This window comes from Fictibacillus sp. NRS-1165 (assembly GCF_050468105.1).
In the GTDB taxonomy this organism is placed as follows: domain Bacteria; phylum Bacillota; class Bacilli; order Bacillales; family Fictibacillaceae; genus Fictibacillus_C; species Fictibacillus_C terrinigri.
The window spans coordinates 55,411-112,457 of record NZ_JBDPNU010000004.1; the positions used below are offsets into that span (position 1 = coordinate 55,411).

The window sequence follows — 57,047 nt, forward strand, 5'->3', positions numbered from 1 at the left end:
AATTCCAGCGAGATGGAGCCGTTTCTTACACCTAGCTGAATGCCGAGGCCGGCCGTTAAAAACACGGTCATCCACAAGATGCATTGGCTCGCCCCCATATAAAAGGTCATGTCCATGATACTGAAAGGACTATTTTGTTCTTTTCCTGTCAATACAGCCGACCATATCGCGATGTAAACAAAGCCGAAGATGGCAGAAGCGGCATTATTAATGAGGTGGGACAGGCGGTATTGCATATTTCGAGAAAAACTTTTCCTAAACAGAAGCCAATAAACCATTTCATTCCTCCTTTTCAAAGTATTTTTGGCACAGGATTTTTAATATAGCAAATAATGAGAATAGAGGCAATATGTGAATAAGCCACCTTATTCGCAGCCGAGCTTTATCGTAAAATTTTCAGTTATTATTCACGCGTAAGGTCTGGATAAATCTCCCGCTTTTTTGAAAAAAATTCTTATGAAAAACTTGGAATCTTTATCAAACTTTAGTAATCTAGTAGGGAAGGTTTTGTAATATAATTGTAATAATCTATTGGGAGGAACGGGTATGGAAACTCAAAAGAAAAATAAAAAGAAAAAGAACCACCTTCCTTTTCGCTTGAATACACTTTTTGTTGCCGTATTTCTTCTTTTTTCTATTCTTATACTCCGTCTCGGTGTTCTTCAGATCGTAAACGGGGAAGAAAAAAGGCAGGAGTCCGAAGCCATAAAAAAAGAAGAAGCGAAGAAAGAAGCTCCCCGCGGCAAGATTCTTGACCGCTACCAGCGAGTCGTAGTGGACAACAAACCTTATTTTACGCTCACGTACACGAAGACGAGCAGCACCAAAGCGGTAGATACGTATAGGATCGCCAAGTGGCTGTCACAGCATATTAAAGTTGACGAAAAAAAGGTCACTGAACGTGATAAGAAGGACTTTTTCATCGTAAAAACAGGTGTGGAGAAGCTTATGAAAGAGCGGCTGACACCAGCTGAAGCCAAAAAGCTCAACAATGAGAAAGAGTACAAGCTGCTTGTCGACCGGATCACAAAAAAGGATCTGGATACCCTGACTAAGATCGATAGGCAGATTCTGGCGATCAAGCGTGAGATGGATGCCGGTTATGCGTATTCCGCTTCACCGGTAAAGAAAAATTTGACCGACCGAGAGATATCCATCATTTCTGAAAACCTGGATCAGCTCCCAGGCGTTGATATCATGCCGGATGCCGACCGCACCTATCCTTTCGGCGACTCACTTAAAACCATTTTTGGGCGGGTAAAGCAGATGCCGAAAGAACAGCAGGAGTATCTTGCGGCCCTAAATTATGACCGAACCGACCAGGTCGGGATCAGCGGGTTAGAAGCGCAGTATCAGGAAACGCTTCGCGGTACGAAAGAGAAGAGCATTTACCTCACAAACCCAAAAACGGGAAAAACACTGGGAGAACCGAAAGTCATTCCGGGTAAACGCGGAAAAGATCTTGTCCTGACGATCGATATGGAGCTTCAGCACAAGATGGAGAAAATTCTTGAAGAAGAGATTAGAAAAGGACGCGCTGACCGCGGAAATGAGCTTATGAGATCCGCCTATATCGTTATGATGAATCCGAAGACCGGGGAAATCTATACGATCGCCGGCAAAAAGATGAACAGTGACGGCGAATTTGTCAATGACTCATACGGAGCACTGTTTGATGCGTATGAGATGGGATCGGCGGTCAAGGGAGCTACTGTTCTTACCGGTCTGCATAAAGGCGTGATCCATATGGGTGAATATATTTACGACGCACCCCTTAAATTTGGAAGTTTGACAAAGAAATCACATGCCAATATGGGAAGCATCAATGATTTGACCGCTTTAAAAAAATCGTCCAACGTATATATGTACAATATTGTGATGAGATTAGGCAAGTTCAGCTACAATACGAAAACCTTCTACGGAGACAATCGTTACCTTGGTTTTGATGTGATGAGATATTATTTTAGCCAATTTGGATTGGGTGTAAAGACCGGCATTGATTTCCCAAATGAATCCACAGGCTATAATGGGGGCTATACCAACCAAGTAGGGAATATGATCGATATGGGGATTGGCCAGTTTGACACGTATACTCCCATTCAGATGGTGCAATATGTATCCACCATCGCAAACGGAGGATACAGGGTGCAGCCCAGGCTTGTAAAAGAAATTCGCGAACCGCAAACGGAAAATCATATTGAAGGTAAACTGGTCGAGCGGTTTGAACCGAATATTCTTAATGAGATAGATATGGATAAAAATTATATTCATCGGGTCCAGCAGGGATTCTGGGAAGTTTACCACTCTCCGGGAGGAACCGCCGCACAATATTTTAACAGTTCGAAATACCATAATGCTGCGGGGAAAACAGGTACGGCCCAGGTTAAAAAATATGATAAAAATGGAAACTTCATTGCCGATAAAGATAATTTGACATTAGTTGGATACGCACCATATGACAATCCGGAGATCGCTTTTGCGATTATCGTACCGGATGCTTCACCGTACAGCGGAACGCAAGCGGTCAACAAGCACATAGGACAGCGGGCTCTGGAGACGTATTGGGCGTTGAAGAAGAAGACCGAGACGGAAGAACAAGCGAAGCAATAAAAAGAAGCACTGAGCGGCGCTCAGTGCTTTAATTATGGGTTTTGGTTACTGGAAAACAATTTGCGTTAATCGTAGTTCATAATGACAAGGAAAAGATCTGCATCTTTTCCTTGTTCAGTGCATTAGCAGAATGCACAAGCACATCCGATGATAATCAAAAGCACGAACAGTACCACGATCAAAGCGAAACCACTTCCGCCTGCTGCGAATCCCATATGTGTTACCTCCTTTGTCATAAACTCCAACATCTCCCTAACACTATATGGCGCTTTGCTTTTTTTGTATGGGACAAATGCGGATAAGCTTGGAAAATAGGCGTATTTTCAGATGGTTTTTACATTCCCTGCAGAACAGAAAGTTTTTAAAAAATAGACTCTTGTACCGGTTCGCACAGCCTGGCCGCTTCATATGTTATGGGTGTAGAACGTTAAACATCTCGAAAGAGGAGGTAACAAAATGTCATTTGGACACGGTGGAAGTGGATTCGCCCTTATTGTGGTACTGTTCATTTTGTTAATTATCATAGGCTGTGCTTGTGCATTTTGCTAAGCCCTGATCAGGCATGAAAAAAAGTTAACAGAAAAGGCCCCCGGATTTCTCATCATCTGGGTGGTCTTTTTTAATGTTTTCCATTACAGTATATATAGCAACGAGGAAAATAAAGGAGATGTAACTGTCGCATGAAGAAGTACATATTGATTCTAACCGGAGTTTTTTTTCTTTGTTCTGCGTCGATCGCGTCCGCTCATACTGGACTGGAATCTTCTAATCCCGCAGAAGGCGCAGTAGTCAAAGAAAACATAAGCAAGATTACACTGACCTTTGAATCAAAAATTGAAAATTTAAGCACGATGAAAGTCACACGGGATGGTAAACCAATAGATGTAAAAGTGGACGTGAACAATAGTGTCATGACCGGGTCTGCATCATCTCCCTTTGAAAACGGAAGGTATCAAGTAAACTATAAGATTATCGGTGCTGATGGACATATTATTCAAAAGGATTATTCCTTTGATGTTCAAAAGCCGCAGGAAAAGAAGGCGGAAGAGCCAAAAAGAGAAAAAGCAAAGGATGAAAAATCTCAAAAGGAAGAAGAAAAAGCAGGAAAGGCTGAAACGAAGTCAAATCAAGCTGGAGCACCGCTGTTTATTGCCGTGCTCCTCATTGTGATCATTGGAGCCGTGCTGTTCATTAAGAAAAGAAAATAATAAGCTAACCTAAAAAGGCAGGAACGTGAATCAATGAATGACTCATGTTCCTGCTTTTTTATTGCAGGGCTTGTTTTATGACTTGAACATTTTTCTGCATGAGTGATAAATAATCCTCGTCCGCTTCAGCATCTTTAGGACTGAGCGTTTCCAGATTTCTTAATTTTAGCGTTTTTGCTCCGGTTTCTTTTTCAACCACTCTGGCCACTTTATCGCTCGCGCTGTTCTCAAGGAGCACATAGCGGATATGCTTTGCCTTGGCGTGTTTGATCAAGGCTCGCAGCTGCTTTTGAGACGGTTCCTGGGAAGTGGAGAGGCCGGAAACAGGTATCTGTTTCAATCCATAACGATGCTCCCAGTAACCATAGGCAGCATGGGACACAATGATCTCCTTAGTAGGACTTTCGTTGACCGTTAGTTGGAAGGATTCATCCAGCCTTTTTAGATCCTTCCTTAATGACCGGTAATTCTTTTGAAAATCTGATTTCGCTTTTGGATTCAGATCGATCAATGCCTTTTCAATATTTTTTGCCATTTGAATGGAGTACACCGGATCGAGCCAGATGTGAGGATCTTTATCCCCGTGTTCGTCATGTGCCTCATCATGATGCTCTGTTTTTTCGAGCGTAAGGCCTTCTGCAGCTTTAACGGTTTTTACGCCTTCTTTTTTAACTGTTTCATTCACTTTATCTGCAAAACCTTCAATACCTGTTCCATTATAGATAAAAGCATCGCTATCAGATATTTTGATCATGTCCTTCGTAGAAGGTTCAAAAGAATGGGCGTCAGTTCCCGGGGGTACCACGTTGGATACAGAAACATGCTTGCCTCCGATTCTTTCCGTAAAGTATTCGAGAGGATAAAGCGTTGTTGTTATGGTAAGCTTATGAGGGCTGTTTAATTTATGTTTTGTGCCTTTCGCGCAGCCTGATAGGATCAAGGATCCGATGATCATAAACGCCAGGGCGGCATAGACATATTTTTTGTTCATTTGATTGCTCCTTCCGGTCTAATTATAACGGAAACGTTACGTTTTGCAAAGCGTATTTATTCCGATTTATTCTTTTGATCAAAACAATAGACTTCTTATTATGAATAAAGGATAATACATCCATTACTAAGTTTTGAAAGGAGAAGCATATGAGTGTTGAAGAGCATAAAAAAGAAGCCCCTTTATCTGTCTCCTGCAAGATTATTACAGTAAGTGATACAAGATCAGTAGAAACCGATCGCAGCGGCAGCCTGATCAAAGATCAGCTATTGTCAAATGGCCATGCGGTCGCGGAGTACGTCATTGTAAAAGACGAGCAGGAAGAGATTCAATCTGCTGTCTTGAACGGTTGTCAAACAACTGAAATTCAGGCGATTTTAATCAATGGAGGAACAGGTATTGCAGCCAGGGATGTGACCATTGAAACGCTGAAACCAATGTTTACAAAAGAGATCACGGGATTTGGTGAACTGTTTCGAATGCTGAGTTATACAGAGGATATTGGATCTGCTGCTATTTTAAGCAGAGCAGCAGCAGGAGTCGTTGGTTCCACAGCTGTTTTTGCCATGCCTGGATCTTCCGGGGCGGCTGCACTTGCCATGAAGAAACTGATCCTGCCCGAGCTCGCCCATGTCATTCGGGAAATCAATAAAGATTTATAAAGAACGACAGAATACAGTTCTTCTCTCAAGCTGTAATAAAAGTGTCCGCTATCCAATAAATTTCAGTAAAGCTTAATGAAAGCTGAAACTATTTGGCAGCTGCAGCGTATACTTTATTATGAAAACGCTTTAATGGGAGGGAACGATGGGCGGAATATTGCGGAAAGCCATTGAAGATCGAAAGAAATTCCTTATCCAGATGCTGAAAAAAAACGGGATAAGCAAAGAGATTGAAGCAGAGCTTTCCAATCGGCCATTAACTGAGCTGGAAGAAGAATATAAAAGCTGGCTTTTTAAGCAAAGCTTTACGGGTAATCAGTGAAAAAAGTTTAAATAAACGTTCGTGAGGGAATAACCAATAGAGCATTGCGTCCGTCTTAGGGCTTTTTTTGTGTCATAGTTTATACTGCTCATTTATTTTAATTTTTGTTATAGTAGAAAAGAACGGCTGCAATTTATGGTTAAAGGAGATCACAGCATGAACATAGCTTTTTATCTATTGCCTAAGGAAGAGGTTAAATATTTAAATCCTGAGTCGACCATCAGGCAGGCATTGGAGAAGCTTTCTTATCACAAATATACTTCTGTTCCCCTTGTATCTGAGGACGGTCAGTACGTAGGTACACTGACAGAGGGGGATCTGTTATGGAAACTGAAAGAGGCGTTTGATCTCGGTTTTCATGATGTGGTAAAAACGAAACTGAAGGATGTTCCACAGCGTGTGAATAACATTTCAGTATCGATCAACTCAAATATGGAAGATTTAATTACATTGGCAACCGATCAAAACTTTATTCCTGTGACGGATGATGACGGGCATTTTATAGGGATTATCCGCAGGCGGGACATCATAAAGTACTGTGCAAATACGATTTGGAACAACAAATAAATGAAACAAAGGTGTTGACAAATACTATATTTAGTGTGAAAGTAAATGTATTAAACTAAATATAGTATTTTGAAACGAAAGGTGTCTTGCGAGACTTAAAAGGGAATCCGGTACTCAAGCCGGAGCTGTCCCCGCAACTGTTATGTGGACGAAATGAGAAACCACTGTGTAACGACGCGCACAAGAATGTGGCTGTTATACGGGAAGGCTCAGACTAGGAGGAAGCATTAGCCAGTAGACCTGCCTTTTTGTTTCACGGTTTTGATTCTTCGGGGATTGAGAAGCAGAAACGGCACTGTAATGGCTATTTTTGTTTCTAATAACTCGTGTCGTTTTTAGGCTCATCCACTGGATGGGCCTTTTTAATTTGCAGATGTTTAAAGGAGGAGATGTGACTGTGGTTATTGCAGGCGGAACGGATCATCTTATTATGAAATGGCTGGAAGACATTCTTTTTGACTTTCCACAGCTTAATAAAAAGGAAGAGTATATCGAACAAGTGGGCTATTATGCTGAAAAAGGCGGAGCTCAAGCAGAAGCTATGAATATGGCCATTTTGCATGCCCTCGAACGAATCTCCATACAGGAACCTGATTGGACTTTTGTCGCAGCAAGAATTCACCTGAGAAAACTTTACTCTGAAGCGGTCAAGAACAGGAATACCGAAGGGACAAGGGGATATGGCTCGTTGCAAGGGCTGATTCGTACACTCACAGATAAAGGAATCTATGACGAGAACCTTTTAAGCAGCTATTCTTCGGAAGAAATCGATGAGCTTGAAGCGGAGATCATGCCCCAAAGGGACGAACTTTTTACATATATCGGCCTTCGTACGCTGGGTGACCGTTATCTTGCCAAATCTCATGAAGGCGGAGTGTATGAACTGCCGCAGGAACGTTTTATGATCATCGCGATGTCTTTGATGTCCGGTGAACCATCAGAACGCCGATTGAATCTGGTTAAGGAAGCGTATTGGGCAATGTCAAACTTGTACATGACCGTTGCAACCCCCACCCTTGCTAATGCAGGTAAAAATTATGGCCAGCTGTCCAGCTGCTTCATCGATACGATGGATGACAGCCTGCGGGGGATCTATGATTCTACAACAGATGCAGCAACTCTCTCAAAGGGAGGAGGGGGGATTTCTGTTTACCTCGGAAAAATCAGAAGCCTTGGATCAGAAATCCGTGGATTTAAAGGAAACTCATCGGGCATCATTCCATGGGCGAAGCTGCTGAATCAGACAGCAGTGAGTGTCGATCAGCTTGGACAGCGCAAGGGAGCCATCGCTATTTATTATAATGTGTTCGGCAAGGACCTTTTTTCTTTTCTTGATGCCAAGCTGAATAATGGTGATGAACGGCAGAGGGTTCATGATTTGTTCCTCGGACTCTGCATACCGGATTTATTTATGGAGAAGGCGGAATCGAGAGAAGACTGGTATCTTTTTGATCCGTATACGGTAAAAAAAGTGATGGGGTATGAGCTCGATGATTTCTATGATGAAGAGCCGGGTAAAGGCAGCTTCCGCGCAAAATACGAAGAGTGTGCAGCTGCGGCAGACCGCGGGCTCTTCGGGGAGAAAGGCTCCGGCTATGACGTGGTGCCGGCCATTGAGATCTTTAAAAGAATCATGAAAAGCCAGCTCGAAACGGGGGTACCGTATATGTTTTACAGAGACACGGTCAACCGGGCTAACCCGAATAAGCATGCCGGCATGGTATACTGCAGCAACCTCTGCACCGAGATCGCCCAGAACGGATCGGCGACTACGGTGGAAGAGGAATTCACACAGGACGGAAAAATTGTGATCACAAAAAGCCCTGGAGATTATGTCACATGCAATTTAAGCTCCATTTCATTGGCCAAAGCCGTTAAAGATGAGGTGCTTGAGCGATTGATTCCTATTCAGGTCCGCATGCTGGATAACGTCGTTGATATGAACCAGGAACGGATTGAAGTGAAACAAGCCGTCCTTACAAACAAGAAATACCGTGCAATCGGCTTGGGTACTTTTGGGCTGCATCACCTTTTGGCAGTGGAGGGAATCCGATGGGAGTCAGAGGAGGCCGTATCCTACAATGACCGCCTCTACGAAAAGATCAGCTATTTAAGCATCCGTGCAAGCCATGAACTGGCCAAGGAAAAAGGAGCTTATCCCGCTTTTAAAGGTTCTGAATGGGAAACCGGCGTTTATTTTGAAGACAGGAACTATATAACGGACGAGTGGAAAGTATTAAAACAACAGGTTCAGCAGAACGGTCTGAGGAACGCCTGGCTTATGGCGGTTGCACCTAATGCAACAACGAGCCTGATCGCAAACTCAACGGCATCCGTCGATCCGATTTTTAAAAAAGAATACTCTGAAGAGAAAAAGGATTTTAGAATTCCGGTAACCGCTCCTGATCTTACTCCTCAGACAAACTGGTACTATAAATCCGCATATGAGCTGGATCAGCACTGGAGCATCAGACAGAACGCTGCTAGACAAAAACATGTTGACCAGTCGATTTCGTTTAACTTTTATGTCAAAAATACGATTAAAGCGAAAGAACTTCTCGATCTTCATATGACGGCATGGAAATCAGGCTTGAAGACCACCTACTATACGAGATCAACATCCATTGCAGAATTGGAAGACTGCGAGAGCTGTTCCAGCTAAGAAAGGGACTAGATGAAGAAATGAATACATTGACAGAACGAAAACTATATGATGTGAAAGCACCGAATGCATCTACCGGCTTGATTAACGGACAGAGCTCCAATGTATTAAACTGGGACGACGTGCGTTACGGCTGGGCCTATCCGCTTTATAAAAACATGCTAGCCAATTTTTGGACCCCATTTGAGATCAATATGTCAGGCGATGTGAAACAATACCCGAATCTATCAAGTGAGGAAAAGGAAACATTTAATAAGATCATAGGTCTGCTGGCTTTCCTGGACAGCATTCAAACGGATTACTCTTCGAGGGTTTCAGCCTATCTAACGGATTCCAGCCTTTCCGCTCTCATGACGGTTCTATCCTTTCAGGAGGTCGTGCATAACCAATCCTATTCGTACGTGCTATCAAGCCTGGTCAACAAGCAAAAACAAGATGAAATCTTTGAATACTGGAAGCATGACCCTGTGTTGAGGGAACGGAACGATTTTATAGCGAATGGCTACTTGAAGTTTACAGAAAACCCGACTCCGAAAACTTTTATGGAATCGATCGTTTATGATATCGTCCTGGAAGGCTTAAATTTTTACTCAGGCTTTGCGTTCTTCTATAATCTTGCCCGAAACCAAAAAATGGTCGCCTCCAGCACCATGATCAATTATATTAACCGTGATGAACAGCTCCACGTCAGGCTGTTCTCCAACATTTTCAAGGAATTGCTTAATGAAGTACCAGAATTAAATTCTCTTGAGACGGCCCGGTTCGTTCAGGAAACCTTCAAAAAGGCAGCAGAACTGGAGATACAATGGGGTCAATACATTATCGGAGATCGTTTTCCGGGACTGCGGATGGATGATTTAGAAGCCTACATTAAATTCATGGCGAACAAGCGAGTAAATGAACTTGGAATCGAACGCCCTTTTGAAGGCTTCAGAGAGAACCCTATGAAGTGGATTAAGGCGTATGAAGATGTTGACCATGGAAAGAGCGACTTCTTTGAGCAGAAGCCCCGGCAATATACAAAAGTTTCAGATGCCAACGGCTTTGACGATCTATAACTTAAACGCAAATTGTGTTAATTGAAATAAACATGATAAGATAATATCGGAGATGAAAATAGAGCTCCTGCCGCCTTAGCGGCAGGAGTCTGTTTTGTTTAGATTCAGGAATGGAGAGGACAAGCGCACATGCTTCTTTACATACTGGTAGGGCTGGCAGGAGTGGCTGGAGCCCTTTTAAGATACGGCATTGGACTTTTTTGGGAAGGAAGTTATCCGCTGGATACCTTCGTGATCAACATGGCAGGCTCATTCGCTCTCGGCTGCCTCGCGTTTTGGATTGAAAAAAATGCTAAAGTTCATCCTTATCTAATGGCAGTGGCGGGGACGGGATTCATCGGATCGTTTACTACGTTTTCTACATTCAGTGTAGAAAATATCAAACTGCTTGAAACAGGCCATACAGCAATTGCCGTATTTTATATTCTTTTAAGTTTAATAGGAGGTCTGTTCATGTCATGGCTTGGTTTTGTTCTGGCACGGCGGCCAAGAAAAAGAGGGGAGGGCCGGCGAGCATGATGCAGGCGATGTTAGTAGCAGCGGGCGGCTTCTTTGGAGCCGTTTTCAGGTTTGGCATCGGACAAATGGTAAAAAAAATAACAGAGTCCACGTTTCCGATCGCCACATTGTTTGTGAACTTAACAGGATCCTTCCTTCTTGGCTGGCTCACGAGAGCCCATGCAGATGATTCTATCAGACTGTTTTTTGGCATAGGATTTATGGGGGCGTTTACCACGTTTTCTACTTTTAAACTGGAAAACGTTCATTTTTATCGAAAAAGACAGTGGAAACATCTCATTGCCTATCTGGCGGTCAGTTATACCGGAGGCCTTTTGGCAGCATTCCTTGGTTTTATGATAAACTTCAAGTGACTTTAGCCGGCAGAACGTAAAGCGTGGCTGAATCTGAACGATGGACAAGGGTGACGGGCGATAAATTATATAGAGAGTAGGTATTGGAATTGAAAGAAATGATATTATCACTTTTGGAATGGATAGTGGGGCTAGGACATCTCGGTATTGCTCTCGGTCTTATGATTGAGGTCATTCCGAGTGAACTTATTTTATCTTACGCAGGCTATATGATCTCACAGGGGCATTTAACCTTTGCTGGCTCTGTGATTGCCGGCACGATTGGCGGGACCATTGCTCAGCTCTTTTTATACTGGATGGGCTATTACGGAGGTCGGGCGTTCCTGGAAAGATACGGGAAGTATATTCTCATCAGCCAAAAACAGATTGATCTATCAGAAAAGTGGTTTCAAAAATACGGGAATGGGGTCATCTTTTTTGCCCGGTTTATCCCTGTCGTCCGCCATGCTATTTCTATTCCAGCGGGTATTGCGAAGATGAGATTCACCACATTTACGCTTTACACATTGATTGCGATTATTCCATGGTCCATTTTGTTTATCTACCTGGGAACCACACTGGGCAGCAATTGGGAAGATATTAAAACCATTGCGGCTCCTTATACAAGAGGGATTATGATCGTTGCGATCGTACTGTTGTTCATCGTCGTTTTATTTAAAGTAAAAAAAGGTAAAAAGTAGTTTTCCCATCGATTGAAAAGGCTTCTTAAAGGGGGTCTTTTTCTTTTCCCCGTTTCATACACTAGCGGAAAAAGAGCAGGCAGGTGAAGGCATGGAGGAATGGCAGAGGAATAAAAAAATCAATGAATTGCTGCTGAAAATAAGAGGAAATGCGCAAAAAGAAGAGATCGCTGGATATGTTGTCCGCGCAATGAGGGAATGCGGTTATAGCAACCAAAACATACATCAGGTCCTTGAACACGTATATCGTCAGTTTGACCATATCCATTCGTAAACACGCGGACAGCCAGCGTGTTTTTTGTTACACTCAAACTGGAGTGCATTACTGAAACCAAACAGAGGAGAGGTGCTATGATGAAGCAATCCATCACATCACTGTTCGGCATTCAATATCCAATTGTTCAAGCAGGAATGGCCGGCGGGCCAGCGACTCCTGAGCTTGCTGCAGCCGTTTCGAATGCCGGAGGATTAGGAACTCTTGGAGCGGGTTACATGACCCCTGCTGATCTGGAGGCAGCCATCCATACCATGAAGGAATTAACGAATAAGCCCTGCGCCGTTAACTTGTTCCTTCCTGAAGTGTTCATTGAGGATAGCGTGCGGACGGAGAAAATGCGCAAGCGGCTGGCACCGTTCCGCTCTTCGCTTGGCATGGAACAGGCATCGGCGGAGTCTGGCTATCAGTCTATCTTTCAAGACCAGATTCAAACGGTTCTGGATGCTCAAGTATCCATTGTGAGTTTTACTTTTAACTCACCTTCGACCGAACTTGTCGGCCAACTGAAAGAGCAAGGAATAACGATCATGGCGACTGCAACATCAGTGGAAGAGGCCCGGCAGCTGGAAGCCGAGGGAGTTGACGTTATTTCAGCTCAGGGCAGTGAAGCTGGAGGCCACCGGGGTACGTTTATCGGTGAAGCAGAAGACGCTTTGATTGGATCGATGACTCTCGTTCCCTTGCTCACAGACGCGGTTTCTGTACCTGTCATAGCAGCTGGAGGAATTATGGACGGGCGGGGAATTGCTGCAGCTATGGCACTTGGAGCAAGCGGAGTACAGCTGGGTACGGCCTTTTTAGCTTCAGCTGAAAGCGGCGCTCATCCTCTGCATAAAGATGCGATCTTCCAGGCGAAAGAAACGGATCTGAAACTGACGAAGGCGTTCTCAGGAAAAATGGCCCGAGGCATCAATAATGATTTTATGGAGCAGATGGCAGGAGAAGAAAATCTCCCACCCTATCCCATTCAGAATGCGCTGACTTCGGATATCCGAAAACAGGCGGCAATCCAAGGCAAAAGTGAGTGGATGTCATTATGGGCAGGGCAAGGTGCTCCTATGGCAAAAAGACTGTCGGCCCATGAAATCATGGAAAACCTGGTGAAGGACTACAACCAAGTTATAAGCCGGATGCCCCCTTTTTAACAGCAATGCAGCCGCAGCCCTCAGGTCAGGGCTTGCGGCTGTTTACTTTTTAAACGTTCGGAGGAGTTCTGTTGTCGTACTCTTCAATTCTTTAACAGCTTCTCCAACACTTGTAACGTTTTGCTTTTTGTTATACAAATCATATTTTAGATATTCCGTTTTTTCATTCAGCAAAGCGGTCTGGTTCGTTACATCATTCATTTCTGCCTGCATGAGCTGTGTTGTACGGTTTAAGTTTTCCATCGTCTGCCGGCTCGACTTCATCAGCTTAACGGCATAGACCGCAAGGAAAACTAAGGCAGCAGCGACAACACCGATACTGATATAAATTAAGGCCATGTTCATCCTCCTTTGTTCTCTTAAATAAAGTGATACCCAATATTATTATGATACAAACAAAAGCCGCCTGATATTCAATGGATCAGTCGGCTTCTTTCAGAGGGCATGTCTTGCAGCATGTACCTCCATCTGTTCTGTAGTATAGACAGCACGTCTGCCTTTTTGACATTTCCTTTTCCTCGTATTTTCTGGATGAATTCAAAAAAGGATTGGAGGAGGTTCCGAAATGAAAACCTTCCGCTTCCTGTACGATGAACCGGTAATCTTCTTCCAGCCGCTTTTTTAAATGAGCGGGATGTTCCTCTGATCGCCATGCATCATAAAGCCATGCTATATAGATGAGTGCGTTCTCCCAAAGCATAGCTTTTGAAGCTTTCGTATAAAGGGCCAGATGATCGAGCAGGATGGTGATGTTTTGGGCAAAGATCATTTCGATCACGGAGGAACGCCATCTTTCCCGGTCGCCGGCCATGGAGATACCTTCCAGGTTTTGGAGGGAGAAGGAGGGAAGCCAGCTGTGCTTGTCCAGTTCATCGATAATGATCACGTTTTGGAGCCTCATGTCAAACTGCTTGTTCCTCAAGGAAAGCGCGTAAAGCGAGGAAGTCAGGCAGCAAAAGACATACCGTTTAAAAAACAAAGAGGCAGTGACTCTATCTTCCCGAGATCCTATTTTTTTGGCTGCTTCTTCAATAAAGGAAAGCATATTCTCACGATTCAGTAAGCTTTTCGCTACAAATGCCGCTTTTTCCTTTGAAAAGTGAAATTGAAAGCGGCATTTGTTTTCAAAATAGAGCTTTTCCGACTCGGACCAGCCAATCACATCACGCATATTGAGCTGAGCGGGTACCATGGCCAGCTGTTCGCCCCTTTCCATATGGAATGCACATCGGGGTGCCCAATAAAGGATCATTGACGATTTTACACGGCAGTCTGAAAACGTCAGAAACAAGCTGTTCATCCATAATGTCTTCCGGACGGCCTTGTGCAAAGACGGTGCTATTCTGAATCGCTACAAGATGATGGGCATAGCGGCAGGCTAAATTTAGATCATGAAGAACCATTACAATCGTGCGCTGCTCTTTTTGGTTTAAATCAAAAAGCAGATCAAGAATTTCAATCTGGTGGGTCATATCCAAATACGTAGTCGGTTCATCAAGAAGGATGGTTTCTGTACCCTGTGCAAGCGTCATCGCAATCCAGGCGCGCTGTCTTTGTCCTCCGGATAGCGAATCAACACTTCTCTCTGCAAATTGGAGCATATTGGTCGCTTCAAGTGCATGATAAACAGCTTCCTCGTCCTGTGCCGACCACTGTTTAAGCCAGGACTGATAAGGAAATCTGCCTTGCTTGACGAGCTGAAGGACGGTTAATCCTTCGGGTGCAACAGGCCCCTGTGGAAGTATGGCGAGCTCTTTGGCTACTTGCTTTGTTGAACGCTTGGCGATGTCTTTGCCATTCAATAGGATGGACCCCTCCTCAGGAGAGAGGAGTCGGGCCATCGACCGGAGAAGAGTAGATTTCCCGCAGCCGTTACTGCCGATCAATACGGTGATTTCTCCTTTAGGTATTGCTATTTTTAAATCATTAATCACAGGATTCTTTCCATATGACAATGTCAGTGATTCTGTTCGAATGGACATGATATCGCTCCTAACCATGGTTTTTAAAAAGCAAATAGATAAAATAGGGTGCTCCAATGGCAGCCGTGAACACGCCCGCTGGCACTTCCAACGGTGAAAACAGTGTTCGGCCGGCCAAATCAGCGAGCAGGACCAGAATTGCACCCAAAAAACCCGAAACAGGAAGCATTGCACCGAAGGACGAACCGACCAGCCTTCTGGCAATATGTGGACCAATTAGTCCAACAAAACCGATCGCTCCTGTAAAAGCTACAGCAGAACCTGCAAGTGCTGTACTGATGAGAAGCAGCACAAACCGTCCCTTGTGAACCGAATGCCCTAGACTGGTTGCTACTTCATCGCCCAATTCCTGGATATTCAGCGTTCGGCTAAAAAAGAGCAGAACAGGAACAAGGATGAGAAACCATGGCAAAAGGCTGTTTACATCCTGCCAGTTGGCAGCATAAACGGTTCCGGTCAGCCAGATCGTCGCCTGTGAAGCCGCATAAATCGGGCCCAGGATGATCATGAGGGTAGTGAGTGCCTGTGTAGCGGTCATTAGGCCGACACCGATTAAAATCAGCCGGACTGGAGCTATCCCGCGCTTCCAGGCAAGGATATAGATAAGAGCGGCCATCCCAAACGCGCCCAGAACAGCGGCAACGGGTAAATAACCAATGCTTACTTTCAAGTTGTTGCTTTGATTGCTAAACATCGTGATGAAGGTAACAGCTGCAAAACCTGCTCCTGTTGATATACCGAGCATATCCGGAGATGCAAGAGGGTTTCGGATCACTCCTTGCAATATCGCTCCTGCAAGAGAGAGGGACGCTCCAGCCATAACGGCGATTAAAATTCTGGGAAGTCTGAACTGCTGGATGACGACATCGTTCATACCGGATCCGGTTCCCGTTAAAGATTTAAGCACTTCAAGAGGGGAAATGTACAGCTCACCGATTCCTATGCTGACCGACATGATCCCGGCCATAAAAAGAAAAAGAACGATGGATATGATCAACGCTTTTTTATCAAGTAACATGGAATGACTCTTGGATCTAACGGTTATATACTTGCTCATTTGAATTGTCCTTTTCGTACAATATGAATAAAAAATGGTGTGCCGATTAGTGCGGTCATTACACCAACTGGCACTTCTTCGGGCAAAATGATGTATCTGGCACTGATGTCAGCTGCAATCAACAGTATTCCGCCAAGAAGAGCCGAATACGGAATCACCCAGCGGTGGTCGTTGCCGACGAGATAACGGGCGATATGCGGAACAACAATACCGATAAAACCGATAGGACCGGCAACTGCAACAGAACCCCCAGCCAGAAATACAATAAGCACACCAGCCAGAATTTTAAATACGATTGTACGCTGCCCGAGGCTTTTGGCCACGTCTTCTCCGAGCAGGAAGATATTCAGCTGTCTGAACATGAGCATGGAACCTGCCCATGCGATAAGAAGATAGGGCAGTACAGGATAAAGCCATTCCAGCTTTCTCCCCTGTATGGATCCTGCAAGCCAGAACAGCACTTCCTCAAGCGCTTTTTCATTGGCAACTAGCATTCCTTGAGTGAGAGAAGCAAACATTGCAGCGATAACTGCACCGGCAAGCGTCATTTTTATAGGGGTTAAACCGTTGCGTCCCGCTGATCCCAATAAATACACGGCAAGAGCGGATACAGCAGCTCCTGTAAAAGCGAGCCAGGTGAATTGCTGCAGAGAAGTGATATTGAAAAACGAAACGGCTAAAACAATAAAGAATCCCGCACCCGCATTTAGCCCGAAAATATCGGTTGAAGCGATCGGGTTCCGGGTGATGGCTTGAAGCAATACTCCGGCAAGCGCCAATGACACGCCTACCACTGCACCGATGAGGGCACGAGGCAGACGAGCATTTTGAATGATCAAATGTTCGTTTGATCCATTAAAATGGGTAAACGCCTCGAGCCCTGTTTTCCAGCTCGTGTCTGTATACCCAAGCACCACACTCAATGCCATAAAAACGGTAAGCAGAACCGACCCGGAAAAAAGAAATACTGTTTTGTATTTGTTTGTTTGAATGATCCCGTTCATAATTACCTCAATTATTTGAATTAATTCCAGTTTAGTAAAGGCAGTGTCCCATGTCAATGACTTTGAAAATCATTATCAATTAGTATTGACAAATTCTTTTATTATCAGGTATGATGCTGATTGTAAATGAAAACCATTATCATTTGAAGGGGAGAAAGAAATGAAGACATTAAAGTCTACATATTCGAAGCTGGGAATTATACTTACGATTGTATCTGTCATGCTCTTGGCTGCGTGCGGCGGAACAGGAGAAAAAGAAAAAGCAGGAGATGATTCCAAAGGATACAGCGTCAAGCATGCGATGGGAGCGACCAAAGTAAAAAGTGCTAAGCGTGTTGTTGTATTAACGAATGAAGGAACCGAAGCAGTACTCGCAATGGGGGTTAAACCTGTAGGAGCAGTGAAATCCTGGCTTGGAAACCCTTGGTACGATCATATCAAAGGTGAGATGAAAGGTGTCGAAGTCGTTGGTGATGAAAGCCAGGTAAATCTTGAGAAGATTGCTTCTTTAAAACCGGATCTTATCATCGGTAATAAGATGAGACAGGAAAAAATTTATGATCAATTAAACAAGATTGCTCCGACCGTATTCTCTGAAGATCTTCGAGGCAACTGGAAAAGCAACTTCAAGTTATACTCCAAAGCGTTAAATAAAGAAGAACAAGGAAACAAAGTGATCAGTGATTATGATCAGCGTGTGAAGGAGATCAAGGAAAAAGCGGGCAATAACTTGAACAAAGAGATTTCTATCGTCCGCTTTATGCCAGGAATTTCCCGCATCTATCTGACAAATTCATTCTCTGGGGTAGTTCTTGATCAATTAGGCTTTAAACGCCCTAAAGTAGAAAGCAAAGATGATTTTGTAGCTGAAGTGACAAAAGAACAAATCCCGCAAATGGATGGCGATGAGCTTTTCTACTTCACGTATGAAGTTGGAGATGGCGGAGCAACAAAGCAAGAAAAAGAATGGACAAACGATCCGCTTTGGAAGAACCTGAGCGCTGTAAAAAATGGCCACGTCCACAAGGTGTCCGATGCGATCTGGAATACAGCCGGCGGCGTTAAAGCAGCCAATTTATTGCTCGATGACATCGAAAAATATCTAGTAAAGAAATAGAACTTTTTAAACCCGTGATTGATTTTGATCACGGGTTTTCATTTACTCATTTTGTTTACGTGCGGGTCTGGTTGTTTACCGTCCGTTTTTCCGAGTTTACGATCCGCTTATCCGGGTTTACAGGCGAGTTTTAGCAGTTTACGTGCCAAACACAGCACGTTACATGCTGGACAACGCATCAGCTCAAGCAATCACACCTGCTTATGTTGAACTAGCCTTTCGCTTGTCAATGAAATGTAACATTTTTCCTGAAGTAAGGATGATCTTTAGCGTATCATGAAGATATAGATACATCCTAAAACGGCAGGGAGGTATTATGGTATGAAAGAATACGAGCTGGACAAGGAGCTTCAGAAGAAAGAGATTCTCATGACGGATGAAGACACGGGCTGGTATTACGAAGACCACCTAACTGCGATTGTGAAACGCGCCGAAAAAGAAGGGGTCTTTGATGATCTTAAGGGAAAAGGCAAGCCGTTAGTTCTTGATGACAGCGATCTTACGTACAATCCGGATAAACAGCTGAACAAAATTTTGAAGGAAAACAACATACTGCCCAACTGGGTGAAGCTTGGAAAAGAGATCGAGCAGTTGAAGGAAGAAGTTAAAACGTATACCGTTGAATATAACATTAAAAGAACAGTTGATAAAATTAATAAAAAGGTGACAGCTTTCAATTTATCCTGCCCGCCTTCTGTACAAAAACGCAAAGTTACTGTGAAAGAGTATTTACAGTGAGGAAAACCAAATCGCAGCAACTGCCGGTCATGAGTTAACCGGCGGTTTTTTTTGAATATTTTTATAAAAGGTTATCAATAGACGGTTGAAGCATTTTGCCTTATAGTTACTGCAGAAGGAAAACACCAGGAGGCAAGCTATGCTCTTTTTATCACTGCCGCAATCGTTTTTGCAGATGAATACAATATTTATTTCCATTTTGATAGAGGCGCTGCCCTTTGTGGTTCTCGGTGTTTTTATGGCGGGAATGATACAGATCTTCGTTTCGGAAGAACTGGTGGCAAGGGTCATGCCCAAAAATCCAATTCTTGCTGTATTGTTCGCCTCATTCCTGGGGGCTCTTTTCCCAGCCTGTGAATGCGGCATCGTGCCGATCGTAAGGAGATTGGTTTCCAAAGGGGTGCCCATCTATGCGGGTATTGCTTTTATGCTGACAGGCCCGATTATCAATCCGGTGGTCCTTTTTTCAACGTATGTTGCGTTTGGCAGCAACTGGACGATGCCATTATACCGTGCCGGGGGTGCGCTGGCTGTATCCGTCGTTGTAGGTTTGATTCTGGCTTTCTTTTATAAAGGGGACGGCCTGAAAATCACCACAGGACACCATCATTCCCTTAAAAAGCTTACCGTCAAACAAAAGATTGGAGAAACTTTGAATCATGCTGTAGAAGAGTTTTTTTCCATGGGGAAATATTTAGTGGTTGGTTCATTGATCGCAGCGGCTGTACAGACTTATGTGAAAACATCCACATTATTGGCCATTGGTCAGGGACAAGCTTCATCATCTCTAGTCATGATGGGGCTGGCTTTTGTTCTATCACTTTGTTCAGAGGCAGACGCATTTATTGCATCTTCCTTCAGAAGTACGTTCTCCACCGGTTCGATCGTTGCCTTTCTTGTGTTTGGTCCGATGCTCGATATGAAGAATCTTCTGATGATGCTCGGGACGTTTAAAACAAAACTCGTACTCATTATCGTTACGTCTCTGTCTGTCGTCGTGTTTCTATATTCTTTGCTGTTCTAAGGAGGTGGCACTATGATTAGAGGATATCTTTTAATGGGTTTTACATTTTTAATCATGCAGCTTCATGCATCAGGTAACATAAGCAAGTACATTAATATGAAATACTCGTACCTGTCATTCAGTGTCATGTTTGCCCTGGCGCTCCTGACCATTGTGCAGTTTCGCAATGCTGTGAAGAACGATGGGAAAACCGACAGCTGTGATTGCTGTGACCACAGCCATTCCGTGGAAGATACATGGTATAAAAAGCTTTTCGTATATTCCATCTTTGCGTTTCCTGTGATTACAGGTATCTTTCTTCCTGTTGCGACGATGGATTCTAACATTGTAAAAGCGAAAGGTTTTCACTTTCCTGTAAATCAGGAATCGAAAGGTGATCCGTATGCCCAAAATCAATTTTTGCGTCCGGATACAAGCGTTTATTATGGCAAGGATGCCTATGATAAATTGATGCGAAAAGAAAAAAAGAAATATTCCAATTACGATACGCTTACCTTAAACGATACAAATTATCTGAAGGGCATGGAGACCATCTATAATTATCCGGGTGATTTCGACGACAAGAACATCTCATTTAAAGGGTTTGTGTATAATGATCCTGATACGAAAAAAAACCAGCTGTTCGTTTTCCGTTTCGGAATTATTCATTGTGTAGCGGATTCCGGTGTCTTTGGTATGATGGTGGAGATGCCCAATGGTGTTAAATTGAAAAATGATGAATGGATTACGGTAAAAGGCAAGATTTCGGAAATTTATTATCAGCCGTTTAAGACAAATATTCCTTATGTAAAAGTCGATTCATGGTCAAAAACAAATGCGCCGAAAGAACAATATGTGTATCGGGGCAATAATTGATCACAAGAGACACGGACCTGAAAAGGTTCGTGTTTTTAATTAGGACGAAAACAGGAGCGATTGCCCTTTTCTTTATGAATGTTTTTTTCGTTATGAAACAAGCTATAGGAAAAGGGAAGGAGTGTTCAATATGGACAAGCAGCCGTATTATGTAAACGTTGAAACAGGTGAGGTACATAGTGATAAGACCGCATCCGGTTTTCAGTTCGAAATAAGGGCGACAGCCGAGGAAGTCAGCCGGCTCACCAAACTTTTCAGAGAGTGTGACGAAGCAGCCACCGATACCTTTTTAAGGACCCATGTTCCATACGTTCCCTATCATAATGACTCTGATAACGATCGCTACGATCAAACATTAAAGGATATTTATCAGTTCATTCATGATCATGGACAGCCTTTGACGAAGGAACATATTGAATCGATGGCGATTCTGGACGAACGCCAATAAAAAAAGCTGCCCAGTTCAAACAAGCTGCTGAGCGGCTTTTCTTATCATAAATACATGAAGTATGCGGCGTAAATGATGATGATGACAGCGATTGTAAAGAAGACCAGCAGCCAGAGCACTGGGTTAAGGACGACTGTATGTCTAGCAATCGCAGCATTCACATTACCATCGGCTGCATTTTTTGTCCGTTTCGATTGCAGTACTTTCCATGTCCAGATCAATCCGACAGTGCATAGGATGAGGCCTGAAACCATGAGAATCCATAATAACATGAAAGTTCAGCTCCTTGCTTTTTGGGATTGTTTCTAGTTTTTTAAAAGGAGGAGCTGATTATACATGGTTAAACGGTTACAGGCTCGAGCGAGATTAGTTTTTCTTTTACTAGAGCCAGAACTTTCTCCGCATCCGCTTTGTTGTGGACATCATATTTTTTGCTTTCGATGATGAGGACGGGTGTTTTAGTATAATTTTTTATCCACTCTTTGTACTTGCCATGGAGGGTTTGGTAATATTCCAGCAGTTCAGGATGGTTTTCTATCTGTTCATAATCACGGCCGCGGTACTTAATCCTGCTTAATGCAGTATCCAAATCACTGTCTAAATAAATCAGCAGGTCGGGCCGCTGCTTTGGGGAAGCACTGGTTTCATTCATTAACGTTTCCAATAGGTCGACATACGTTTCAAATTCCAGTTTGGTCATATTCCCGGCTTCATAATTCAGTTCTGCAAAGATTAAATCTTCATAAAGGCTGCGGTCAAGAACATGGTTCTGATCAGAGATTGCCTGCCGTATCGTTTTAAAGCGTGTATTTAAAAAGTAAATCTGAAGCGGGAAAGCCCACCGTTTTGGATTTACATAATAGTCAGGCAAAATGGGGTTATCGCCCACACTCTCGTAATATACCTGGCCTCCGAGAGATTCACTGATCAGCTCAGCGAATGTTGTTTTGCCAGTTCCTATCATTCCAGCCATTAAAATCACTAAATAAGCCCCCTGTATGTATCCATTTCTTTTTATGTAGAGTTAGTCGTCTATATATAGCGCTATAAAAGCAAACACTTTCTAAATATATCACTTTTGCTGAAAGCTGAATAGTACATTTCTGGCGGCTGCTTTGCTATTATAATAGAAAGAGTATGTTTTCCTTATCGATTAACATCAAGGAAGGTGTGTATCATGACCATCAAACTAAAAGTGTACTCTGATTATACTTGCCCTTATTGCTACTTGGCAGAAACAGCAATCGAGAGAGCAGCCGAATACAAGGATGTTAGTGTGGAATGGAAGCCGTTTGAAGTACACCCAGATCCTTCTCACCATAAAACAGTCAGAGAATGGAGCAGGGACTGGGAAGCTGCTGTCTTTCCCCATGCCAGAGAGCTGGGAAAAGAAATAATGGTTCCGGACCTCCCGTCATTACCTAATACAAGCTTAGCTCATATAGGGTTTATATATGCAAAAGAACGAGCCAAAGATAAATTGTATTCTCAGCTCGTTTTTTCCGCTTTTTTTAAACAAGGCAAGGATATTGGCAATAAGGAAGTATTAGTGCAGATAGCTGCACAAACTGGACTGGATCGGACCGGATTTCTTCAAGCGCTTTCTTCTAAGGGATATAAAGAAAAGCTAGAACGGGAACTTCAGGAGGCGAGAGCGGATCAAATTACAGGAGCGCCTACGATTGTGATCGGGGAGCGTGTTTTGAAAGGGCTCTATCCTCAGGCGGCGATCGAGAAAGCGATTCGATGCACAATCCGTGATCAAAAAATGCAATTCTGCGAAGGTGACGAATGCCATTAGAGAATTGACCAAAAAAGAGCCTCACAGGTATGGCCTGTGAGGCTCTTTTTTCATTCTACGATGAAAAAGGGGGTTGATAGGGATGAGTACAATATATCAAACCTGAAATAGAATTGAGGGAATGTGTGATTTTTTTGATATGAATATGAAACTTCACGAAAAATAGAGTTTCAGGCGATCATCGCCGATAAAATAGACAGAAAATAAAAAAAGCCTTGGTCAGAGGCTTTTTTTACTCTACTATTCTAAAAAAGGGGGGTTACACTTTATTAGACGAATCCAGTCTGAAAAAGTTTCACATAAAATAAAAAAGATAGGTAAAGTTTCTTAGTCATGTTAAATTAAATAAAAAAGATTCGGGGTAGGGAAGATGCGCAAATCATTTTATCAACAATGGCATCCCATTGTGACCACCATTATAATGGGTACTTTTTTCTCGCGAGCCGCTTTTTTTATGACGATGCCTTTTTTGGCGATTTTTTTATACAAGGAAAAAGGGATCGATCCTCAGACTGTAGGTTTGATCATCGGGGTAAGTGCACTCACAGGCACCTTTGGCGGTTTCATCGGCGGTTATTTATCTGATCGGATCGGCAGGTTCCCGGTCATGATTATTGCGATCTTCTCTTGGGGCGGTGTTTTCGCAGGGTTTGCCCTGGCTGACGGAGTTTGGAGCTTCTTTGCACTGAATTGCATTAACGGGCTGTGCCGGTCATGGTTTGAACCCATCTCACGGGCATTATTGGCAGATGTGACCACAAAAGAAAACCGGCTGAGTGTGTTTAATGCCCGGTATTTCTCCATTAATGCAGGTGCCGCAATCGGGCCCGTGGCAGGTACATATTTAGGAAGTTCATCCTCGATGTCGGCCTTTTTTATTACTTCCGCTGTTTATTTTCTATACGCTGTGATTGTACTGCTGCTGATGAGAAAATACAAAGCAAGACTGCAGCCCCAGCAAGAGAATAAGCTGACCGTCAAGGAAGCCGTAAGTGTCATCAGCAGGGATAAAGTGCTGCTGTATTTTCTTCTTGGAAATATCGCCGTACTGATGGCTCAATCTCAGATGGACTCCACGCTCGCCCAATATATGGGCAGCTCTCCACACTTCCATGACGGGGTGAAGTTATTTTCATATCTAATTGTTACAAATGCAGTGACGGTCCTAATCCTGCAGTACCCGGTGACAAATTATGTAAAGAGGTTTGATCCGATGTTTGCCCTGCGGATTGGAAGTGCCGCTTTCAGTCTGGCCTTGCTAGGTTTTGGGTTATCGGCAAACTGGCTATTCCTTGTTCTCTCCATGGTTGTATTGACGCTCGGGGAAATCATTGTGTTTGTCATCAGTGATGTGTTGCTGGACGACTTGGCACCCGATCATATGAGGGGAACATACTTTGGATCCATGTCTTTCCGCTCCATCGGCTTCAGTGCGGGGCCATGGATCGGGGGGCTTTTGCTGAAAACATTTGGTTTTGACCATGGTTTTTATGTATTTGGGTGTTTGACCCTCCTCTCCCTCCTCGCCTTGCCGTTCTTTCAGCTGGGGCAAAAAGTGAAGGAGAAGAACAAACTGGAAAGTCAGCGCACTTCAACTTTTGCCAGAAGGCAGGGAACCATTGAATCGAAGTGATAGGAGGCAAATAAAATGGACATTATCAAAGCACTACTCTCCTTTTTATGCCGAATAGCACTAATGATTGCAGGGTTGTTCATCCTTTATCTGTGGCTGCATGCAACAGCGGGGATTCTATTAGCCGTATTTGTTCTGGCTGTTTGTTTTATTTGGTTTATGCACGGATTCCTGGGGCTGATCGGCGGTTTACGGGACAAACGTAAAGAAGCATCGCAGATGGGTTTGGCCCTTGGAGCAGGTCTGGCCTGTTCCCTTCTTTCTCTGGCGAATTATTCCTTCTACTCCTTTTTGCAAGGAACAACGATCAATGCCCAAATTAAAAAGGAATATTACCAGGAAGCGCTCATTTCCAACTATGAATCTCTGCAGCGGAGAATGAGATATCTATCCATGACCCGGCACATGGATGAAAAGAATGTGGAGATATATTACCCGGATAAAGATTCCATCTATGCAAAGGAAGTTATGAAGCAAAGGCAGGCGGTAGACAATGCAGCACGGAAAGTTCTGCCCTTTCATCATGTCCCAAAAGTCAGAGTGATCCTTTATCATAACCCATTGATCATGAAGCAAAATTTGCCCCCCAACCATTATGAATCGTTAAGTGGAATGTATGTCCCCAAAGAGATGACCATTCATCTCCTCGTACCGTCCGAATCGGGAGAACATACAGAAAGTATAAAAAAGCTGTTCGCGCACGAGTATGCCCACCATCTTATTATTTCGTATCTAACGGAAAAAGGAAAAGATAACCGCGATGTTCCGAGGTGGTTTGAAGAGGGGTTAGCTGAATATATCAGCTATAAGAGCATTGGCCGAGACCAGATATTCAGCCCGTTCGAACTGGTTCCCTTTGAACAATTGAGTTCCGTCAACGGTTGGGAAAAAGCAACCAGAATAAATTCACCATATCGCCCTTATGAGCAGAGTTACTTCGCCATCGATCAGCTTCTTCATGATTACGGAAGACCAGCTGTTACAAAGCTTTTAACCAATGAAGACCTGGAGCCTTTTTCCCGTTTTTTTGAGAAGCAGACAGGAAATACATTAGCCTTTTTTCAAGCCAGATTTTTAAAGGATGAAAACGACATCTATCGGTTAAACATCAAGAAGGAATTCTTAAACCGGTAATAAATGCGACTTGTAAAATTCGGTATCATGCATGGATTTGGGAGAACAAACTTCCTTGTCGATAGCCCGATGCCTATACACACAGGACAATGGTGCATAGGATGGTAGAGTAATACAGGAAGGGAGTTGAGAATTTGAACGAAAGGCAATTTCAGTTTCCTTCTTTCCCTGGGGGACAGAGCAGCCAGCAGTTTCCGTCCTTTCCGGGAGGTCAGGGAGGCCAGCAGTTCCCAGATTTCCCTGGCGGCCAGCAGCAAGCGGGAATGTATCCGCCAGGGCCTCCGCCCTCTACAACACCCCAGGCATCTCCTGCAATGCTATCCGGACAGCCGGGAACTTTTGCTGTTGATCCGGGTGCAATCAGGCCTTGTTTGTACCGGTATGTTTTCATCTGGCTGAACAACGGTCAAGGATTCTGGGCATGGCTTACGTTTGCGGGATTCCAGTCAATTGCAGGTTTTCGGTGGAACGGTATCAGATGGCACTACTTTGGCATGGACACCAACCGCATTGCAAGCTTTGTCTGTACGTGACTCAGAGAAAGCCGCTTTTTCGGCTTTCTTTTCTTTTGAAATAAATTAAACACAATCTACATAACGACCGATATAAAAAAAACTGGAAAATAGCGGATGAGACTAAGGCGTTGTAACGAATATTAGTCCAGCACGTCTAACTCTATGAAGTGATAAAATTGACAAATAAAATTTGGATAGCAGGGCTGTGTGCAGGGAGTCTCCTCTTGGGAGCAGCGGGCTGCAGTGCCGGTACAACCGAAAAAAATGATGCGGCCCCGTCTGTAACACATAAAGTGGCAAAAGAACAAGAGGACTCGGGCCAGCCGGCTGAAGCAAAGGTTCAAACGATCACCGATGAAGGAATCTATACAAAGCAGCTGAATGAACATACGATCGAGCTGCATACCAATTCAAACGGAACGCTTCAGCTGCTGCTTGCTGATGCAGCCAAGGAAGCGATTAAAACAATTAAAACAGGCTCCACCGTTTCAGTTTCTTTTCAATTAAATAATAAACAATACACAGCAGAGACGATCAAGCTGATGATGGAACCTAAGGAACAGCCTGCCCAGTCAAAGCCTCAGCCGGATTCAAGCGCTTTGCCAAAAACAAAAATGCTTACTGTGAATGTTGAAGGGGAAGAAGATCAACGAGCGGGCAAATTGGCTGAAAGTGATCAAGGCTACTACTTATACAAACTTGATGACTTTGATTTTACGGCAGAGGAGCCGGGAAGAGATCTCTTATACTCTCAGATGGATGAAGAATATTTTGTGAGAATCGAGCCTGTGACTGATGATGCGAGCTTGACAGATGTTAAATCCATAGGGGTAAAAGAGTTAGAAGCTGTCGGAAAACCAGAAGAAGTAAAGGGAACTGACGTTAGCGATTCGTTTGCTCGGTCAAAATTTGTTCTAAGAGCAGATTCCGATGAACTCATTAAATATATCATCGTCCAGGAGGAAGACGGACATTTAGTAAAATATACCGTCCATCTCCCTGTGCGTGAACCTATTGAAGGAATACAGCCGTCGTTCTGGTCAATGCTGGGCTCTCTGGCGTTTGAAAAGTAAGATAGTATGAAGAAAAGAGCATGGGATCATGCTCTTTTTTAAGTACAAGTTTTCAGAAAAGGTGTCCTATTTTTGGATGGTGCATATATTGTTTATTATCCTTAAAAAAGTTTCCTTAAGGAAAAAGGAGGGAAAACATGAATTGGAGCAGCAAGCTTTCCTTAAAAAAAGTTGAACACTATACCCGGTTTCTTCACCGGTTAGGCGTTTTTAATGAGGGTGATAAGAACGAGATCCTGGATAAAATCGTTCAGTATAAACAGAGAAAAACGTTTTAATTCGTCATCCTTAGACAGACACAAACACAGAGTCATAAGAATAGGTTGTAAGAAACATTGAGAGGGGAGATCCATATGGGTCAATGGATGTTTCAATTCTTCCTAGCTCTTTTGGCCATCGTCTGTTTTACTGTCTATTATTTCGTACCTCATGCCAGCAATTATTTCTACATCCTATCTTTTGCGAGCAGTATTCTTTTGATGTTTCTGACTTACAGGCAAGGAAGGAAACATTCCCATTGAGACTGCAAACTTTGTCAAAAAAGAGAAGGGAAACAGGGAATGCTGAAGAATCTATATATTACCGGAGAGGAGGTTATACATGAATGATAGAGCATATGATCATAAATTTAGTGGTTGTCCTCATTCCGTTAATATCACTCCAGTTTGTACTGTTTGAAAAAAATACTGCGGCTAAACATCCGGGAGCCACTGTAATGTTCCATATAAGCAATGCCGCAGTAATTATTGTCTGTATGACCTTCCCTGTTGATTTTTCGGCAGGTGTTTTTTTCGATCTTCGATACATACCGTTAATCATCAGCTTTCTCTATGGGGGGATCGCCCCCGGATGCCTGACCGCCGTTCTATTAATCGGTTACCGTTTGCTCCTGGGAGGCGATGGCATGATTACTGCCATTCTCTTTGCAGTTGTCGCAGGGATTGTAACGATCATCCAGTTTCAATCGTATCACTTGCTGCCTCTCAAAAAAAAGTTGAAGAAAATAACAGGTTTGTCAATGGGAATTACCCTTTCGAAGCTTCTTTTTCTATTCCTTTATCTGGCATTCACTGATGTTATCAGTTGGGACCTGAAAAAGGCTGCGATTTACATAGGTTACCCTTTACTCCAAACTGCCGTGCTGGTCGTGGTTATAACCTTAATTGAAAATATCCGGCATGCACTCCACTTTCAGCTTCAGCAATCAGAAATGCTGAATTCAGTAGGGCAGCTCGCTGCTTCTGTTACCCATGAAGTCCGAAATCCTATGGCTGTAGCGCGGGGCTTTATGCAGATTTTTCAAAAGGAAAAATACATACCTGAAGATAAAAAGATTTTCTTAAACATGATGATTGAAGAAATTGACAGGGCTCAGATGATCATCTCCGATTATTTGTCTCTCGTTAAAACCAACTCTTCGCGGATTGAACGGCTCAATGTTTCTGAGTTATTATCCTCGCTAAAAAGCGTCATGTTTCCATTTGCCCTGCTGAAAGGTGTAGATCTTGTTCAAAAACCGGCAGATAATGTCCATGTGGTAGGAGATCCAGTAAAGGTAAAACAAATCTTAATGAACATCATTAAGAATGGTATTGAGGCAACACCTGAGGGAGGAACGGTGACCCTTTCTGCTTTTATGGAAGAAAAAGAAGCAATTATACATATATCAGACACAGGGATCGGAATGGCGAGAGAACAGCTGAAGAAACTGGGGAATCCATTTTTCACAACGAAATCAAGCGGGACCGGGTTAGGGCTTATGGCGAGCTATCGAATGGCGGCCGAAATGAACGGAAGGATTGAGGCCACAAGCGAAATTGGGAAAGGCACCCATTTTAAAATTATTTTTCCAAAATAAAAAGGATCGGCCGAATGGCCGGTCCTTAAAATTTATGTTGGTTATCTTTTTACTACGTTGGACGCCTGCGGTCCGCGAGCACCTTCTACGATTTCAAATTCAACTTCCTGGCCTTCTTCTAGTGTCTTGAAGCCTTCGGATTGAATCGCTGAGAAGTGTACGAAAACATCATCAGCACCTTCAACTTCGATAAAACCAAAACCTTTTTCTGCGTTAAACCATTTTACTTTACCTGTTTGCATTACTATGCCTCCTAAAACTTTGCACGTTGTGCCTTTATTACCATAGAACCTTTCAAACATCACTACAACACAAAATATGTAATCAAAGTCTAAATGGTTGGAACTACTATATCATAGAAAAGTTTCGTAAGCAAGTCGTTTTGTCAGAAAAATTAAAAACCTTTACTCCTCTGAAGGGCCGTCCTCTGAGACAGGGCGGGAAAGATGGTGGGAAGGCTGTACAGCTACTTTTCCGGTAGCTTTCACGATTTCATTGAGTATGTTAATTCTTGATTGATCGTTAAAGTTTTGAGCTTTTACATAAGCATAGCCATTTTCATTGGAAACATAGCGTGGAGGAAGGTGATTGAGTGTAATAACATAAACATCCGTCTTGCATAAATCACATTTACAAGGGAGTTCGAGCTGTTTCCAATAATAATTTAACGCCTCTTCTACAAGAATTTCCATTGCATTTCTGACTTTCATGTCAATATTTTCCCCTTTAATAAGATAGAACTAGAATAGCTTATTTTTACTACGCCTGTAAATTATTTAGGTGAAGGATGGTTCCTTCGGCCTATATTTAGGAATAATATATGATTTTCAGAAAATTCTGTTGAAATCATATATGATTTTCAACTATCATAAACTTATGGAAAATAACAACAGAATCAGCAAGCAGCAGTATGCCTACAAGGTTATTAAATCACGTATTCTAGATGGGCGATATCCACCAGGGTACAGGATTGTTATTGATCAGCTGGCAAGAGAACTGCACACAAGCGCCATCCCGGTTCGTGAAGCCATACGCAATCTGGAAGCTGACGGGCTTATTCATTTTAAACCCTACAGCGGTGCTATTGTCACCCCCTTTCATGAGAAAGAGTATCTGGAAACGCTGTCTGTTCTGGCTGTATTAGAAGGTCACGCGACTGCCATTTCAGCACAGCATTTCCCCCGCCACAAAATTAACGACCTCATTGCGATCAACAACCGGATGAAAGAGGCATTGGATGAATTCGATTTTCTTATGTTCGGGAACTGCAACAGGGAATTCCACAGCTTAACCTACCAATACTGCGATAATCACTTCTTAGCAGAAAACATCAAATCCACCTGGAACAGACTCGACCGAGTAAGGAAGATGGGCTCCGCCACCAAGCCGGCACGAGCAAAAAAATCCATCGAAGAACATGAAAAGATCATTGAAATGCTTCTTAACCGTCATGCTTTCCAAGAAATTGAAGCCTATGTCCGCGCCCACAAATTAAACACCGTACAGTCATTCTTGGAAGAAAAGAAAAGTCAGGAAGCATTTCGAAATTATACATGATGAGGAGGGAAAAGCTTTACTTTTGCATACTGCTTCAGCATTACGATTAAAGGAGAGATGATGATTTTGTCCACTAACAATTTTGATGAGATAAAAAGCAGGCTAAAGGGATCTGTTGCGCCTATCATTACGCCTTTCCAAGCGGATGACAGCCTTGATTTGGAAACCCTTCGTGGCTTGATCAATTGGCATATTGAAAGCGGAAGCCACGGAATTTCAGTTACAGGCACGACTGGAGAACCGAGTTCATTGACACTTCAGGAAAGAGAACAGGTGATGGACACGGCGATCCGTTCTGCAGCAGGCAGAGTGCCTGTCGTACCTGGAACAGGCTCGACCAATCATCTGGAAACCTTGCATCTGACGAAAAGAGCCCAGGAAATGGGAGCAGATGCAGCCATGGTTATTGTACCTTATTACAATAAGCCTTCTCAGCACGCGTTATATCAACATTTCAAAGCAGTTGCAGAGTCTGTTGATATCCCTTTGATCATCTACAATATTCCTGGTAGAACAGCTGTGAATCTTGAAGTGAAAACGCTCGCGAGGCTAAAAGAGGACTGTCCGAACATCATCGGGGTGAAAGAGTCGAACAAAGACTTCGAACATGTCAATCGTGTTCTCCTTAACTGTGGAAGGGATTTTCTGCTGTTCTCCGGCATTGAGCTGCTCTGCTATCCGATGCTTGCAATCGGAGGGAAAGGCTATATCAGTGCAACGGCCAATGTTCTCCCAGGGAAGGTCGCGGAGGTGTACAATGCGTGGGAAGCAGGAAACGTTGAGGAAGCGATGCAGCTTCATTATGAACTAATGCCGTTGAACGATGTTTTGTTCAGGGATACAAATCCTGCACCATTAAAGGCGGCACTCGGAATGATGGGCAAAATTAAGCCGAGGCTGAGACTTCCGATGGATCTGCCATCTGATGGCATTCAAAACGAGATTCGTACTGTATTAAACCGTTATGGATTATTGAATAAAGTGGGGAGTGAGATGCAATGAAGCACGCACGTATCCTGCTTGAAGGCAGAGAGCGGACGGCGACGTTAAAGGATGATCGGCTTCTTCTGAGCTGTGGACGGACGATCTTAACGAGCGAAGCAGAGGCTTGGCTTCCGCCGCTTAAACCGAATAAGATGATCGGTCTGGCATTAAACTACGCGGATCATGCGGAGGAGCTAGGATTGGATAAACCGGCTGAACCTGTACTCTTCATCAAGCCGAACAGTTCGCTAGTCGGCCATAAAGCACCCGTTTATTATCCGGATGGAGCTACTTATATGCATTATGAAAATGAACTGGCTGTGGTGATCGGAAGAGAAGGAAGAAATATTAAAGCGAAGGAAGCGATGGAATTTGTAAGCGGTTACACCATTGCGAATGATGTAACGGTCCGTGATTTTGTCAACAACATGTACCGTCCGCCCGTCCGTGCAAAAGGGCATGACACCTTTGGACCGCTTGGACCTTATGTTGTGGATGCTGCAGATATTACTGATCCAAATAACTTAGAGCTTAGAACGTACGTTAACGGTGAACTGAGGCAGCAAGGCAATACAAAGAATTTGATCTACAGCATTTCTGAGCTCATTGAGTTCATTTCTTCGTTCATGACACTGGAAGTGAACGACATCATTTGGACGGGGACACCTAAAGGGATTTCTCACGTTCATCCGGGTGATACGTTAAGACTTGAAATTGATTATATCGGAACTCTTGAGAATAAAATTCTTGATGGCCGCTCTGCGGGTACGGCAGCAGGAGGGATGCAGCATGAGCAGCAGCTATGAAAAAACCGTTCTCCATTATATAAATGGTGAGTTTGTTCCTTCGATATCAGGTGAGACGTTTGCCAATCTCAATCCATTTACGAATGAAACGATTAATGCGGTCGCCGAAGGAACGGAAGCGGAAATTGATACTGCCGTTAAGTCAGCAAAGGCCGCCTTTAGAACAGGACCGTGGGGAAGAATGAAACTCAGCGAAAGGCTTAAACACATTCATAAAATTGCGGATCTCATCGACCGCGATATTGAGCAGGTGGCGAAGCTGGAGTCTTTGGATACCGGTCTTCCGATCTCTCAGACGAAAAAAATGGTTGGAAGAGCAGCAGACAACTTCCGTTTTTATGCCGAAATGGTAAAGAACAGAATGGTTGGTGAAGCCTACCATGTAGACGATGAATTCATCAACTACACGATTCAGAAACCGGTGGGAGTCGCCGGGTTAATAACTCCTTGGAATGCCCCTTTCATGCTCGAAACATGGAAAGTTGCGCCGGCTCTTGCAACCGGGAATACGGTTGTGCTCAAGCCCGCTGAATGGTCGCCGCTGACCGCCCATAAGCTCGGAGAAATTATTCATGAAGCCGGTCTGCCGGGGGGTGTATTCAATATCGTTCACGGATTCGGGGAAACCGCAGGTGCAGCCTTAGTCGCCCATCCAGATGTTCAGTTGATTTCGTTTACGGGTGAGACGAAAACGGGTTCGGAAATCATGCGTAATGGAGCCGATTCCCTTAAACGGTTTTCCATGGAACTTGGGGGCAAGTCGCCCATCATCGTGTTTGAAGACTGTGATGTTGACCGTGCCCTGGATGCATGTGTATGGGGAATTTTCTCTTTTAATGGAGAAAGGTGCACAGCCAATTCCAGACTGTTCGTTCAGAAGTCCATCAGCGAATCCTTCATCCGCGCATTAAAAGAAAGAGTTCAAAACATTATTGTAGGTGATCCTTCCCATGTTGATACAGAAGTCGGTCCGCTGATCCATAAGGATCATTATGAAAATGTGAAAAGGTATATAAAGATCGCTGAAGATGAAGGCGGTGAGGTTTATGCTGCTGAAGTGCCGAAGCATCTCTCGAAAGGCAACTTTATACCACCGACTCTACTGTTGAATGTGAAGAACGGCATGACGGTGGCTCAGGAAGAGATATTTGGACCGGTCTTAACGGTTATGACCTTCCAGACAGAAGAAGAAGTCATTGAGATGGCCAACGATGTTAAATATGGGCTAGCCGGCTATGTCTGGACAAATGATATGAAAAAAGGACATCGGGTTGCAGGTGCCATAGACGCTGGGATGCTTTGGGTGAATTCACAGAACGTACGCGATCTGCGCATACCGTTTGGCGGATCTAAATCGTCTGGAATCGGCAGAGAAGGCGGCCATTATGCGTTTGAATTCTACACAGAAATGAAAGTGGTTCATGTGGCGGTGGGTGATCATCATATTCAGCAGTTTGGCAAAAAGAACAAAGCTGCATCTGCAAACACAAACGCCTGAAGCTAGAACAACAGCAAGCTAGTATATGTTGGGAGGGAATGACATTGCCTGCACGCACGGGAGAGCAATATATAAACGGTTTGAAAAGGGCTAACAACAATGTTTGGATCCATGGAAAACGAGTAACTGATGTAACAGAGCATCCAGCCTTAAGGAATGTGGTGCGATCCATTGCCAATCTTTTTGATCTCCAGCATGAAAAAGCAGAAAAGATGCTCTACACCTCAGATACAACTGGAGATAAGGTCGGTCTATCGTTCATCGCCCCGAAAACAAAGGACGATCTAACCGCGCGCCGTGAAATGTTTACTGAATGGGCTCGGTACACGGGAGGCATGATGGGACGCACGCCTGATTACTTGAATACAAGTATCATGGCGTTTGGCACGGCAGACTCTTTCTTTGCACAGGGAGACCCGATGTTTGCAGAGAACGCGAGAAACTATTATCACTATTGCCGTGAGAAAGATGTCAGCCTTACGCACACGCTCATCCATCCGCAGACCAACCGTTCGAAAAAACAGTCTGAGCAAAAGGATCCTTATCTTTCTGCAAGAATCGTAGAAAAGAATAAAGAGGGCATTGTCATAAAAGGAGCACGGCTTTTAGCAACGCTTGGCGGTGTAACGGACGAGATTGTCGTGTTCCCCTCCACATTAAACAAGGCGGCGACAGAGGATGATCCGTACGCCATGGCTTTTGCTATTCCTAACAATACCGAGGGCTTAAAGTTTCTCTGCCGGGAGTCCTTTGACCTAGGAAGGAACCAGTGGGACCATCCGTTAAGTTCGCGGTTTGAAGAGAGCGATGCAATCGTCGTGTTCGATAACGTGCTTGTGCCATGGGACCGTGTGTTCGTTGGGGGCAGCTCCGATATTTGTAACCGTACGTATGTGGAAACAAACGCGATCGTACATATGGCCCACCAAGTCGTCGCAAAGAATACCGTAAAAACGGAATTTGTTCTCGGCATCATCTTAAGCATCATGGATGCCATTGGTATTGATGTATTCCCGCACGTAAAGGAGAAAGCATCCGAGGTCATGCTCATTCTTGAAACGATGAAATCTCATCTGTTCCGAGCCGAACAAAATGCGGCCCTTGATGCCTATGGAAACATGACGCCTGATTTTGCACCGCTTAATGCAGCTCGAAACTGGTTTCCAAAAATGTATCAGCGTATGGTCGAGATTGTAAGGATCTTGGGAGCATCCGGCCTGATGGGCATACCAACGGAGGCTGACTTTGAAGCTGAAGACATCGGGGAGCTCGTCCACCGCTATACACAGGGTGCGAACATCAATGGTTACGAAAGGGTTCAGCTTTTCAGGCTCGCCTGGGATGTGTGCATGAGTTCCTTTGGCGGCAGGCAGGCGCTGTACGAATATTATTTTTTTGGAGATCCTGCGCGCATGTCCAATATTTATTATGATGGCTTCAACAAGGAACCGTACAAGCAAATGGTACAGGAATTCTTGAACCGTTTGAAGACCCCTGACCATAACTATGCGCGGATTTAAGGAGGTGCTTTATGGACTTTAATATCATTCGAGTGGCCCGAGTGGTCATGAATGTAACCGATCTGAATGCATCACGGGATTTTTATATCAATGCGCTTGGATTTATCGAGACGGAAAATGATGGAGAGCATATCTATTTGCGGGGCCTGGAAGAACATTGTCATCATTGTCTTGTATTAAAGAAAGCGGATCAGCCGGGTGTTCATGCCATCGGGTATAAAGTATGGCATGAAGATGATTTGGAGAAAATTGAAAGGCTTTTCAAAAGGGAGAACCTCTATACACAGTGGGAGGAGGCGGGAACCCAAAAGGCTCTCGGCCGAATATTGAAGGCGACCGATCCTTCGGGCATGCCGCTCGAATTCTTTTCGAAAATGGAAACGGTGGAACGCTGCCTGCAGAAGTATGACCTGTATAAGGGAGCACGCATCCAAAGAATCGACCATGTTAACTGCATGGTTCCTGATGTAGAGAAGTCCGTCGCTTTTTATACACATAAACTCGGTTTCCGTTGTTCCGAATATACAGCTACTGATGATGACAGAACATGGGCTGCCTGGCTTCACCGTAAGCCGTCTGTTCATGATGTTGCGTTTATGAACGGAGAGGGCCCCCGCCTTCACCATGTGGGCTTCTGGCTTTCTGATCCGATGAGCCTTATTCATTCCTGTGATGTGCTGGCAAGCATGGGATATGCAGACTGTATCGAGAGAGGGCCTGGGCGGCACGGCTTATCCAACGCCTTTTTCCTCTATATCCGCGATCCTGACGGAAACCGCCTCGAGCTCTATAACGGAGATTATTTGACGTGTGATCCGGATTTTGATCCGGTAAAATGGGATATTAACGACCCGCGCCGCCAGACGTTCTGGGGGCATAAAGCCCCTGATAGCTGGTTCGAAGAAGCAGCAGCATTTATACAGCAGGAAACTGGCAGCCCTGTTCAACAGTCAAAAGCGGTTTTGGCCCAGCAGAAACCAGATTTTGTGACATGACGCAGAGTAAGGAGAGGAGGAGCTGTCATAAGAGAAGTTTTCTTATGGCAGTTTTTTTAATACTTGTATTCGTTCCTAACCCAGCGGGATTATGAGATGATAGAATCGTACATCTGAATGGATAAAGAAGGGAGCACTTTCAAATGGCCAAACGGGAAATACCTGTTCAGCTTTCAATGGAACTTTTTGAATATTTACAAGGGGAAAAACTGGTGCTGCTCGGTACGGTGGATGCAGAAACGAATGCGCCGGGAGTGACTGCGATCTCTTGGGTCAAAGGTGTCGACGAAAAAAGAATCAGATTTACTGTAACAAATAATTCCCGAATTGTCGCTAACATTAAGGGAAATCCCCAGGTCGTTCTAACCGTCTTTGGCCTGGGGAGCGTCTATTCCATCAATGGAAAGGCGGTTATTCTTGAAGACAGAATGGAGGGGGTCCCGCTAAAGCTTGCCAAGATCGAGGTAGTGGTCGACCACGTCTTCGAGAGTATGTTCTGGGGAGCTAAGATTGTGCAAGAGCCTGAATACGAGAAAACCACGAATGCAGATAAGGCAAAAGAGCTAGATCTGCAAGTGTACGAAGCTCTAATGAAATAAGATCGGAAAAACTATCCGGAATGAAATGCACTACCAATGGTTAAATGTATCTAACGATTGGCGGCACTTCAGAATGGATGGTTTTTTTTGTTGGTTGTTTACTAGGACTAATTGAGTGAATATGGTAAACTAGTTGAAAAGTCTGTCTAATCTTGGCGATATTTAGAGGCTCATGATGGGATTAAATTAAGGTTGAAATGGAAACGATGATACCAATAGAGAAGGGAGACCGGGCTATGAATTGGAGTGAGTGGAAATCATATCTTTCGCAGGAAAACATTCTGCATTTTTTAGAGCAGTACCGGGACTTGGGCTTCTTGCCCGGCGTGCTTCTCCCGCTGCTTGAGGCCATAATACCCGTTTTGCCCCTGTTCATTATAGTGGCAGGAAATGCTGCTGCCTACGGATTTTGGCTGGGAGCTCTTTTTTCCTGGCTTGGTGCTGTGATCGGTTCGCTCATCGTTTTTTATTTCGTTCGGAAACTGGGGCAGCAAAGATTTCTTCATTTTATTACAAGGCACCGTAAGATCGAAAGGCTGCTGGGTTGGATGGAACGACATGGTTTCGGGACACTCTTCCTCATCTACTGTTTTCCATTTACACCTTCTGCCTTAATCAATGTGATTGCCGGATTGTCACGGATCAATCAAAAAACATTTGTTTTGTCCGTAACTCTGGGCAAGCTCGTGATGATCGCCATCATCTCCTTCATTGGATACGATTTTTTGGATATCATAAAAAATCCGTTAAAGCTAGGGTTAGCGGTATTTGGCATTTTTGTCCTCTGGCTGGGCGGAAAACTTGTTGAATCGAGAATGAAACAAAGCCACCAGGCGTAAATCAACCACTGATTTGCGCCTTCCGCTGTTTTTAGCCCCTTGTTGGGAACCAATACATAAACAAAGAATATAGTAAGTTTACACTTACTTATTTGCAGGATGGGAAAGGATAATCATGATTATTTACAAGTCAAAAAGCAATATTGAAAAAATGCACAAAGCCGGACAATTATTGGCGAACTGCCACAAAGAGATCAAGAAACTCATCAGTCCGGGAATTTCTACGCTTGATATCGATACATTTGTGGAACGATACCTTAAAGAGCACGGAGCTACACCAGAACAAAAAGGATATCAGGGCTACCCGTTCGCTACATGCGCCTCTGTAAACGACGTCATCTGCCACGGTTTTCCGAACAAGAAGAAACTGAAGTCAGGAGACATCGTGACCATTGATATGGTCGTTAAATTGAACGGCTGGCTCGCCGATTCCGCATGGTCCTATACAGTAGGCGAAGTATCCGAGAAAGCGCGTCATCTCTTGGAAGTTACCGAAAAATCGCTTTACATCGGCATTGAAAAAGCTGTGATCGGCAATCGGATCGGAGACATTTCTCATGCGATCCAGAAATATGCAGAAGGCGAAGGGCTTTCCGTCGTACGCGAGTTTATCGGACATGGGATCGGACGCGTAATGCATGAGGATCCTCAGGTACCCCACGCTGGAACAAAAGGAACAGGGCCTCTCTTAAAAGAAGGGATGGTCCTGACGATCGAGCCTATGCTGAACACAGGCAAACGCTATGTGAAGATCGATAATGACGGCTGGACCGCCCGAACGTATGATGGATCGCTTTCTACTCAGTATGAGCATACGATTGCCATCACGAAAGAAGGTCCTCTCGTTCTGACCGCTCAATAATAGCAATAAACGATAACCACAAAAAACGGATTCGCGAACAATCTGCGGATCCGTTTTTTCTATGTTACTTATTCTCCAATTTTTTCTCGGCAGCATCCACCGTATGCTTTAGCAGCATGGCGATAGTAACAGGGCCGACACCTTTGGGAACAGGGGTTATCGCCCCGGCATTTTTCTCACATGCTTCATAGTCAGCATCACCGATGTTTCCAGGGTTATAGCCGGCATCCATGACTACGGCCCCTTGTTTAATCCAATCCCCCTGAATGAACTTAGGTTTTCCGACCGCTGCGACGACAATATCAGCCTGCTTTACAATCTCACCTAAATTTTGGGTATAGGAATGGCAAGTGGTTACAGTCGCGTTTCGGTTAAGGAGAAGCATGGACACCGGTTTGCCAAGAATTGGGCTCCTGCCAACAACAACAGCGTGCTTGCCCTCAATTGCAATGTCATAAAAATCCATGATGGCCATGATGGCTGCAGGTGTACAGGATGGATAGCTCCCAAATCCGAATGAAGTCTGGCCAAATCCCCAGCTTGTTACGCCATCTACATCTTTTTCAATGTCGATCGCTTCAAAGGCGGCTCTTTCATCAATGTGAGAAGGCACCGGATGCTGAAGCAGGATGCCGTGAACGTTTTCGTCTTGATTTAATTCGTGAATGGTGTTGAGTAAATCTTCTGTGGTGATGTCGGCAGAAAGGTGAATTCTCTTGGATATGATTCCAAGCTTTTCACACGCGTTGCCTTTCATCTTCACATAGGTAGCGGAAGAAGGATCATCCCCGACTAAAACAGTCGCCAAACAAGGTGTGATCCCTTTGCTGGTGATTGAATCCACTCTTTTTTTAAGCTGCTCTTTAATTTCCGCAGCGACACGGCTGCCATCAAGTATTAGCTTGTTTTCCATCCAATTACCTCCTGAGAATAGAAAAAAGGCAAGGAATGATACATTGATCCCTTACCTCTGCCCAGACGAACGGCTTTTTAGGTTAAAACTGCAGCTTCCTTGTGGTCAATTCCACACGTTCTCGTCAGTTGCTGCTCTTTAATTTCTTATGTTGATTTGATTATACCTCATGTGCTCGTCCGGATTCAATACACCGGTGCACGATTTTTAAAATACTATGTTGCATTCGCAGTTTCTTGGAGATTCTTATATAATAGGAACGATATCAAGGGGGTGACATTCGTGTTCAAGGAAATGACGGAAAATCAAATTCTGCTGTATGTTATAAAAAGTTTGAAAGAACTTCGGAAGAAACAGTTTCAGGAATTAATGGATGAGCTCCATCCCTATGACATTGCAGAAGTCTATAGAACGCTGCCTGAAAAACACCGGCATAAATTTCTTACCTTCCTGACGACAAGGCAGCTGGCTTCTCTTCTCCAGCAACTTGACAGCCATTATCAGATTGAGATACTTCACAAATTGGGAATCGAGCGGTCCTCTCATATCATGAATGAGATGGAAAACGATGACCTCGCCGACCTGCTGAGCAACTTTTCGTTTGAAGAGATTCAGGATTTTCTTGCATCCATGAGGGCGGATGAATCCCGTACGGTCCAATCTCTCATGCAATATCCTGCCGACACGGCCGGCGGAATCATGACCAACAGGTTCGTATGGATTCCGCAGATGTTTACGGTGCGGGATGCGGTCGATAAACTGAAAACGTTCGCAGGTTTTGCTGAAAATATTTATTATTTGTATGTGATTAATGAAGAAAAGCAGCTAGCCGGTGTCGTCTCCTATCGGGATCTGCTGCTGGCTGACATCAACGATCGGATTGAGGACATCATGTTCACCCGGGTCATCTCAGTTGAAGCTGACATGGACCAGGAGGAAGTGGCACGCACCATTGAAAAGTATGATTTTATTGCTGTTCCTGTTGTGGACGATAATGACGTTTTACTTGGGATTGTAACGGTAGATGATGTACTTGATGTTTTAATTGAGGAAGCAAATGAGGACATTGAAAAATTATCTGCTTCAGGAAAGTCCATCGACTTTAGCACGAGTGCTTTTGTAGCTTCCTACCGCCGGCTTCCGTGGCTCATTCTCCTTCTGTTTATCGGTATCATCTCCGGCAGTATCATTTCAGCTTTTGAAGGTACGCTGTCAAAGGTCGTTTCGCTCGCTTTTTTCATGCCGATGATCGCTGGAATGACGGGTAATACTGGAACGCAATCACTGGCGGTCGTGGTCCGGGGGCTTGTTTCTAATGATATTGATAAAAAAGTGATCTGGCGCCTTATTTTCCGAGAATTCGGTGTAGGATTAATCATTGGCACGACCTGCGGAATCTTGATCGCACTGGTTGCTTATTTCTGGCAGGGAAATGCCATCCTGGGGCTCGTCGTCGGCAGCTCGCTATTTTTGACGCTCATCATTGGGACACTTGCAGGAACACTGATCCCGCTTCTTTTATATCGCTTTAACGTGGATCCTGCTGTTGCTTCAGGACCCTTGATCACAACGCTTAACGACATTTTTTCATTGCTTGTCTATTTCGGAACCGCATCAATCTTTATCTCGCATCTCGAGTGAAATGAAGCCCGCCATCGTTGAAATGGCGGGTTTTCTTATGTAATTTGTTGATTCCGCTGAAAAAAACAATCCAAGAATTTCAGACTGGGGAAACGGTGAGGAGAAGCCTCATCCAGGCACTTGAATCTAATAGGAATACCGCAAGCAAGGACTGGCAAGCAAGTGTACAGCTGCATTATGCGAAGAAATCCTGGCGGAAGGTAAGACATTATGCCTGTTCTATAATAATCCAGATGCGGTTCAATCTATAAGCGATTAGGCTTTAAAGATATTGGGATGTGGAGCATGTATACGCCTGCAGACTGAAAGTTTTCGCCGGGAAAATGGCAAGAGCCCCTCTTCGATCAGGAGTTCTCGCCATTTGGCTTTTATTATTACACCATTCGGTTTAAGTAGTCTATCATTCTTTCTACTTCTTCATCAGAGAGCGCGGAGAATTTTTCTTTGAAATACTCGTGGCGGATGGAAGCCAGTTTTTCTGCAACCGAGTGGCCTTTTTCTGTTATCTTTACGTACACGATCCGCCGGTCAGTAACCGAACGTTCTCTCGTAATCATATCTTTTTTTATTAGACGGTCTGTTACACCGGTAATGTGGCTGGATGATACCTTCATTTCTGCGGCCAGTTCAGACGCAGTAAGAAAATCTTTATCTTTTAATAGATTCAGCACTGCAAATTCGTTGGCGGGGACATCATCAGAAAAAAGGTCATTAATGTCTTTCCTGAAAGTCCGAAAGGCAGTTTGGAAGCTTTTTTCAAGATTTATAATTGACTCCGTGCGATTATCACTCATATCATTCACCTATTCTACGTTTAGTTCAATATTGGCGCTTCTATTAAATATAGTATACTGTAGCAGCGATTTACTCAAACATTTATCTGTTTTTAACACAAAATTTCCTGTTTTGGAACTTCTTTTCTTGTTGATGGTATGGTACCCTCAAAGTGGACAATGACATCAGAATGAGGTTGGAAGATGAAAAACAGTACATTATGGTTTTTGCTGCTTGGAATTGGTTTTCTTGCAGGAATCGTCTACTGGGTGTGGGTGTTCGCCACCCATTAAAGGGAGAAGAGCTGTCGATACAGACAGCTCTTTTTTTATTTTTCTGTCTATATATAGGTAAACAGAAATGAGGGGATGGGCTCATGCCACAACGGTATAATATCACTTCTATGCTGATCGATAAAAAGTGGAAACAAAGGCCTGGCGGCAACAGAATGCCGCGGTATGCGGTAGCACATGATACTGGCAATGAAGGTTCCTCAGCTCTTCAAAATTTTAAGTATTTTAACAGCAGGGATTTAGATGCTTCTGCCCATGTATTTATTGATGACCAGGAAGTCCTGATGATCATCCCGCTGCATGAAAAAGCCTGGCACGTCAGGAAGCAGGTATCGGATGCCAATGACTGGGCGATAGGGGTTGAGCTATGCTATGGAGGAAAGATTTCCGGAGAGGAAGCATACAAGCGATATGTATGGTTTTTTGCATGGCTGTGTGAAAGCTATGAATGGAATCCGATGCTTCATGTGAAAGGGCATTTTCAGCTGGATCCAGGCAGACGGAGGGACCCAGTAAATGCTTTACAAAGGATCGGTAAGAGTTTTGAAGATTTTCTGGGAGATATTAAAGATCAAATGGCGATCATCAAAAGGGAAGGCAAGGGTGAACCAGCGGTTAACGAAAACAAACGCGACAGGTTTTACCGGGTCCAAATCGGCCGCTTTGAGCAAAAAGAAAATGCTGAAAAGCTGGTGCGAAAAGCCAAGAAAGCAGGATTTGCCGCAATAATACATGTAGATGTGTCTTCATGAAATGATGTGGAGCCTATTGCAAAATGAATTTTTAAAATGGTATAATTGGAACAAATATACTATTGGATGAAAGGAGGGGTAGGAATGCTGAATGGTGTACGTTGTATGGTGGATTGGCTAACGGTTGAAGTGCGCTCTATTACACATGTAATAGCTGTCAACGGGAGAAGTCTGTCCAAATTTCATACAACATTTGTGCATCAATAAGTTTTCCATACCCATTCCTCATCAACGGATCAAACCATGGGCAGGTATACTTGCCCATGGTTTTTTTTGCTGGCTGCAGTGTCTAGCTGCAGCGCCCAGGGCTGAAAACGAACTTCGGTTTTCAGCATAAATGATGAAATATTATTTCATCTTAGGTCCTCCCAGGACGAAATATAACTGTGATTTCGTCCCGGATCGCTTCACTCTTGCCCCTCGGCACAAAAAGCGTGTTGAGGGACAAAAGCTCCAGCACTTGTCGGACTTAAGCAGGGCGCTTTCGCTTTTCTGATGAATGGGTAAACCAAATTTGAGGAGTGTTTACCTATGATCATTTGTTCCGCTAACGGCCTCACCAAAAGCTTCGGAGGACACACTGTTTTTAATAACATATCGCTTGAAATCCACCACACAGACAGAATTGGCCTGATCGGGCGCAACGGTACCGGAAAAAGTACGTTATTTAAACTGCTGGCGGGCACCGAGCAGCCGGACGAAGGAAATGTTCATCTTAAAAAAGGTTCGGCAGCCGGCTATTTGGAGCAGGTGCCGGTCCGATCGGACGATGCTTCGGTTTATGAAGTGTTTATGCAGTCCTTTTCTGAACTTCATGAAATTCAAGAAAGAATTCTTGCTCTGACTGCAAAAATGAGTGATGCCCCAAATGAAAAGCAGCTGGAAAAATGGCTGAATCAACTATACGGACTGCAGGAGACCTATGAAGAACTAGGCGGTTACTCGATTGAATCCAAGATTAATGGAATTGTAAAAGGCCTCGGCCTTGAAGCGGTAAGGGATATGCCGTTTTCTTCCATCAGCGGAGGCGAAAAGACAAAGGCAGGGCTCGGCTGTCTTCTCCTGCAGGAGCCGGATCTGCTTTTGCTTGACGAACCGACCAACCATCTTGATTTAAGCACGATGGAATGGCTTGAAGACTATTTGCTGAAGTATAAGGGTGCAGTGATGATGATCTCTCATGACCGCTACTTCCTGGATCGCACCGTGAATAAAATTTATGATCTCGAAGACGGGGGAGTGACCCTTTATCACGGAAATTACAGTGTATTTGCAGCTGAAAAAGAAAAACGCCTCCTTGCTGAATTTGCTCAGTATCAGGAGCAGCAAAAAAGAATTAAAAAAATGGAGGAGGCGATTAAACGGCTCCGTGACTGGGCGATCAGGGGTGATAATGGCGATCTTCACAGACGGGCGCGCAGCATGGAACGGGCGATTGAAAGGATGCAAAAAATCAAACGCCCGGTACTGAACCGCAGAAAAACCGAAATCAGTTTTCAGATGAAGGATCGAAGCGGAAAAGAAGTCCTAACTTTGCTGGATGTTGCAGTAAGCTATCCTGGAAGGGAGATACTGAAACAAGTGGATCTTTTCATCCGTTTTGGTGAAAAGGTAGCGATCGTAGGCAATAATGGAACAGGAAAGTCTACCCTGTTAAAAGCAATCTTAGGGGAGCAGGAGGTTACAGGTCTTATCGAGATTGGAAGGTCCGTCAAACCCGGATATCTTTCCCAGAACGGACTGAAAAGTCATCCGGATGAGACAGTACTTTCGGCTTTTCGTGAGGCAGTTCCAGTGGATGAAGGAACTGCTCGGCATTTGCTAGCCAAGTTTTTGTTTTATGGTCAGTCTGTGTTCAAGAAGGTAAAGGATCTAAGCGGAGGAGAGAATACCCGGCTTCGCTTTGCCCAGCTCGTCCACCAGGATGTGAACCTGCTGCTGCTTGATGAGCCGACCAACCATCTGGATATTGATTCACGTGAAGTCCTGGAGGATGCCCTCGAAGAATATAATGGAACGGTGGTAGCTGTTTCGCATGACCGGTACTTTTTAAATAAGCTCTTCAACCGTGTTGCCTGGATTCAGGAAGGCGAGATCCAAGAGTACTTGGGAACGTATGATGAGGCAAGGCGCCAAAGGTGATGAAATCGTTTATTATGAGCCTGCTATAGTGTATGATGATAGGAGCATAAAAACGATATGAGGGATTGAGGAGGAGACGATGGACAAGGACTTAAGGGCTCTGGGAGACCGCATTATTCAGCATAAAGAAGAACTTGCTGACGCCGTAACACAGAATCGGATTAAGAATGGAATCAATCCGCCGAATGAACGGCAAAAACAGCTTTTAATCGACTGGCGCATCGAACTGTTTCAATTCATTGGTGAAGCCTTATACTCAAACCTCGAACAATCAGAAAAAAGATTTTTGGAATGGGGAAAAAAAAGCGGGCAAGCTGCGGTGGAGATCAACTTGTCCCTTGATGCCGCTCTTGATTCACAACGGCTGTACCGAAAATTGATCTGGGACTTCGTCGGTAAAGAAGTGGAAAAAAATGAATATGATAACCAGACAGTCATGAGGGCTGTAGGCATTATTGATCCATTATTGGATAAGGTGGTATATTCTTTCAGCGTGGCTTATGTGGACTATAATAATCATCTTCTCGATCTGGCCCGGGAGGCTCTTGAAGAACTATCAGTTCCTGTTGTCCGCCTTACGCAGACCGTCGGGGTCTTGCCGCTGGTTGGCCCCATTGATACTCACCGCTCTAAATTAATTATGGAGATCGCTCTTAACAAATGTATGGAATTGCAGATTGAGCACCTTTTTATTGATTTATCAGGCGTTCCGATCATTGATACGATGGTTGCCCAAAATCTGTTTCAAGTGATCACATCGTTAAAGCTTCTTGGTGTAGAGGTAACGTTGACAGGCATGAGGCCTGAACTAGCTCAGACCGTTGTTGCGCTGGGAATCTGCTTTGAGGGATTTTCCATCGCAGGAAGCCTCCATCAGGCGCTTGAACAAAAGGGATTATTGCAGAACGTGTAATAATATTCGATTTTATGCCTATCCTTATTAAGGATAGGCATATTTTTCTAGTTGCATAAGGAACATTTGTTCGCATATACTATGAATAAAAAATGGTAAGGCGGTGGCTAAAATGAATCGATTGCTGGCGCGTTGTGTGTCTGAACGTTCTCCCTTTACGATGATCTATCAGTCTGGCGCCGGACAGCTTACTCAGCGTTACGTTTTTCCGATTTCCTGTGACGGAGATACGTTAACCGCTTATTGCTGCCTACGCAAACAAATCCGCATGTTTAAGCTGTCTAATATTTTGTCGGTCGCCGGAAAAACGGCCTGAACGGCGATCGGGAGGGCCAACCATGTTATACGGCGATGAAACCGATCGTATACTAGTAGACAAATATATTATGTATCCTATGCTGCTTACCATCTTTAACCGGGATTTAAAAGTGATTGCTGTTGCCCCTTTCAAATTAAAGCAGCCGTATGTTACTCTCATTGAGAATGTGATGAACGCTATCAGTTATGAATTAAGAGACGTAAAAAAAGAAATGATGAAGCGTAAAATTAAAGTGACGGATGGAAAGCCAGTGGATGACATCACAGAATATCAGATTTTTATCCGGGGATACCAGGAAGTCATGAGGTTCCCGAATGTCCATCTTCGGAATAAGGCAGAATTGCTGATGAAACATTTTCTTTTTGATACGCTGATAGAGCACAAATAATAGAGCTGTTTCATCGCTTTGTGCGATAGACTTTGGAACCGGGCAAGGTGGATCATGAATAAGTATACGGAGCTAGCAGAAGAGTTAACACAGGAAGCAAGAATAATCAGCAGAAATCCAGGTGATCCGGTAGAAGTGCTGTACGCACCCGAGCCTTGGAAACTCCTCGGATGCGGTAATTATGCGGCCGTTTTCGTACATCCTGAATATCCTCACCTGGTCGTTAAGATCTATGGCAGAAATCATGAAGAACTCCTCGAAGAGATCTCTGTGTACCGGCAGCTTGGGGAACACCAGGGATATTCGCAGTGTTACGGATATGGAGAACGCCATTTGATTTTAAAGCGCATCAAAGGAATCACCCTCTATGATTGCCTGCATAAAGGGGTGAAAATTCCCGAAAAAGTGATTCGCGACGTGGATGAAGCGTTGCGCTATGCCCAAAAACGAGGGCTTTTTCCACGGGATGTTCATGGCAAAAATGTGATGATTTCCGAGGGCAGAGGCATCATTGTTGATGTTTCTGATTTTTGCAAGAACGAGGAATGCTACAAGTGGAGTGATTTAAGAAAAGCTTATTATAAAATCTACCTGCCGTTCTTTTATAGGTTTCCTCTTAGGGTACCTTATCCGGTGCTGAATGGAATACGAATCGGATATCGGTGGTATAAGAGATGGAAAATGAAAAAATAGGCCAATAGCTTCATTTTATGGTTGGTAATAATAGGGATATAGTATATAATTACTATAAAATGAATGGAAGAGACCTTTGTCTCAGAGCAAACCATCTGAAAAGGTGGGACGCAAAGCTGCGGGCCTAACGTTTGTAAAAAACCATGGCGGCCGGGTTGCCAAAGGGAAAAGAGCGATTTCCCTCAGGAGGAGATGGCTTTTTTTGATATGTACGGGCAAAATTCATCGTGAATTAAACGCCGGTCACTTCTTAAATCCTATTGAATAGAGGGATCCAACCTATGGCAGAAACGGACATTGCCGACCTCAAAAACCGTCTGTACAACGTACATATTGCATCCATCCCCAGCATCATCGACCGGCACCTTCTTTACTTGGAAAAGAACGAAATGTTTGTTGCCTTCCTGGGCTATACGGGTTCACACTATCGGCTGCATTTGAAAAGAATGTTAACTGCCTTGATAAACGGTATTTTTATACAGCATGAAGAGTTCAACTCCTGTATGCAGCAAATGGAAGATCGCGGTTTTAAGCAGGGGCATGATTTTGCAGGGCAAAAGGCAATTCCCCATCAGCTGCTGCCTCTTCTCGCAAAAAGTCTGCGGCAGGAGGGGAACCGTGCTGTTCAGAACCTGATTAAAGAAGAGACAGCAGAGAATAAGCTTTTTTTTCTGGAGAGATGGGGACATGCTGCCAATTCTTTAATGATCGGTGTCTTAAGCGGTTATTTTTCAAAGCAAGTGGCCGATTTGAAAGAGCTGAGCATTCGAGACCCTTTGACGAACTTATACAACAGGCGCTATTTTTATCATTGTCTTGAAACGGAAGTTCAGAAGGCGACAAGGGACAGGTATCCCTTGTCGCTGATCATGATGGACATCAACAACTTTAAAGAGATTAATGATCGGTCTGGCCATCATATGGGAGATGAATTGCTGCAGCAGTTCGCGTTCTTTGCTGAAAAGCTGAAAATGAATCTTGGCTTCCGGTTCGGGGGAGATGAGTTCGTATTTTTACTTCCCGGCCATACAGAGCAAACAGCCTTTCAACTCGCCGGCCGATTTGACCGCTATTTGCGTTCATGGAATGACAGTGTTTCGCTGGCATATGGGACGATAAGCCTGCATGAAGACGCCGTATATAACATTGAGCATTACCAGCGTCTGGCGGATGAAAGAATGTATACGAATAAAAGACACATTAAGCGGTGATCAACAGCCGTTCGATGCCTGCCTTGTTCCAGTTAAAGGCAGGCTTTTCTGCAGTCGTAATCATTCTTTTACATACTATTTTATGAGATAATAGAGTTAAGTTTATTAGGTTGACAGAGGTGAGGATATGAGTTTGCGCTTTATTCTTGGAAGAGCAGGAAGCGGAAAGAGCGACCGCAGTTTAAGCGAGATCAGAGAGTCTCTTTTTACACAGCCGCAAGGAAAACCCATTATTTATCTGGTGCCTGATCAGATGACGTTTCAATCCGAATATGAGTTGGCGAAGACACCTGGTCTCGAAGGAATGATGCGTGCCCAGGTGTTCAGTTTTTCCCGTCTGGCATGGAAAGTCCTTGGTGATGTCGGAGGGATGACCAGGCTTCATATTACGAGTGTCGGAATGAATATGATGCTCAGGAAAATTATAGAGAACAAAAAACAGGAACTGAAGGTATTCAAAAAGGCGTCAGAGCAGAACGGGTTCTATGATCTTATGGAAAATATGATTACAGAGTTCAAGCGCTACTACGTGGATGCAGAGCAGCTCGAGTGGAACGCTCGGACGCTTCTGCAATTTAGCAGTGAAACAAAGGGCAGCGTACTAAAGGACAAGCTTACAGATCTCGCTTTAATTTATAGTGAATTGGAAAAAGCATTGGTTCATAAGTACGTGGATACAGAGGATTATTTAAGGCTGCTTGCTGAAAAAATCCCTTATTCAGAGTATATAAAAGAGGCTGAATTCTACATAGACGGTTTTCATCATTTTACACCGCAAGAGCTCGAGGTTCTGCGGATGATGCTAAAGCATGCAGAAAAAGTAACGGTTGCGCTTACTGCTGATTCCGACGGCGGTGCTGGAGCCCCCCATGAGCTGGATCTTTTCTATACCCCTAAAAAAACACTCACCTCCATTCGAAAAATTGCAAAGGAAGAAGGGGTGTTTGAGGAAGAGCCGGTCATTCTTAAGAAAACGCCAAGATTCAGCAGTACACCGTCACTCGGTCATTTAGAAAGCCAATATGACCGCAGGCCAGCCATGGAATTTGAACAGCCAGGCGGAATAGCCATTCAGTCTGCCGTCAATCGGAGAACAGAGATTGAGGCAGCAGCACGGGAAATTATCCGGCTCGTCCGTGATGAAAACTACAGATACAGAGAAATCGCCCTTTCCATTCGAAATATGAACGATTACCAGGATCTGATTGAAACGGTCTTTGAAGAATATGAAATTCCCGTTTTCTTGGATCAAAAAAAGCCGATGCTCCACCACCCGCTTGTTGAATTGATCCGGTCGTCACTGGAAGCTGTGACGAGCAACTGGCGCTACGAATCCATTTTCCGCGCTGTAAAAACCGATCTGTTATATCCAGTGGACAGTGATTTCTCATGGACAGAACTTCGCCATGAAATGGATGAGCTTGAAAACTATGTGCTTGCATACGGCATTCAAGGACATCGCTGGACAGAGAAGAAGCCTTGGAAGGTGCAGCGCTTTCAAGCACTGGAGGAGCATGAATTCGTCCAGACGGATGAGGAAAAAGAAAAGCAGGAGCGTCTGAACGAAGTCAGGCATATGATTGTGTCTCCACTGGACAAGCTTTCTCGTGACTTGAAAAAGGCGGAAAATGTACGCGGCTTCTGTGAGGTGCTGTTTCTTTATCTTGAGCGACTGCATATCCCGATGAAGTTGGAACGTCTCAGCCAGAGAGCACAGCAGGAAGGCAAGCTCAGGATCGCACGTGAACATGATCAGGTGTGGGATGCGGTCATAGAGCTTTTAGATGAAATGGTAGAGATTACGGGCGGAGAAAGCATCAAACTGGATCTATGGGTAAAAATGCTCGAAACAGGCTTAGAAAGCATGAAGTTTGCCCTTGTACCGCCAGCCCTCGATCAGGTGCTGGCCGGTACGATGGACCGTTCAAGGTATTCCGGAGTAAAATGCCACTTCATTTTGGGTGTTAATGATGGGATTTTGCCAGCCAAGCCGAAAGAGGAAGGAATTCTTTCAGAAGATGACAGAGATGTGCTTGAAAAGAACGGCCTTTCTCTTGCTCCTGGTTCAAGGAGGCAGCTGTTAGATGAGCAATTCCTTATCTACCATTCACTGGCAAATGCGACAGATAAGCTGTATATTTCTTATCCGCTGGCTGATGAGGAGGGGAAAAATCTGCTTCCTTCCATGGTAATCGGCAGGGTGAAATCACTATTCCCTGGGCTAAAAGAAGAGCTGATTCAAGGCGATCCGGAACAAGGCAACGGTTTGGCTTACATCCAGCATCCGCAAAAAGCCATTTCCTATCTGAATACCCAGCTCCGTGAATGGAAAAAAGGTTATCCCATTTCACGGGTCTGGTGGGATGTCTACAACTGGACCACGTTTCAGGATCGGTGGAGATGGCTTGGAAAAACCGTGCTGGGAAGTTTGTTTTATTATAATCAAGAAAACAAGCTTACACCGGCTGTGACGCAGGAGCTATACGGAAATGAGATTACAGCCAGTGTGTCAAGGATGGAATTGCACCAGTCTTGCCCTTTTTCACAGTTTCTTTCTTATGGACTGAAGCTTCAGGAAAGAAAAATGTACCGATTGGAAGCACCGGATATCGGCCAGCTCTTTCATGCCGCCCTTAAGAACATGGATGATTTTCTAGGTTCAAACCATATGAGCTGGCGCGATCTTTCCATGAAGGATTGTTACCGTATTGCGGGTGACATGGTCGAAAGCCTGGCGTTAAAACTTCAGAGCCAGATTTTGCTCAGTACGAAACGCCATTTATATATAAAGAGCAAATTGAAGGATATTGTCGGCAGAGCTTCTCATATGTTAAGCGAACATGCGCGGGCGAGCGGCTTTAATCCAATCGGGCTTGAACTCGGGTTTGGCAAACAGCAGCCTCTCCCGCCGCTTAAATACAAGCTCCCGAACGGCACAACGATGGAGATTATCGGCAGAATTGACCGCGTGGATGCCGCTGAAGGATCAAGCGGCTTGATGTTAAGGGTCATCGATTATAAATCCAGCTCGACAGGCTTAAATCTTTCAGAGGTTTATTATGGAATCGCTTTGCAAATGCTTACGTATCTGGATGTTGTGATCAGCCACTCGAAGAAATGGCTCGGCAGGGACGCCCATCCGGCAGGTGTTCTATATTTCCACATCCACAACCCATTAATTTCAAACAAAAAATTGCTAACAGTTGAAGAAGTACAGCAGGAACTCTACAAGAAGTTCAAGATGAAAGGTTTAGTCCTGGCAGATATAGAGACTGTTCAATTAATGGATACAGTCTTTGAAAAGAAATCGGATATCATACCGGTTTCCATGACTTCAAAAGGTTTTCATCCGACGCATTCATCCGTAGCAACCGAGGAACAGTTTGCCACCATGACGAATTATGTTCGAAAGGTGATTAAGGATGTCGGCACAGATATTACGGAAGGGGTCATAGATATATCCCCTTATCGGATGAAAAGTAAAGTGCCATGTACATTCTGCTCCTATCGTTCGGTGTGCCAGTTTGATCAGTCACTGGAAGAAAACCAATACAGGCTGTTAAAAGCCGAGAGTGATGATAGCATATTATCAAAAATGAACGAGGAAGGAGGACGAGGCGATGATTAAAATTGCAGAAAAGCCAGCAGAGAGCATCTGGACAGATGACCAGTGGCAAGCCATTCAAGTCAGGGGACAGGACATTCTAGTCGCCGCTGCTGCAGGGTCAGGAAAAACAGCGGTGCTTGTTGAGCGGATTATTACGATGATCAGGCAAGAAATCGCTGATGTCGACCGTTTGCTCATCGTTACATTTACAAACGCTGCTGCGGCTGAGATGCGAAAAAGGATCGGAGATGCGATTGAAAAGGAGCTATCCCTGCATCCTGCTTCTCTTCATCTCCGAAGACAGCTCGGTCTGCTGAATAAAGCATCCATTTCCACGCTTCACTCTTTTTGCATTGAAGTACTGAGAAAGTACTATTATCAGATTGATCTGGACCCGGGCTTTCGGATCGCTGATGATACCGAAGCCGAACTAATCCGGCAGGAAGTATTGGAAGAACTGTTTGAAGAAGAGTACAGCAAGGGAGAGGGCCATGCGTTTTTCGAGGTGGTTGATGCCTACAGCTCGGACCGCAATGATATTGAACTGCAGCGGCTTATACTGAAACTTTATGATTTTTCACGGAGCCATCCAAATCCCGCCCAGTGGCTTCAGCAGATGGCGGCTCAGTACAACACCGGTTTACAGGCAATCGATGACCTGCCATGGACGAAAGAGCTGCTTCAAGATGTTGCGATGCAGCTGAACGGTTTAAGTACTGTGCTTGAACGAGCGCTCGAGACAGCGAGGTCTCCAGAAGGGCCAGCACCCTACGGTGAGACGATTGAGAACGATCTGATTTTCGTGAAGCACCTTGAAGCCGCTGCTGTCCGCTCCTGGCAGGAACTTTATGACGAGTTTCAGTCCGGATCTTTTGGAACGATGAAGCAGGTGCGCGGAAAAGAGGTAGATCCTGTTCTCAAGGAAAAAGTTAAGAAGATGCGGGACCAGGTAAAAAAGAAAGTCACTCAAATAAAAGAAGACTTGTTCAGCAGACCGCCGCAATCGTATGTGAGCCATTTGCAGGAGATGGCTCCGGTCGTACAATATTTGGCGGAGCTGGTTCAGGAATTTGGCCGCCGTTTTTTAAAAGAAAAGCAGGAAAAAGGATTGCTTGATTTTGGGGATCTTGAACACTTCTGCCTGGAGATATTAAGCGCGCCATCTTCCACAGTTCAGAACCCTGTGCCTTCTTTTGCTGCTCTCGAGTACAGAAACCGATTTGTTGAGGTTCTCGTCGATGAGTATCAGGACACGAACCTCGTGCAGGAATCGATTGTGCGGCTGGTGAGCAAAGGAAATGAAGAAGAGGGAAATCTGTTTATGGTTGGCGATGTCAAACAGAGCATCTACCGTTTTCGGCTGGCTGAACCAGGGCTATTCTTATCGAAATACAAAACATTTTCGAAGAAGGGTGATGGAGGGACAGGATTGCGTATCGATCTGGCCAAAAACTTCAGAAGCCGTTCGGAAGTGCTTGATGCTGCAAACTATATCTTCAAGCAGATCATGAATGAATCTGTCGGCGAGATCGCCTACAGCAAGGAAGCTGAGCTTTCCTTTGGAGCAGGCTATTATCCTGAAGCGGCTGCACCGGAAGCAGAGCTTTTGCTCATCAATAAGAGTTCGCCTGTTCTTGACGAAGACGGCGAGTCGAGCGGTGAAAGCGAAAAATCAGACAGTGAAACGGTGCTCCTTGAAGCGAGGGTAATGGCAGAGAAGATCAAGCAGCTGATCGGGACAGAGACCAATACTCCATATCACGTTCTGGATAAGACAACAGGAAACATGAGACCGGTAAAATATAAAGATATCGTCATTTTGCTCCGCGCCACTAGCACCTGGGCTCCCATCATCCTTGAAGAGTTCAAGCGCCAGGGCATCCCATCCTATGCAGAGCTTTCTACCGGCTATTTTGAGGCAGTCGAAGTGAACATTATGCTCTCCCTGTTGAAAGTCGTTGATAATCCGCTGCAGGATATCCCGATCGCTTCTGTTCTGCGATCTCCCATTGTAGGGTTGACTGGAGATGAAATGGCGGCTGTCCGGCTGGCAGATAAAAAGGGCACTTATTATGATGCAGTGACAGAATATATCGCGAGCGGAGAAGACGAAAACATCATCAGCCGGCTTCGACACTTTACGAAGCTTCTTGGACAGTGGAGGGAAACCGCGAGACAAGGTTCACTGGCAGATTTAATTTGGAGAATCTATCGTGAAACCGGCTATTTTGATTTTGTCGGGGGCCTGCCCGGAGGCAAACAGCGGCAGGCTAACCTTCGTGCTTTATATGACCGCGCGCGACAATACGAGAAGACATCATTCCGCGGGCTATTCAGATTTCTTCGATTTATCGAGAGAATGCAGGACCGCGGAAAGGATTTGGGTGCTGCGCGTGCACTTGGAGAACAGGAAGATGTCGTGCGGGTCATGACGATCCATAAGAGTAAAGGCCTTGAATTTCCGGTTGTTTTCACAGCGGGGTTAAATAAACAGTTTAATACGATGGACCTGAAGGAGAACGTTCTTCTTCATAAAGAACTCGGGCTTGGCACTCGCTACATCAATCCGAGATTCAGGGTAGCCTATCCAACGCTTCCGCAGCTCGCCATACAGCGCAGAAAGAAAATGGAGCTGCTGGCAGAAGAGATGAGGGTATTGTACGTCGCCTTAACCCGGGCGAAGGAGAAGCTCTATCTGCTGGGGACACTGAATGATTTGGAGAAGTCGGTGAATCAGTGGGGAGAAGCACTGGAAAGCGTGGAATGGATCCTCCCGGACTATGACCGCTCACAGGCAAAAAGCTATTTGGACTGGATTGGCCGCGCGGTCATCAGGCACAAAGACAGCGAAGATCTGAGGAACCTTTTGCAGACGGCAGAGCACGGAAGAGGCGAGACGTTTATCGACCCGGCAAAATGGAGGATCCAGCTTTTTGATGCTGCCGATTATGAACAAGAACATGAAAGCAGAAAAATCATTCAGGAAGAAATTCTTTCGGCCATTAAGGAATACAAACCTGTTGATCTCGCTTCTGAGGAAAAAGGAGAAGCAGAACGGCGATTAAACTGGGAATATGGCTACAAGCCGGCGACATCGACCTTATCGAAGCAATCGGTCACAGAAATAAAGAAACAATACCAGTTCCTTGATGAATACAGCGATCGCCCGCTGAAGAGAGGATTTTCGTCAGCGAATGCGAGCAGACCACGCTTTATGCAGGAAAGGTCGCTCAGTGCAGCAGAACGGGGAACGGCCATGCATGCAGTGATGCAGCATATTGACCTGTCTTTGCCGGCTGAACCGGAACAAATTAAAGAACTGCTGGCAAAAATGGTGAACAAAGAGCTTTTGACAGAGGAACAGGCCGAGCACATCGACATCGGAGCCATTTCCCAGTTCTTTAAAACGGAAATTGGAAAAAGGGTGAGCCTTGCTCCAAACATTATTCGAGAGATGCCGTTCAGCATGGCGCTTCCCGTGGAGGAAGCGGCAATAAGATGGCAAGTCTCAGCAAAGGAATCCATTCTTGTACAGGGTGTTATTGATTGTATGATTGCTGAGGAAGATGGTTTTATTTTAATAGATTACAAGTCAGACACTATAGGCAGCCGCTTTGCCGGCGGCTTTGAAGGCGCAGAGAAAATACTGCTTGAACGGTACCGTGTCCAGCTGGAGCTTTACGGAAAAGCGATAGAGCGGATCTTGAAGAAGCCCGTGAAAGAGAGTTATTTGTATTTCTTTGACGGCGGTCACTTGTTGAAAGTGAAATAGACTGATTGAAAGGGAGGGAACAGAATGAGGCTGCTTCACACCGCGGATTGGCATTTGGGAAGAACATTGGAAGGACGGAGCAGACTGGAAGAGCAGCAGCAGTTTCTTGATGAGCTGGTCAGCATCGCAGAGCAAGAAAAAGTAGACGCAGTGATCATGGCGGGTGATGTGTTTGACACTGTCAACCCTCCGGCAGCGGCGGAACAGATGTTTTATGATACGATGGCCAGGCTGAGTGACAAAGGCAGACGGCATGTCATCGCAATTGCAGGCAATCATGATCATCCAGACCGGCTTTCCGCTTCGTCTCCACTTGCAAGGAATCTCGGCATTACGCTTGTCGGACTGCCTGGCACGGAAATGTATTCATATGGCATTGGGCGCACACAGGAGAAATTGAACGTCTGCGCTCTGCCTTATCCGTCTGAATCAAGATTAAAGGAAATGCTTTCTGAGACAGGCGAGGAACTGCAGTTAAGAAATGAGTACGACAGCTGGGTAGGTAAATATTTTAAAAAGATGTCTGGGTGTTTTTTGCCTGGGTGCGTCAATATCGCGATGAGCCACTTATACGTTGCAGGCAGCAACGAGAGTGACTCAGAGCGGCCAGTACATATAGGCGGAGCTTATACAGTCGCGGCTGAAACATTGCCTGAAGCGGCCCAATACGTTGCTC

The 57,047-nt window shown here is 44.5% G+C and carries 59 protein-coding genes, 1 pseudogene and 3 riboswitches (2 of these 63 only partly in view); of the genes and pseudogenes, 46 read left to right on the plus strand and 14 right to left on the minus strand.

The genetic code is table 11. The features are described from left to right. Positions 1–278, minus strand: the beginning of a protein-coding gene (locus ABHN01_RS01515; RefSeq protein WP_429874096.1) for an ABC transporter permease. 502 nt of this gene lie to the left of the window's left edge; the window shows 278 of its 780 coding nt (coding positions 1–278); the start codon lies at positions 276–278; its stop codon lies beyond the left edge, outside the window. 268 nt (positions 279–546) lie between these two features. Between ABHN01_RS01515 and ABHN01_RS01520 the strand changes: the two genes are divergently transcribed. Next, on the plus strand, positions 547–2,610 hold the full coding sequence (locus ABHN01_RS01520) for a peptidoglycan D,D-transpeptidase FtsI family protein (protein WP_429874097.1): 2,064 nt from the start codon (positions 547–549) through the stop codon (positions 2,608–2,610). Between the two features lie 122 nt (positions 2,611–2,732). Here the strand turns inward: ABHN01_RS01520 and ABHN01_RS01525 are convergent, their stop codons facing one another. Beyond that, complete coding sequence (locus ABHN01_RS01525; RefSeq protein WP_234293139.1) at positions 2,733–2,846, minus strand: YjcZ family sporulation protein; 114 nt, start codon at positions 2,844–2,846, stop codon at positions 2,733–2,735. Positions 2,847–3,066: 220 nt separating this feature from the next. Here ABHN01_RS01525 and ABHN01_RS01530 point away from each other — a divergent pair, with 220 nt between their 5' ends. Further along, positions 3,067–3,159: a YjcZ family sporulation protein gene (locus ABHN01_RS01530; RefSeq protein ID WP_290399921.1), complete on the plus strand. Its 93-nt coding sequence runs from the start codon at positions 3,067–3,069 to the stop codon at positions 3,157–3,159. A gap of 131 nt (positions 3,160–3,290) precedes the next feature. Continuing rightward, positions 3,291–3,818, plus strand: coding sequence for a copper resistance CopC family protein (locus ABHN01_RS01535; RefSeq protein ID WP_429874098.1), 528 nt, complete (start codon positions 3,291–3,293; stop codon positions 3,816–3,818). A 58-nt stretch (positions 3,819–3,876) separates the two neighbouring features. Here ABHN01_RS01535 and ABHN01_RS01540 read toward each other — a convergent pair whose 3' ends face one another. After that, on the minus strand, positions 3,877–4,809 hold the full coding sequence (locus tag ABHN01_RS01540; RefSeq protein ID WP_429874099.1) for a metal ABC transporter solute-binding protein, Zn/Mn family: 933 nt from the start codon (positions 4,807–4,809) through the stop codon (positions 3,877–3,879). Positions 4,810–4,958: 149 nt separating this feature from the next. Between ABHN01_RS01540 and ABHN01_RS01545 the strand changes: the two genes are divergently transcribed. From ABHN01_RS01545 to ABHN01_RS01590, 10 genes are all read left to right on the plus strand, one after another. Beyond that, positions 4,959–5,471 (plus strand): MogA/MoaB family molybdenum cofactor biosynthesis protein, encoded by a 513-nt coding sequence (locus ABHN01_RS01545; protein WP_290399918.1) that lies wholly within the window; start codon positions 4,959–4,961, stop codon positions 5,469–5,471. A gap of 145 nt (positions 5,472–5,616) precedes the next feature. Further along, positions 5,617–5,793 carry a Fur-regulated basic protein FbpA gene (locus ABHN01_RS01550; protein WP_290399917.1) on the plus strand — a complete coding sequence of 59 codons (177 nt, stop codon included), beginning with the start codon at positions 5,617–5,619 and terminating at the stop codon, positions 5,791–5,793. A 156-nt stretch (positions 5,794–5,949) separates the two neighbouring features. Further along, positions 5,950–6,360: a CBS domain-containing protein gene (locus ABHN01_RS01555; protein WP_290399916.1), complete on the plus strand. Its 411-nt coding sequence runs from the start codon at positions 5,950–5,952 to the stop codon at positions 6,358–6,360. Between the two features lie 62 nt (positions 6,361–6,422). Further along, a riboswitch (cobalamin riboswitch) is annotated at positions 6,423–6,622 on the plus strand. 168 nt (positions 6,623–6,790) lie between these two features. Continuing rightward, a complete protein-coding gene (locus ABHN01_RS01560; protein WP_429874187.1) occupies positions 6,791–9,022 on the plus strand; it encodes a ribonucleoside-diphosphate reductase subunit alpha in 2,232 nt (743 codons plus the stop codon). A 20-nt stretch (positions 9,023–9,042) separates the two neighbouring features. Further along, a complete protein-coding gene (locus tag ABHN01_RS01565) occupies positions 9,043–10,080 on the plus strand; it encodes a ribonucleotide-diphosphate reductase subunit beta (protein ID WP_429874100.1) in 1,038 nt (345 codons plus the stop codon). A gap of 129 nt (positions 10,081–10,209) precedes the next feature. Then, on the plus strand, positions 10,210–10,599 hold the full coding sequence (gene crcB / locus ABHN01_RS01570) for a fluoride efflux transporter CrcB (protein WP_290399914.1): 390 nt from the start codon (positions 10,210–10,212) through the stop codon (positions 10,597–10,599). Next, complete coding sequence (crcB, locus tag ABHN01_RS01575; RefSeq protein WP_429874101.1) at positions 10,596–10,952, plus strand: fluoride efflux transporter CrcB; 357 nt, start codon at positions 10,596–10,598, stop codon at positions 10,950–10,952. Before crcB (ABHN01_RS01570) ends, crcB (ABHN01_RS01575) begins: the two co-directional genes overlap by 4 nt. An 89-nt stretch (positions 10,953–11,041) precedes the next feature. Then, positions 11,042–11,632, plus strand: a complete 591-nt coding sequence (locus ABHN01_RS01580; RefSeq protein ID WP_429874188.1) for a DedA family protein — start codon at positions 11,042–11,044, stop codon at positions 11,630–11,632. Positions 11,633–11,723: 91 nt separating this feature from the next. After that, entirely contained in the window at positions 11,724–11,906 is a 183-nt protein-coding gene (locus ABHN01_RS01585) for a hypothetical protein (RefSeq protein ID WP_429874102.1), read from the plus strand. 77 nt (positions 11,907–11,983) lie between these two features. Then, on the plus strand, positions 11,984–13,054 hold the full coding sequence (locus ABHN01_RS01590) for an NAD(P)H-dependent flavin oxidoreductase (RefSeq protein WP_429874103.1): 1,071 nt from the start codon (positions 11,984–11,986) through the stop codon (positions 13,052–13,054). A gap of 42 nt (positions 13,055–13,096) precedes the next feature. On the opposite strand, the gene ABHN01_RS01595 is transcribed toward ABHN01_RS01590, so the two are convergent. The 5 genes from ABHN01_RS01595 to ABHN01_RS01615 form a co-directional block, all read right to left on the minus strand. Then, positions 13,097–13,393 carry a DUF948 domain-containing protein gene (locus tag ABHN01_RS01595; protein ID WP_290399909.1) on the minus strand — a complete coding sequence of 99 codons (297 nt, stop codon included), beginning with the start codon at positions 13,391–13,393 and terminating at the stop codon, positions 13,097–13,099. Between the two features lie 82 nt (positions 13,394–13,475). Next, on the minus strand, positions 13,476–14,270 hold the full coding sequence (locus tag ABHN01_RS01600) for an IucA/IucC family C-terminal-domain containing protein (RefSeq protein ID WP_429874104.1): 795 nt from the start codon (positions 14,268–14,270) through the stop codon (positions 13,476–13,478). Next, the gene (locus ABHN01_RS01605) at positions 14,218–15,039 is read right to left on the minus strand and encodes an ABC transporter ATP-binding protein (RefSeq protein WP_290400437.1); all 822 of its coding nucleotides are present in this window, start codon (positions 15,037–15,039) and stop codon (positions 14,218–14,220) included. The genes ABHN01_RS01600 and ABHN01_RS01605 overlap by 53 nt, the downstream gene beginning before the upstream one ends. Positions 15,040–15,046: 7 nt before the next feature. After that, positions 15,047–16,093, minus strand: coding sequence for a FecCD family ABC transporter permease (locus ABHN01_RS01610; protein WP_429874105.1), 1,047 nt, complete (start codon positions 16,091–16,093; stop codon positions 15,047–15,049). After that, positions 16,090–17,097, minus strand: a complete 1,008-nt coding sequence (locus ABHN01_RS01615; protein ID WP_429874106.1) for a FecCD family ABC transporter permease — start codon at positions 17,095–17,097, stop codon at positions 16,090–16,092. The genes ABHN01_RS01610 and ABHN01_RS01615 overlap by 4 nt, the downstream gene beginning before the upstream one ends. A gap of 160 nt (positions 17,098–17,257) precedes the next feature. Between ABHN01_RS01615 and ABHN01_RS01620 the strand changes: the two genes are divergently transcribed. The 5 genes from ABHN01_RS01620 to ABHN01_RS01640 all read left to right on the plus strand — a co-directional run bounded on the left by ABHN01_RS01620 (position 17,258) and on the right by ABHN01_RS01640 (position 21,279). Further along, positions 17,258–18,214: an ABC transporter substrate-binding protein gene (locus ABHN01_RS01620; protein WP_429874107.1), complete on the plus strand. Its 957-nt coding sequence runs from the start codon at positions 17,258–17,260 to the stop codon at positions 18,212–18,214. A gap of 321 nt (positions 18,215–18,535) precedes the next feature. Beyond that, the gene (locus ABHN01_RS01625; RefSeq protein WP_429874108.1) at positions 18,536–18,952 is read left to right on the plus strand and encodes a DUF1992 domain-containing protein; all 417 of its coding nucleotides are present in this window, start codon (positions 18,536–18,538) and stop codon (positions 18,950–18,952) included. A gap of 139 nt (positions 18,953–19,091) precedes the next feature. Next, complete coding sequence (locus ABHN01_RS01630; protein WP_429874109.1) at positions 19,092–19,976, plus strand: permease; 885 nt, start codon at positions 19,092–19,094, stop codon at positions 19,974–19,976. Positions 19,977–19,988: 12 nt separating this feature from the next. Next, entirely contained in the window at positions 19,989–20,831 is an 843-nt protein-coding gene (locus tag ABHN01_RS01635) for a TIGR03943 family putative permease subunit (protein ID WP_429874110.1), read from the plus strand. A gap of 130 nt (positions 20,832–20,961) precedes the next feature. Further along, on the plus strand, positions 20,962–21,279 hold the full coding sequence (locus ABHN01_RS01640; RefSeq protein ID WP_429874111.1) for a hypothetical protein: 318 nt from the start codon (positions 20,962–20,964) through the stop codon (positions 21,277–21,279). Positions 21,280–21,323: 44 nt separating this feature from the next. On the opposite strand, the gene ABHN01_RS01645 is transcribed toward ABHN01_RS01640, so the two are convergent. Both ABHN01_RS01645 and ABHN01_RS01650 read right to left on the minus strand, forming a co-directional pair. Then, positions 21,324–21,551, minus strand: coding sequence for a hypothetical protein (locus tag ABHN01_RS01645; RefSeq protein ID WP_429874112.1), 228 nt, complete (start codon positions 21,549–21,551; stop codon positions 21,324–21,326). Between the two features lie 68 nt (positions 21,552–21,619). After that, positions 21,620–22,252 carry a deoxynucleoside kinase gene (locus ABHN01_RS01650; RefSeq protein ID WP_429874189.1) on the minus strand — a complete coding sequence of 211 codons (633 nt, stop codon included), beginning with the start codon at positions 22,250–22,252 and terminating at the stop codon, positions 21,620–21,622. 204 nt (positions 22,253–22,456) lie between these two features. Between ABHN01_RS01650 and ABHN01_RS01655 the strand changes: the two genes are divergently transcribed. The 7 genes from ABHN01_RS01655 to ABHN01_RS01685 all read left to right on the plus strand — a co-directional run bounded on the left by ABHN01_RS01655 (position 22,457) and on the right by ABHN01_RS01685 (position 29,293). Then, positions 22,457–23,080: a DsbA family oxidoreductase gene (locus ABHN01_RS01655; RefSeq protein WP_429874113.1), complete on the plus strand. Its 624-nt coding sequence runs from the start codon at positions 22,457–22,459 to the stop codon at positions 23,078–23,080. A 370-nt stretch (positions 23,081–23,450) separates the two neighbouring features. Continuing rightward, positions 23,451–24,713 carry an MDR family MFS transporter gene (locus tag ABHN01_RS01660; RefSeq protein ID WP_429874114.1) on the plus strand — a complete coding sequence of 421 codons (1,263 nt, stop codon included), beginning with the start codon at positions 23,451–23,453 and terminating at the stop codon, positions 24,711–24,713. Between the two features lie 15 nt (positions 24,714–24,728). Beyond that, a complete protein-coding gene (locus ABHN01_RS01665; RefSeq protein WP_429874115.1) occupies positions 24,729–25,847 on the plus strand; it encodes a DUF2268 domain-containing putative Zn-dependent protease in 1,119 nt (372 codons plus the stop codon). A 134-nt stretch (positions 25,848–25,981) separates the two neighbouring features. Continuing rightward, entirely contained in the window at positions 25,982–26,380 is a 399-nt protein-coding gene (locus ABHN01_RS01670) for a transporter (protein WP_429874116.1), read from the plus strand. Between the two features lie 206 nt (positions 26,381–26,586). Further along, positions 26,587–27,435 (plus strand): hypothetical protein, encoded by an 849-nt coding sequence (locus ABHN01_RS01675; RefSeq protein WP_429874117.1) that lies wholly within the window; start codon positions 26,587–26,589, stop codon positions 27,433–27,435. Between the two features lie 137 nt (positions 27,436–27,572). Beyond that, positions 27,573–27,713, plus strand: coding sequence for a hypothetical protein (locus ABHN01_RS01680; RefSeq protein WP_290399894.1), 141 nt, complete (start codon positions 27,573–27,575; stop codon positions 27,711–27,713). A 326-nt stretch (positions 27,714–28,039) separates the two neighbouring features. After that, a complete protein-coding gene (locus tag ABHN01_RS01685; RefSeq protein WP_429874118.1) occupies positions 28,040–29,293 on the plus strand; it encodes an ATP-binding protein in 1,254 nt (417 codons plus the stop codon). A 41-nt stretch (positions 29,294–29,334) separates the two neighbouring features. Here ABHN01_RS01685 and cspD read toward each other — a convergent pair whose 3' ends face one another. Together cspD and ABHN01_RS01695 are read right to left on the minus strand one after the other, a co-directional pair. Continuing rightward, positions 29,335–29,535, minus strand: coding sequence for a cold-shock protein CspD (gene cspD, locus ABHN01_RS01690; protein WP_290399891.1), 201 nt, complete (start codon positions 29,533–29,535; stop codon positions 29,335–29,337). A gap of 162 nt (positions 29,536–29,697) precedes the next feature. Next, a complete protein-coding gene (locus ABHN01_RS01695) occupies positions 29,698–30,003 on the minus strand; it encodes a late competence development ComFB family protein (protein ID WP_429874119.1) in 306 nt (101 codons plus the stop codon). 166 nt (positions 30,004–30,169) lie between these two features. On the opposite strand from ABHN01_RS01695, the gene ABHN01_RS01700 reads away from it, so the two are divergent. The 9 genes from ABHN01_RS01700 (at position 30,170) to map (ending at position 38,953) form a co-directional block, all read left to right on the plus strand. Further along, positions 30,170–30,850: a GntR family transcriptional regulator gene (locus ABHN01_RS01700; protein WP_429874190.1), complete on the plus strand. Its 681-nt coding sequence runs from the start codon at positions 30,170–30,172 to the stop codon at positions 30,848–30,850. 66 nt (positions 30,851–30,916) lie between these two features. Beyond that, positions 30,917–31,852, plus strand: a complete 936-nt coding sequence (gene hpaI, locus ABHN01_RS01705) for a 2,4-dihydroxyhept-2-ene-1,7-dioic acid aldolase (protein ID WP_429874120.1) — start codon at positions 30,917–30,919, stop codon at positions 31,850–31,852. Further along, on the plus strand, positions 31,849–32,640 hold the full coding sequence (locus tag ABHN01_RS01710; RefSeq protein WP_429874121.1) for a fumarylacetoacetate hydrolase family protein: 792 nt from the start codon (positions 31,849–31,851) through the stop codon (positions 32,638–32,640). The genes hpaI and ABHN01_RS01710 overlap by 4 nt, the downstream gene beginning before the upstream one ends. After that, a complete protein-coding gene (gene hpaE, locus ABHN01_RS01715; protein WP_429874122.1) occupies positions 32,624–34,138 on the plus strand; it encodes a 5-carboxymethyl-2-hydroxymuconate semialdehyde dehydrogenase in 1,515 nt (504 codons plus the stop codon). The genes ABHN01_RS01710 and hpaE overlap by 17 nt, the downstream gene beginning before the upstream one ends. Positions 34,139–34,182: 44 nt before the next feature. Beyond that, on the plus strand, positions 34,183–35,658 hold the full coding sequence (hpaB, locus tag ABHN01_RS01720) for a 4-hydroxyphenylacetate 3-monooxygenase, oxygenase component (RefSeq protein ID WP_429874123.1): 1,476 nt from the start codon (positions 34,183–34,185) through the stop codon (positions 35,656–35,658). A gap of 11 nt (positions 35,659–35,669) precedes the next feature. Continuing rightward, entirely contained in the window at positions 35,670–36,653 is a 984-nt protein-coding gene (gene hpaD, locus ABHN01_RS01725) for a 3,4-dihydroxyphenylacetate 2,3-dioxygenase (protein WP_290399885.1), read from the plus strand. A 143-nt stretch (positions 36,654–36,796) separates the two neighbouring features. Further along, entirely contained in the window at positions 36,797–37,252 is a 456-nt protein-coding gene (locus ABHN01_RS01730; RefSeq protein WP_429874124.1) for a pyridoxamine 5'-phosphate oxidase family protein, read from the plus strand. Positions 37,253–37,488: 236 nt separating this feature from the next. Then, entirely contained in the window at positions 37,489–38,091 is a 603-nt protein-coding gene (locus ABHN01_RS01735; RefSeq protein ID WP_429874125.1) for a TVP38/TMEM64 family protein, read from the plus strand. A gap of 115 nt (positions 38,092–38,206) precedes the next feature. Then, positions 38,207–38,953, plus strand: a complete 747-nt coding sequence (gene map / locus ABHN01_RS01740) for a type I methionyl aminopeptidase (protein ID WP_429874126.1) — start codon at positions 38,207–38,209, stop codon at positions 38,951–38,953. A 64-nt stretch (positions 38,954–39,017) separates the two neighbouring features. Here the strand turns inward: map and ABHN01_RS01745 are convergent, their stop codons facing one another. Further along, positions 39,018–39,866 carry a bifunctional 5,10-methylenetetrahydrofolate dehydrogenase/5,10-methenyltetrahydrofolate cyclohydrolase gene (locus ABHN01_RS01745; protein WP_429874127.1) on the minus strand — a complete coding sequence of 283 codons (849 nt, stop codon included), beginning with the start codon at positions 39,864–39,866 and terminating at the stop codon, positions 39,018–39,020. Between the two features lie 52 nt (positions 39,867–39,918). After that, positions 39,919–40,008: riboswitch (ZMP/ZTP riboswitch) on the minus strand. A 140-nt stretch (positions 40,009–40,148) separates the two neighbouring features. Between ABHN01_RS01745 and mgtE the strand changes: the two genes are divergently transcribed. Together mgtE and ABHN01_RS01755 are read left to right on the plus strand one after the other, a co-directional pair. Further along, positions 40,149–41,507 (plus strand): magnesium transporter, encoded by a 1,359-nt coding sequence (gene mgtE / locus ABHN01_RS01750; RefSeq protein ID WP_429874128.1) that lies wholly within the window; start codon positions 40,149–40,151, stop codon positions 41,505–41,507. A gap of 136 nt (positions 41,508–41,643) precedes the next feature. Beyond that, positions 41,644–41,813 (plus strand): annotated as a pseudogene (locus ABHN01_RS01755) (GNAT family N-acetyltransferase); the annotation flags it as partial. Positions 41,814–41,881: 68 nt separating this feature from the next. Here ABHN01_RS01755 and ABHN01_RS01760 read toward each other — a convergent pair. Continuing rightward, a complete protein-coding gene (locus ABHN01_RS01760) occupies positions 41,882–42,301 on the minus strand; it encodes a MarR family winged helix-turn-helix transcriptional regulator (protein WP_290399879.1) in 420 nt (139 codons plus the stop codon). 356 nt (positions 42,302–42,657) lie between these two features. Between ABHN01_RS01760 and ABHN01_RS01765 the strand changes: the two genes are divergently transcribed. From ABHN01_RS01765 to ABHN01_RS01810, 10 genes are all read left to right on the plus strand, one after another. Continuing rightward, on the plus strand, positions 42,658–43,326 hold the full coding sequence (locus ABHN01_RS01765; protein ID WP_429874129.1) for an N-acetylmuramoyl-L-alanine amidase: 669 nt from the start codon (positions 42,658–42,660) through the stop codon (positions 43,324–43,326). 531 nt (positions 43,327–43,857) lie between these two features. Continuing rightward, positions 43,858–45,468, plus strand: a complete 1,611-nt coding sequence (gene abc-f / locus ABHN01_RS01770) for a ribosomal protection-like ABC-F family protein (protein ID WP_429874130.1) — start codon at positions 43,858–43,860, stop codon at positions 45,466–45,468. A gap of 79 nt (positions 45,469–45,547) precedes the next feature. Beyond that, entirely contained in the window at positions 45,548–46,381 is an 834-nt protein-coding gene (locus ABHN01_RS01775; RefSeq protein WP_429874131.1) for an STAS domain-containing protein, read from the plus strand. A 112-nt stretch (positions 46,382–46,493) separates the two neighbouring features. Beyond that, positions 46,494–46,697, plus strand: coding sequence for a hypothetical protein (locus ABHN01_RS01780; protein ID WP_429874132.1), 204 nt, complete (start codon positions 46,494–46,496; stop codon positions 46,695–46,697). Between the two features lie 22 nt (positions 46,698–46,719). Then, the gene (locus tag ABHN01_RS01785) at positions 46,720–47,088 is read left to right on the plus strand and encodes a hypothetical protein (RefSeq protein ID WP_429874133.1); all 369 of its coding nucleotides are present in this window, start codon (positions 46,720–46,722) and stop codon (positions 47,086–47,088) included. Positions 47,089–47,142: 54 nt separating this feature from the next. Continuing rightward, positions 47,143–47,781 (plus strand): serine/threonine protein kinase, encoded by a 639-nt coding sequence (locus tag ABHN01_RS01790; RefSeq protein ID WP_429874134.1) that lies wholly within the window; start codon positions 47,143–47,145, stop codon positions 47,779–47,781. Between the two features lie 75 nt (positions 47,782–47,856). Then, positions 47,857–47,944, plus strand: a riboswitch (cyclic di-GMP riboswitch). A gap of 118 nt (positions 47,945–48,062) precedes the next feature. Further along, positions 48,063–48,992: a GGDEF domain-containing protein gene (locus ABHN01_RS01795; protein ID WP_429874135.1), complete on the plus strand. Its 930-nt coding sequence runs from the start codon at positions 48,063–48,065 to the stop codon at positions 48,990–48,992. A gap of 127 nt (positions 48,993–49,119) precedes the next feature. Then, positions 49,120–52,620 (plus strand): helicase-exonuclease AddAB subunit AddB, encoded by a 3,501-nt coding sequence (addB, locus tag ABHN01_RS01800; RefSeq protein ID WP_429874136.1) that lies wholly within the window; start codon positions 49,120–49,122, stop codon positions 52,618–52,620. Continuing rightward, complete coding sequence (addA, locus tag ABHN01_RS01805; protein ID WP_429874137.1) at positions 52,613–56,371, plus strand: helicase-exonuclease AddAB subunit AddA; 3,759 nt, start codon at positions 52,613–52,615, stop codon at positions 56,369–56,371. The genes addB and addA overlap by 8 nt, the downstream gene beginning before the upstream one ends. A 24-nt stretch (positions 56,372–56,395) precedes the next feature. Beyond that, positions 56,396–57,047: the 5' portion of a metallophosphoesterase family protein gene (locus ABHN01_RS01810; protein WP_290399868.1), read on the plus strand. Its footprint extends 524 nt past the window's final position; 652 of the gene's 1,176 nt are visible here — the first part of the coding sequence; it begins with the start codon at positions 56,396–56,398; its stop codon lies beyond the right edge, outside the window.

What these genes read in the sequence shown, in the direction of transcription:
- ABHN01_RS01520 (WP_429874097.1), top strand. Translation starts at nt 547, where the DNA reads ATGGAAACTCAAAAGAAAAATAAAAAGAAAAAGAACCACCTTCCTTTT.
- ABHN01_RS01525 (WP_234293139.1), bottom strand. Translation starts at nt 2,846, where the DNA reads ATGACAAAGGAGGTAACACATATGGGATTCGCAGCAGGCGGAAGTGGT.
- ABHN01_RS01530 (WP_290399921.1), top strand. Translation starts at nt 3,067, where the DNA reads ATGTCATTTGGACACGGTGGAAGTGGATTCGCCCTTATTGTGGTACTG.
- ABHN01_RS01535 (WP_429874098.1), top strand. Translation starts at nt 3,291, where the DNA reads ATGAAGAAGTACATATTGATTCTAACCGGAGTTTTTTTTCTTTGTTCT.
- ABHN01_RS01540 (WP_429874099.1), bottom strand. Translation starts at nt 4,809, where the DNA reads ATGAACAAAAAATATGTCTATGCCGCCCTGGCGTTTATGATCATCGGA.
- ABHN01_RS01545 (WP_290399918.1), top strand. Translation starts at nt 4,959, where the DNA reads ATGAGTGTTGAAGAGCATAAAAAAGAAGCCCCTTTATCTGTCTCCTGC.
- ABHN01_RS01550 (WP_290399917.1), top strand. Translation starts at nt 5,617, where the DNA reads ATGGGCGGAATATTGCGGAAAGCCATTGAAGATCGAAAGAAATTCCTT.
- ABHN01_RS01555 (WP_290399916.1), top strand. Translation starts at nt 5,950, where the DNA reads ATGAACATAGCTTTTTATCTATTGCCTAAGGAAGAGGTTAAATATTTA.
- ABHN01_RS01560 (WP_429874187.1), top strand. Translation starts at nt 6,791, where the DNA reads ATGAAATGGCTGGAAGACATTCTTTTTGACTTTCCACAGCTTAATAAA.
- ABHN01_RS01565 (WP_429874100.1), top strand. Translation starts at nt 9,043, where the DNA reads ATGAATACATTGACAGAACGAAAACTATATGATGTGAAAGCACCGAAT.
- crcB (WP_290399914.1), top strand. Translation starts at nt 10,210, where the DNA reads ATGCTTCTTTACATACTGGTAGGGCTGGCAGGAGTGGCTGGAGCCCTT.
- crcB (WP_429874101.1), top strand. Translation starts at nt 10,596, where the DNA reads ATGATGCAGGCGATGTTAGTAGCAGCGGGCGGCTTCTTTGGAGCCGTT.
- ABHN01_RS01585 (WP_429874102.1), top strand. Translation starts at nt 11,724, where the DNA reads ATGGAGGAATGGCAGAGGAATAAAAAAATCAATGAATTGCTGCTGAAA.
- ABHN01_RS01590 (WP_429874103.1), top strand. Translation starts at nt 11,984, where the DNA reads ATGATGAAGCAATCCATCACATCACTGTTCGGCATTCAATATCCAATT.
- ABHN01_RS01595 (WP_290399909.1), bottom strand. Translation starts at nt 13,393, where the DNA reads ATGGCCTTAATTTATATCAGTATCGGTGTTGTCGCTGCTGCCTTAGTT.
- ABHN01_RS01600 (WP_429874104.1), bottom strand. Translation starts at nt 14,270, where the DNA reads ATGGAAAGGGGCGAACAGCTGGCCATGGTACCCGCTCAGCTCAATATG.
- ABHN01_RS01610 (WP_429874105.1), bottom strand. Translation starts at nt 16,093, where the DNA reads ATGAGCAAGTATATAACCGTTAGATCCAAGAGTCATTCCATGTTACTT.
- ABHN01_RS01615 (WP_429874106.1), bottom strand. Translation starts at nt 17,097, where the DNA reads ATGAACGGGATCATTCAAACAAACAAATACAAAACAGTATTTCTTTTT.
- ABHN01_RS01620 (WP_429874107.1), top strand. Translation starts at nt 17,258, where the DNA reads ATGAAGACATTAAAGTCTACATATTCGAAGCTGGGAATTATACTTACG.
- ABHN01_RS01625 (WP_429874108.1), top strand. Translation starts at nt 18,536, where the DNA reads ATGAAAGAATACGAGCTGGACAAGGAGCTTCAGAAGAAAGAGATTCTC.
- ABHN01_RS01630 (WP_429874109.1), top strand. Translation starts at nt 19,092, where the DNA reads ATGCTCTTTTTATCACTGCCGCAATCGTTTTTGCAGATGAATACAATA.
- ABHN01_RS01635 (WP_429874110.1), top strand. Translation starts at nt 19,989, where the DNA reads ATGATTAGAGGATATCTTTTAATGGGTTTTACATTTTTAATCATGCAG.
- ABHN01_RS01640 (WP_429874111.1), top strand. Translation starts at nt 20,962, where the DNA reads ATGGACAAGCAGCCGTATTATGTAAACGTTGAAACAGGTGAGGTACAT.
- ABHN01_RS01645 (WP_429874112.1), bottom strand. Translation starts at nt 21,551, where the DNA reads ATGTTATTATGGATTCTCATGGTTTCAGGCCTCATCCTATGCACTGTC.
- ABHN01_RS01650 (WP_429874189.1), bottom strand. Translation starts at nt 22,252, where the DNA reads ATGGCTGGAATGATAGGAACTGGCAAAACAACATTCGCTGAGCTGATC.
- ABHN01_RS01655 (WP_429874113.1), top strand. Translation starts at nt 22,457, where the DNA reads ATGACCATCAAACTAAAAGTGTACTCTGATTATACTTGCCCTTATTGC.
- ABHN01_RS01660 (WP_429874114.1), top strand. Translation starts at nt 23,451, where the DNA reads ATGCGCAAATCATTTTATCAACAATGGCATCCCATTGTGACCACCATT.
- ABHN01_RS01665 (WP_429874115.1), top strand. Translation starts at nt 24,729, where the DNA reads ATGGACATTATCAAAGCACTACTCTCCTTTTTATGCCGAATAGCACTA.
- ABHN01_RS01680 (WP_290399894.1), top strand. Translation starts at nt 27,573, where the DNA reads ATGAATTGGAGCAGCAAGCTTTCCTTAAAAAAAGTTGAACACTATACC.
- ABHN01_RS01685 (WP_429874118.1), top strand. Translation starts at nt 28,040, where the DNA reads ATGATAGAGCATATGATCATAAATTTAGTGGTTGTCCTCATTCCGTTA.
- cspD (WP_290399891.1), bottom strand. Translation starts at nt 29,535, where the DNA reads ATGCAAACAGGTAAAGTAAAATGGTTTAACGCAGAAAAAGGTTTTGGT.
- ABHN01_RS01695 (WP_429874119.1), bottom strand. Translation starts at nt 30,003, where the DNA reads ATGAAAGTCAGAAATGCAATGGAAATTCTTGTAGAAGAGGCGTTAAAT.
- ABHN01_RS01700 (WP_429874190.1), top strand. Translation starts at nt 30,170, where the DNA reads ATGGAAAATAACAACAGAATCAGCAAGCAGCAGTATGCCTACAAGGTT.
- ABHN01_RS01710 (WP_429874121.1), top strand. Translation starts at nt 31,849, where the DNA reads ATGAAGCACGCACGTATCCTGCTTGAAGGCAGAGAGCGGACGGCGACG.
- hpaE (WP_429874122.1), top strand. Translation starts at nt 32,624, where the DNA reads ATGAGCAGCAGCTATGAAAAAACCGTTCTCCATTATATAAATGGTGAG.
- hpaD (WP_290399885.1), top strand. Translation starts at nt 35,670, where the DNA reads ATGGACTTTAATATCATTCGAGTGGCCCGAGTGGTCATGAATGTAACC.
- ABHN01_RS01730 (WP_429874124.1), top strand. Translation starts at nt 36,797, where the DNA reads ATGGCCAAACGGGAAATACCTGTTCAGCTTTCAATGGAACTTTTTGAA.
- ABHN01_RS01735 (WP_429874125.1), top strand. Translation starts at nt 37,489, where the DNA reads ATGAATTGGAGTGAGTGGAAATCATATCTTTCGCAGGAAAACATTCTG.
- map (WP_429874126.1), top strand. Translation starts at nt 38,207, where the DNA reads ATGATTATTTACAAGTCAAAAAGCAATATTGAAAAAATGCACAAAGCC.
- ABHN01_RS01745 (WP_429874127.1), bottom strand. Translation starts at nt 39,866, where the DNA reads ATGGAAAACAAGCTAATACTTGATGGCAGCCGTGTCGCTGCGGAAATT.
- ABHN01_RS01760 (WP_290399879.1), bottom strand. Translation starts at nt 42,301, where the DNA reads ATGAGTGATAATCGCACGGAGTCAATTATAAATCTTGAAAAAAGCTTC.
- ABHN01_RS01765 (WP_429874129.1), top strand. Translation starts at nt 42,658, where the DNA reads ATGCCACAACGGTATAATATCACTTCTATGCTGATCGATAAAAAGTGG.
- abc-f (WP_429874130.1), top strand. Translation starts at nt 43,858, where the DNA reads ATGATCATTTGTTCCGCTAACGGCCTCACCAAAAGCTTCGGAGGACAC.
- ABHN01_RS01775 (WP_429874131.1), top strand. Translation starts at nt 45,548, where the DNA reads ATGGACAAGGACTTAAGGGCTCTGGGAGACCGCATTATTCAGCATAAA.
- ABHN01_RS01780 (WP_429874132.1), top strand. Translation starts at nt 46,494, where the DNA reads ATGAATCGATTGCTGGCGCGTTGTGTGTCTGAACGTTCTCCCTTTACG.
- ABHN01_RS01785 (WP_429874133.1), top strand. Translation starts at nt 46,720, where the DNA reads ATGTTATACGGCGATGAAACCGATCGTATACTAGTAGACAAATATATT.
- ABHN01_RS01790 (WP_429874134.1), top strand. Translation starts at nt 47,143, where the DNA reads ATGAATAAGTATACGGAGCTAGCAGAAGAGTTAACACAGGAAGCAAGA.
- ABHN01_RS01795 (WP_429874135.1), top strand. Translation starts at nt 48,063, where the DNA reads ATGGCAGAAACGGACATTGCCGACCTCAAAAACCGTCTGTACAACGTA.
- addB (WP_429874136.1), top strand. Translation starts at nt 49,120, where the DNA reads ATGAGTTTGCGCTTTATTCTTGGAAGAGCAGGAAGCGGAAAGAGCGAC.
- addA (WP_429874137.1), top strand. Translation starts at nt 52,613, where the DNA reads ATGATTAAAATTGCAGAAAAGCCAGCAGAGAGCATCTGGACAGATGAC.